The sequence below is a fragment of the Streptomyces sp. NPDC058665 genome, from assembly GCF_042714995.1.
Taxonomy (GTDB): Bacteria; Actinomycetota; Actinomycetes; order Streptomycetales; family Streptomycetaceae; genus Streptomyces.
Genome location: NZ_JBHXRX010000043.1, coordinates 1 through 54,385 on the forward strand (window position 1 = coordinate 1; position 54,385 = coordinate 54,385).

The 54,385-nt window shown below is 71.1% G+C and carries 56 protein-coding genes and 1 pseudogene (1 of these 57 cut by a window edge); 22 read left to right on the forward strand and 35 right to left on the reverse strand.

What is annotated here, in order from left to right:
• Positions 1-168: 168 nt before the first annotated feature.
• A complete protein-coding gene (locus tag ACFWV8_RS25495; RefSeq protein ID WP_384207713.1) occupies positions 169-930 on the reverse strand; it encodes a phosphoglyceromutase in 762 nt (253 codons plus the stop codon).
• A 159-nt stretch (positions 931-1,089) separates the two neighbouring features.
• Here ACFWV8_RS25495 and ACFWV8_RS25500 point away from each other — a divergent pair, with 159 nt between their 5' ends.
• Entirely contained in the window at positions 1,090-2,418 is a 1,329-nt protein-coding gene (locus tag ACFWV8_RS25500; protein WP_384207718.1) for an MDR family MFS transporter, read from the forward strand.
• A gap of 6 nt (positions 2,419-2,424) precedes the next feature.
• Here ACFWV8_RS25500 and ACFWV8_RS25505 read toward each other — a convergent pair whose 3' ends face one another.
• From ACFWV8_RS25505 to mshA, 3 genes are all read right to left on the reverse strand, one after another.
• Positions 2,425-4,092 carry a N,N-dimethylformamidase beta subunit family domain-containing protein gene (locus tag ACFWV8_RS25505; RefSeq protein WP_384207725.1) on the reverse strand — a complete coding sequence of 556 codons (1,668 nt, stop codon included), beginning with the start codon at positions 4,090-4,092 and terminating at the stop codon, positions 2,425-2,427.
• Between the two features lie 142 nt (positions 4,093-4,234).
• Positions 4,235-4,888, reverse strand: a complete 654-nt coding sequence (locus ACFWV8_RS25510) for a YbjN domain-containing protein (protein WP_384207729.1) — start codon at positions 4,886-4,888, stop codon at positions 4,235-4,237.
• Positions 4,881-6,224, reverse strand: coding sequence for a D-inositol-3-phosphate glycosyltransferase (gene mshA, locus ACFWV8_RS25515; protein ID WP_384207737.1), 1,344 nt, complete (start codon positions 6,222-6,224; stop codon positions 4,881-4,883). The genes ACFWV8_RS25510 and mshA overlap by 8 nt, the downstream gene beginning before the upstream one ends.
• A 210-nt stretch (positions 6,225-6,434) precedes the next feature.
• On the opposite strand from mshA, the gene ACFWV8_RS25520 reads away from it, so the two are divergent.
• The 3 genes from ACFWV8_RS25520 to ACFWV8_RS25530 all read left to right on the forward strand — a co-directional run bounded on the left by ACFWV8_RS25520 (position 6,435) and on the right by ACFWV8_RS25530 (position 10,259).
• Positions 6,435-7,310, forward strand: coding sequence for a class I SAM-dependent methyltransferase (locus ACFWV8_RS25520; RefSeq protein WP_384207743.1), 876 nt, complete (start codon positions 6,435-6,437; stop codon positions 7,308-7,310).
• Positions 7,311-7,456: 146 nt separating this feature from the next.
• Positions 7,457-8,632 carry an NlpC/P60 family protein gene (locus ACFWV8_RS25525; RefSeq protein WP_384207746.1) on the forward strand — a complete coding sequence of 392 codons (1,176 nt, stop codon included), beginning with the start codon at positions 7,457-7,459 and terminating at the stop codon, positions 8,630-8,632.
• 334 nt (positions 8,633-8,966) lie between these two features.
• The gene (locus ACFWV8_RS25530; protein WP_384207749.1) at positions 8,967-10,259 is read left to right on the forward strand and encodes a PP2C family protein-serine/threonine phosphatase; all 1,293 of its coding nucleotides are present in this window, start codon (positions 8,967-8,969) and stop codon (positions 10,257-10,259) included.
• A gap of 79 nt (positions 10,260-10,338) precedes the next feature.
• Here ACFWV8_RS25530 and ACFWV8_RS25535 read toward each other — a convergent pair whose 3' ends face one another.
• The 5 genes from ACFWV8_RS25535 to ACFWV8_RS25555 form a co-directional block, all read right to left on the reverse strand.
• On the reverse strand, positions 10,339-10,674 hold the full coding sequence (locus ACFWV8_RS25535) for a DUF2516 family protein (protein ID WP_329392372.1): 336 nt from the start codon (positions 10,672-10,674) through the stop codon (positions 10,339-10,341).
• 123 nt (positions 10,675-10,797) lie between these two features.
• Complete coding sequence (locus ACFWV8_RS25540) at positions 10,798-11,511, reverse strand: hypothetical protein (RefSeq protein ID WP_329385956.1); 714 nt, start codon at positions 11,509-11,511, stop codon at positions 10,798-10,800.
• 17 nt (positions 11,512-11,528) lie between these two features.
• Positions 11,529-12,005 (reverse strand): helix-turn-helix transcriptional regulator, encoded by a 477-nt coding sequence (locus tag ACFWV8_RS25545; RefSeq protein WP_329385954.1) that lies wholly within the window; start codon positions 12,003-12,005, stop codon positions 11,529-11,531.
• A gap of 84 nt (positions 12,006-12,089) precedes the next feature.
• Entirely contained in the window at positions 12,090-13,286 is a 1,197-nt protein-coding gene (locus ACFWV8_RS25550) for an MFS transporter (protein ID WP_384207754.1), read from the reverse strand.
• Positions 13,287-13,329: 43 nt separating this feature from the next.
• Positions 13,330-14,919 (reverse strand): MFS transporter, encoded by a 1,590-nt coding sequence (locus ACFWV8_RS25555; protein WP_384207757.1) that lies wholly within the window; start codon positions 14,917-14,919, stop codon positions 13,330-13,332.
• A 116-nt stretch (positions 14,920-15,035) separates the two neighbouring features.
• Between ACFWV8_RS25555 and ACFWV8_RS25560 the strand changes: the two genes are divergently transcribed.
• The gene (locus ACFWV8_RS25560) at positions 15,036-15,665 is read left to right on the forward strand and encodes a helix-turn-helix domain-containing protein (RefSeq protein WP_384207760.1); all 630 of its coding nucleotides are present in this window, start codon (positions 15,036-15,038) and stop codon (positions 15,663-15,665) included.
• 54 nt (positions 15,666-15,719) lie between these two features.
• Here ACFWV8_RS25560 and ACFWV8_RS25565 read toward each other — a convergent pair whose 3' ends face one another.
• A complete protein-coding gene (locus tag ACFWV8_RS25565; RefSeq protein WP_384207763.1) occupies positions 15,720-16,811 on the reverse strand; it encodes an NAD(P)/FAD-dependent oxidoreductase in 1,092 nt (363 codons plus the stop codon).
• A gap of 93 nt (positions 16,812-16,904) precedes the next feature.
• Here ACFWV8_RS25565 and ACFWV8_RS25570 point away from each other — a divergent pair, with 93 nt between their 5' ends.
• A complete protein-coding gene (locus ACFWV8_RS25570) occupies positions 16,905-17,516 on the forward strand; it encodes a helix-turn-helix domain-containing protein (protein WP_384207765.1) in 612 nt (203 codons plus the stop codon).
• 146 nt (positions 17,517-17,662) lie between these two features.
• A complete protein-coding gene (locus ACFWV8_RS25575; protein WP_384207768.1) occupies positions 17,663-18,523 on the forward strand; it encodes a class I SAM-dependent methyltransferase in 861 nt (286 codons plus the stop codon).
• A 205-nt stretch (positions 18,524-18,728) separates the two neighbouring features.
• Here the strand turns inward: ACFWV8_RS25575 and ACFWV8_RS25580 are convergent, their stop codons facing one another.
• Entirely contained in the window at positions 18,729-19,679 is a 951-nt protein-coding gene (locus tag ACFWV8_RS25580) for a slipin family protein (RefSeq protein ID WP_384207771.1), read from the reverse strand.
• Positions 19,680-19,790: 111 nt separating this feature from the next.
• Positions 19,791-20,547, reverse strand: a pseudogene (locus tag ACFWV8_RS25585) (sigma-70 family RNA polymerase sigma factor).
• 97 nt (positions 20,548-20,644) lie between these two features.
• On the opposite strand from ACFWV8_RS25585, the gene ACFWV8_RS25590 reads away from it, so the two are divergent.
• The 3 genes from ACFWV8_RS25590 (at position 20,645) to ACFWV8_RS25600 (ending at position 23,383) form a co-directional block, all read left to right on the forward strand.
• The gene (locus ACFWV8_RS25590; protein WP_384207774.1) at positions 20,645-21,439 is read left to right on the forward strand and encodes an SDR family oxidoreductase; all 795 of its coding nucleotides are present in this window, start codon (positions 20,645-20,647) and stop codon (positions 21,437-21,439) included.
• 103 nt (positions 21,440-21,542) lie between these two features.
• A complete protein-coding gene (locus tag ACFWV8_RS25595) occupies positions 21,543-22,682 on the forward strand; it encodes a DUF4037 domain-containing protein (protein ID WP_384207777.1) in 1,140 nt (379 codons plus the stop codon).
• Between the two features lie 275 nt (positions 22,683-22,957).
• The gene (locus ACFWV8_RS25600; RefSeq protein ID WP_384207782.1) at positions 22,958-23,383 is read left to right on the forward strand and encodes a hypothetical protein; all 426 of its coding nucleotides are present in this window, start codon (positions 22,958-22,960) and stop codon (positions 23,381-23,383) included.
• A 60-nt stretch (positions 23,384-23,443) separates the two neighbouring features.
• Here the strand turns inward: ACFWV8_RS25600 and ACFWV8_RS25605 are convergent, their stop codons facing one another.
• The gene (locus tag ACFWV8_RS25605; RefSeq protein WP_384207787.1) at positions 23,444-24,646 is read right to left on the reverse strand and encodes an epoxide hydrolase family protein; all 1,203 of its coding nucleotides are present in this window, start codon (positions 24,644-24,646) and stop codon (positions 23,444-23,446) included.
• 75 nt (positions 24,647-24,721) lie between these two features.
• Between ACFWV8_RS25605 and ACFWV8_RS25610 the strand changes: the two genes are divergently transcribed.
• On the forward strand, positions 24,722-25,177 hold the full coding sequence (locus ACFWV8_RS25610; protein WP_384207791.1) for a GNAT family N-acetyltransferase: 456 nt from the start codon (positions 24,722-24,724) through the stop codon (positions 25,175-25,177).
• Here the strand turns inward: ACFWV8_RS25610 and ACFWV8_RS25615 are convergent.
• On the reverse strand, positions 25,156-25,650 hold the full coding sequence (locus ACFWV8_RS25615) for a GNAT family N-acetyltransferase (protein WP_384207797.1): 495 nt from the start codon (positions 25,648-25,650) through the stop codon (positions 25,156-25,158). The genes ACFWV8_RS25610 and ACFWV8_RS25615 overlap by 22 nt on opposite strands.
• 117 nt (positions 25,651-25,767) lie before the next feature.
• Between ACFWV8_RS25615 and ACFWV8_RS25620 the strand changes: the two genes are divergently transcribed.
• Positions 25,768-26,190: a cytidine deaminase family protein gene (locus tag ACFWV8_RS25620; RefSeq protein WP_384207804.1), complete on the forward strand. Its 423-nt coding sequence runs from the start codon at positions 25,768-25,770 to the stop codon at positions 26,188-26,190.
• On the forward strand, positions 26,190-27,134 hold the full coding sequence (locus tag ACFWV8_RS25625; protein WP_384207810.1) for an aminoglycoside phosphotransferase family protein: 945 nt from the start codon (positions 26,190-26,192) through the stop codon (positions 27,132-27,134). The genes ACFWV8_RS25620 and ACFWV8_RS25625 overlap by 1 nt, the downstream gene beginning before the upstream one ends.
• Positions 27,135-27,140: 6 nt before the next feature.
• On the opposite strand, the gene ACFWV8_RS25630 is transcribed toward ACFWV8_RS25625, so the two are convergent.
• Positions 27,141-29,243, reverse strand: a complete 2,103-nt coding sequence (locus ACFWV8_RS25630) for a HelD family protein (protein ID WP_384207814.1) — start codon at positions 29,241-29,243, stop codon at positions 27,141-27,143.
• A gap of 47 nt (positions 29,244-29,290) precedes the next feature.
• The gene (locus ACFWV8_RS25635; RefSeq protein WP_384207821.1) at positions 29,291-29,956 is read right to left on the reverse strand and encodes a TetR/AcrR family transcriptional regulator; all 666 of its coding nucleotides are present in this window, start codon (positions 29,954-29,956) and stop codon (positions 29,291-29,293) included.
• Positions 29,957-30,044: 88 nt separating this feature from the next.
• On the opposite strand from ACFWV8_RS25635, the gene ACFWV8_RS25640 reads away from it, so the two are divergent.
• Together ACFWV8_RS25640 and ACFWV8_RS25645 are read left to right on the forward strand one after the other, a co-directional pair.
• Positions 30,045-30,533, forward strand: a complete 489-nt coding sequence (locus ACFWV8_RS25640; protein ID WP_384207828.1) for a MarR family winged helix-turn-helix transcriptional regulator — start codon at positions 30,045-30,047, stop codon at positions 30,531-30,533.
• A gap of 154 nt (positions 30,534-30,687) precedes the next feature.
• Positions 30,688-32,124: an MFS transporter gene (locus ACFWV8_RS25645; protein ID WP_384208051.1), complete on the forward strand. Its 1,437-nt coding sequence runs from the start codon at positions 30,688-30,690 to the stop codon at positions 32,122-32,124.
• Here the strand turns inward: ACFWV8_RS25645 and ACFWV8_RS25650 are convergent.
• The 3 genes from ACFWV8_RS25650 to ACFWV8_RS25660 are packed head-to-tail and all read right to left on the reverse strand — an operon-like array spanning position 32,105 to position 35,003.
• A complete protein-coding gene (locus tag ACFWV8_RS25650) occupies positions 32,105-32,638 on the reverse strand; it encodes a GNAT family N-acetyltransferase (protein ID WP_384207836.1) in 534 nt (177 codons plus the stop codon). The genes ACFWV8_RS25645 and ACFWV8_RS25650 overlap by 20 nt on opposite strands.
• Positions 32,639-32,663: 25 nt before the next feature.
• On the reverse strand, positions 32,664-34,160 hold the full coding sequence (locus tag ACFWV8_RS25655) for a carboxylesterase/lipase family protein (RefSeq protein ID WP_384207842.1): 1,497 nt from the start codon (positions 34,158-34,160) through the stop codon (positions 32,664-32,666).
• Positions 34,161-34,169: 9 nt separating this feature from the next.
• Positions 34,170-35,003, reverse strand: a complete 834-nt coding sequence (locus ACFWV8_RS25660; RefSeq protein ID WP_384207848.1) for a TetR/AcrR family transcriptional regulator — start codon at positions 35,001-35,003, stop codon at positions 34,170-34,172.
• Positions 35,004-35,109: 106 nt separating this feature from the next.
• Between ACFWV8_RS25660 and ACFWV8_RS25665 the strand changes: the two genes are divergently transcribed.
• Positions 35,110-36,105, forward strand: a complete 996-nt coding sequence (locus ACFWV8_RS25665) for an ATP-binding cassette domain-containing protein (RefSeq protein WP_384207853.1) — start codon at positions 35,110-35,112, stop codon at positions 36,103-36,105.
• A gap of 10 nt (positions 36,106-36,115) precedes the next feature.
• Positions 36,116-36,886 carry an ABC transporter permease gene (locus ACFWV8_RS25670; protein WP_384208056.1) on the forward strand — a complete coding sequence of 257 codons (771 nt, stop codon included), beginning with the start codon at positions 36,116-36,118 and terminating at the stop codon, positions 36,884-36,886.
• A 28-nt stretch (positions 36,887-36,914) separates the two neighbouring features.
• On the opposite strand, the gene ACFWV8_RS25675 is transcribed toward ACFWV8_RS25670, so the two are convergent.
• The 3 genes from ACFWV8_RS25675 to ACFWV8_RS25685 form a co-directional block, all read right to left on the reverse strand.
• Positions 36,915-39,077 (reverse strand): phosphotransferase, encoded by a 2,163-nt coding sequence (locus tag ACFWV8_RS25675; RefSeq protein WP_384207858.1) that lies wholly within the window; start codon positions 39,075-39,077, stop codon positions 36,915-36,917.
• A gap of 215 nt (positions 39,078-39,292) precedes the next feature.
• On the reverse strand, positions 39,293-40,021 hold the full coding sequence (locus ACFWV8_RS25680) for an HAD family hydrolase (protein WP_384207864.1): 729 nt from the start codon (positions 40,019-40,021) through the stop codon (positions 39,293-39,295).
• 316 nt (positions 40,022-40,337) lie between these two features.
• Positions 40,338-41,228 (reverse strand): GntR family transcriptional regulator, encoded by an 891-nt coding sequence (locus ACFWV8_RS25685; protein ID WP_384207870.1) that lies wholly within the window; start codon positions 41,226-41,228, stop codon positions 40,338-40,340.
• Positions 41,229-41,475: 247 nt separating this feature from the next.
• On the opposite strand from ACFWV8_RS25685, the gene ACFWV8_RS25690 reads away from it, so the two are divergent.
• Entirely contained in the window at positions 41,476-41,646 is a 171-nt protein-coding gene (locus tag ACFWV8_RS25690; protein ID WP_329385910.1) for a hypothetical protein, read from the forward strand.
• A gap of 40 nt (positions 41,647-41,686) precedes the next feature.
• On the opposite strand, the gene ACFWV8_RS25695 is transcribed toward ACFWV8_RS25690, so the two are convergent.
• The 3 genes from ACFWV8_RS25695 to ACFWV8_RS25705 all read right to left on the reverse strand — a co-directional run bounded on the left by ACFWV8_RS25695 (position 41,687) and on the right by ACFWV8_RS25705 (position 44,652).
• A complete protein-coding gene (locus ACFWV8_RS25695) occupies positions 41,687-42,934 on the reverse strand; it encodes a GNAT family N-acetyltransferase (protein ID WP_384207883.1) in 1,248 nt (415 codons plus the stop codon).
• Positions 42,935-43,002: 68 nt separating this feature from the next.
• Entirely contained in the window at positions 43,003-44,007 is a 1,005-nt protein-coding gene (locus ACFWV8_RS25700) for an asparaginase (RefSeq protein ID WP_384207890.1), read from the reverse strand.
• A 45-nt stretch (positions 44,008-44,052) separates the two neighbouring features.
• The gene (locus ACFWV8_RS25705) at positions 44,053-44,652 is read right to left on the reverse strand and encodes an ABC transporter substrate-binding protein (protein ID WP_384207896.1); all 600 of its coding nucleotides are present in this window, start codon (positions 44,650-44,652) and stop codon (positions 44,053-44,055) included.
• 125 nt (positions 44,653-44,777) lie between these two features.
• Here ACFWV8_RS25705 and dtd point away from each other — a divergent pair, with 125 nt between their 5' ends.
• Entirely contained in the window at positions 44,778-45,215 is a 438-nt protein-coding gene (gene dtd, locus ACFWV8_RS25710) for a D-aminoacyl-tRNA deacylase (protein WP_384207903.1), read from the forward strand.
• A 64-nt stretch (positions 45,216-45,279) separates the two neighbouring features.
• Here dtd and ACFWV8_RS25715 read toward each other — a convergent pair whose 3' ends face one another.
• The 3 genes from ACFWV8_RS25715 to ACFWV8_RS25725 are packed head-to-tail and all read right to left on the reverse strand — an operon-like array spanning position 45,280 to position 47,365.
• A complete protein-coding gene (locus ACFWV8_RS25715; RefSeq protein ID WP_384207910.1) occupies positions 45,280-46,260 on the reverse strand; it encodes a YgfZ/GcvT domain-containing protein in 981 nt (326 codons plus the stop codon).
• A gap of 51 nt (positions 46,261-46,311) precedes the next feature.
• On the reverse strand, positions 46,312-46,749 hold the full coding sequence (locus tag ACFWV8_RS25720) for a transcriptional repressor (protein ID WP_329385894.1): 438 nt from the start codon (positions 46,747-46,749) through the stop codon (positions 46,312-46,314).
• A gap of 43 nt (positions 46,750-46,792) precedes the next feature.
• Entirely contained in the window at positions 46,793-47,365 is a 573-nt protein-coding gene (locus ACFWV8_RS25725; RefSeq protein WP_384207917.1) for an FABP family protein, read from the reverse strand.
• A gap of 264 nt (positions 47,366-47,629) precedes the next feature.
• On the opposite strand from ACFWV8_RS25725, the gene ACFWV8_RS25730 reads away from it, so the two are divergent.
• Positions 47,630-47,992 carry a DsrE family protein gene (locus tag ACFWV8_RS25730; protein WP_384207924.1) on the forward strand — a complete coding sequence of 121 codons (363 nt, stop codon included), beginning with the start codon at positions 47,630-47,632 and terminating at the stop codon, positions 47,990-47,992.
• A gap of 54 nt (positions 47,993-48,046) precedes the next feature.
• Here ACFWV8_RS25730 and ACFWV8_RS25735 read toward each other — a convergent pair whose 3' ends face one another.
• The 7 genes from ACFWV8_RS25735 to ACFWV8_RS25765 form a co-directional block, all read right to left on the reverse strand.
• On the reverse strand, positions 48,047-48,328 hold the full coding sequence (locus ACFWV8_RS25735) for a DUF3099 domain-containing protein (protein ID WP_329385886.1): 282 nt from the start codon (positions 48,326-48,328) through the stop codon (positions 48,047-48,049).
• 96 nt (positions 48,329-48,424) lie between these two features.
• Positions 48,425-48,712: a DUF1416 domain-containing protein gene (locus ACFWV8_RS25740; RefSeq protein WP_329385883.1), complete on the reverse strand. Its 288-nt coding sequence runs from the start codon at positions 48,710-48,712 to the stop codon at positions 48,425-48,427.
• Between the two features lie 56 nt (positions 48,713-48,768).
• Positions 48,769-49,608 (reverse strand): sulfurtransferase, encoded by an 840-nt coding sequence (locus ACFWV8_RS25745; RefSeq protein WP_384207937.1) that lies wholly within the window; start codon positions 49,606-49,608, stop codon positions 48,769-48,771.
• 144 nt (positions 49,609-49,752) lie between these two features.
• Positions 49,753-49,860 carry a putative leader peptide gene (locus ACFWV8_RS25750; protein ID WP_023540667.1) on the reverse strand — a complete coding sequence of 36 codons (108 nt, stop codon included), beginning with the start codon at positions 49,858-49,860 and terminating at the stop codon, positions 49,753-49,755.
• Between the two features lie 203 nt (positions 49,861-50,063).
• Complete coding sequence (locus ACFWV8_RS25755; RefSeq protein WP_384207946.1) at positions 50,064-50,810, reverse strand: DUF2993 domain-containing protein; 747 nt, start codon at positions 50,808-50,810, stop codon at positions 50,064-50,066.
• A 113-nt stretch (positions 50,811-50,923) separates the two neighbouring features.
• Positions 50,924-52,138, reverse strand: coding sequence for a hypothetical protein (locus ACFWV8_RS25760; protein ID WP_384207952.1), 1,215 nt, complete (start codon positions 52,136-52,138; stop codon positions 50,924-50,926).
• A gap of 9 nt (positions 52,139-52,147) precedes the next feature.
• A complete protein-coding gene (locus ACFWV8_RS25765; protein WP_329385871.1) occupies positions 52,148-52,402 on the reverse strand; it encodes a MoaD/ThiS family protein in 255 nt (84 codons plus the stop codon).
• A gap of 398 nt (positions 52,403-52,800) precedes the next feature.
• On the opposite strand from ACFWV8_RS25765, the gene ACFWV8_RS25770 reads away from it, so the two are divergent.
• Entirely contained in the window at positions 52,801-53,703 is a 903-nt protein-coding gene (locus ACFWV8_RS25770) for a response regulator transcription factor (RefSeq protein ID WP_384207959.1), read from the forward strand.
• 24 nt (positions 53,704-53,727) lie between these two features.
• Positions 53,728-54,385: the 5' portion of a LacI family DNA-binding transcriptional regulator gene (locus ACFWV8_RS25775; protein WP_384207965.1), read on the forward strand. The gene runs 365 nt beyond the window's last position; only the first 658 of its 1,023 coding nucleotides appear in the window; the start codon lies at positions 53,728-53,730; the stop codon falls past the right edge of the window.

The window sequence follows — 54,385 nt, forward strand, 5'->3', positions numbered from 1 at the left end:
CTCGTACTGGACGTACTTGAGCGACTCCGACAACGCCGCGAGCGCGCGTGCCAGGCGTCGCGGGCCAGGCGGGACTTTGAAGACACCCCCTAGGGCCCGGTCCGGTGGTGGAACCTCCACCCGGACCGGGCCCTGCAATACATGACCCCAAGTGCCCTTCCTTGAGGGCTACTTCTTCTTGCCCTGGTTCTTCACGGCCTCGATCGCCGCCGCCGCCGCGTCCGGGTCCAGGTAGGTGCCGCCCGGCTTCAGGGGGTGGAAGTCCGCGTCCAGGTCGTAGGAGAGCGGGATGCCCGTGGGGATGTTGAGGCCGGCGATGTCCGCGTCCGAGATGCCGTCCAGGTGCTTCACCAGCGCGCGCAGGCTGTTGCCGTGGGCGGCGACCAGGACCGTACGGCCCGTCAGCAGGTCCGGGACGATGCCGTCGTACCAGTACGGCAGCATGCGGACCACGACGTCCTTCAGGCACTCGGTGCGCGGGCGCAGCTCCGGCGGGATCGTCGCGTAGCGGGGGTCGTCGCTCTGCGAGAACTCGGTGCCGTCCTCCAGCTCCGGCGGCGGGGTGTCGTACGAGCGGCGCCAGAGCATGAACTGCTCCTCGCCGAACTCCGCGAGCGTCTGCGCCTTGTCCTTGCCCTGGAGCGCGCCGTAGTGCCGCTCGTTCAGGCGCCAGGAGCGGCGGACGGGGATCCAGGAGCGGTCGGCGGACTCCAGCGCCAGCGTGGCGGTGCGGATCGCGCGCCTCTGCAGCGAGGTGTGCAGGACGTCGGGCAGCAGACCGGCGTCCTTCAGCAGCTCACCGCCGCGTACGGCCTCCTTCTCGCCCTTTTCCGTGAGGTTCACGTCCACCCAGCCGGTGAACAGGTTCTTCGCGTTCCATTCGCTCTCGCCGTGGCGGAGGAGGATCAACTTGTACGGTGCGTCGGCCATGGGGCCGAGCCTAATCGAACGGGCCCGATTGACGCCTGCCGTCAATTGACTGGCGGCTCCGCGACGCCCATACGTAAGTTGCGGTTGACCACTCGGCCACTTACTCCGCCAGCGCCGGTCCGCACGGACCGGCCCGCCGTCCCTCGGGGGGAACGACGCATGTCCATAGCCGGACTGAGACGCGCCACGGGCGAGAGCATCAGAAAGAGCGTCTCGGGGCTGCCCCGGGAGTTCTGGTGGCTGTGGACGAGCACGCTGGTCAACCGGCTCGGCGCCTTCGTGGCCACCTTCATGGCGCTGTATCTCACCCTGGAGCGCGGCTACTCGGCGTCGTACGCCGGTCTCGTCGCCTCGCTCCATGGACTCGGCGGAGTCATCTCCTCCGTCGGCGCCGGCGTGCTCACCGACCGGCTCGGGCGACGGCCCACGCTGCTGATCGCGCAGTTGTCGACGGCCGCTTCGGTGGCGCTGCTCGGCTTCATGCACGATCCCGCGGCCATCGCCGCCGTCGCGTTCCTCGTCGGCATGACCTCCAACGCCTCGCGCCCCGCCGTCCAGGCGATGATGGCGGACATCGTGAAGCCCGAGGACCGGGTACGCGCCTTCTCGCTCAACTACTGGGCGATCAACATGGGGTTCGCGATCTCGTCGGTCGCGGCGGGCTTCATCGCCGAGTTCAGCTATCTCGCCGGATTCCTCGGGGAGGCGGCGATGACGCTGGCCTGCGCCGTGGTGATCTTCCTCAAGCTGCCCGAGTCCCGGCCCGAACTCGCCGAGGCGGACGGGAAGAGCGGGCCGGAGACCGGGATGCGGACGGTCCTGCGGGACGGCCGCTTCATGAGCGTGGTGGTGCTGTCGTTCATCGTGGCGCTGATCTTCCAGCAGGGGTTCGTGGGGCTGCCGGTCGCGATGGGCACGGACGGGTTCAGCAGCTCCGACTTCGGGATGATCATCGCGTTCAACGGTGTGCTGATCGTGGCGCTCCAGATCCCGGTCACCCGGTTCATCGAACACCGGGACACCCGTGGGCTGTTGATCCTCTCCTCGGCGCTCGCGGGGTACGGCTTCGGGCTGACGGCCTTCGCGGGGTCGCTGGCGGTCTACGCGCTGGCGGTGTCCGTGTGGACCATGGCGGAGATCATCAACGCCCCGACGCAGACCAGCCTCGTGGTCCGGCTGTCACCGGTCCACGGGCGGGGCCGCTACCAGGGCATGTACACGATGTCGTGGTCGGTGGCCGGGCTGATCGCACCACTGATGTCCGGCTTCCTGATCGACCAGTACGGCGCCGACTGGCTGTGGGCCGCGTGTGCGGTGCTGGGGACGGTGGCGGCGGGCGGGTACTGGCTGCTGATGAGGAGGTTGGGGTCGGGGTCGGGGGACTGCGAGGGACCACTGACGGAGAATCCGGCTGCGAACCCTGTGGCGGAGCACGAGGCACCCGTCGCGGAGCGCGTCGTGCCGAGCGAGGCGCCCGAACCGCTGTGAGACAGCTCAAGTCACCGGCGTCGGGGACCCGTTCTCCGTCGCCTCGTGCCCGTACACGCTCCGTACGTTGTCCTTCGGCGCCGGCTTGCTCCGCCCGGCCGGGCCCGCCGCGAAGGCGCGGAACACGTTCTCCGTCGTGCGCGTGACGAAGGCGCCGGTCCGCGCGTCCATCCCGTGGTCGCTGCCGTTCTCCCGGGTCCCCGCCATGAGGCCTTCGACCCAGCGCATCGTCCCGGAGGCGAAGACGCCCGCGCCGCTGGGAACGGTGTAGTACACGGAGTCCGCGTGGCTGTCGTTGCCTTTGCACACCAGCGGGGAGTGGGCGACGATCTCCAGCGGCGACGGCGTGGGCTGCCCCGGGGTCACCCGGTCGTACTCCACGCCGACCAGGTGGTCGAAGGAGTCGCCGCGCTTCACTCCGGTCCCCTCGAAGATCCAGTGGTCCGCGCCGTGGACGACGTAGGGGGCGTCCGTGGGGAAACCCTCGTACAGGACGCCGGTCAGGGAGGACTCCGGGTCGGCGGCCGGGGGCGCCCGGAAGTCGGTGGTCACCATGGTGCGGTGCTCGACGAGATGCGGATCGTTCTGGAAGTCGGACTTGAAGCAGACGACCGTACGGATGGGCCCCTTGCCGTTCTCCCGTTCCAGCCGGATCCGGCGGTAGCAGGTGTTGGCACCGAGAAAGACCACGTTGGTGCCGGTGTCGCGGGCCCGGGTGACATGCTTCCGCTGCTCGGGGGTCCAGTACTCGTCGTGTCCGAGCGAGACCACCGACGAGGCGCCGCGCAGCGACGACGGGGCGAGATGGACGTCCACGCCGGTCGTGTACGCCAGCGGGATGCCGAGGCGTTCGGCGAGGACCACGACCGCGCGTTCGTAGACCAGGAACTTCTCGGCCCCGTTCTTGTCGTACGGCCGGTCGAAGCTGACGGCCAGCGAACGGGTTCCGTACGCGCCGTCCTTGCCCTCGTAGAGGGAGTAGCCGCCCCACAGGTTGTACGCCTGCCAGGTCGCGGGCGCGTGCATCAGTACCGTCCGGCCGGTGGCGCTCGCCGAGCGGACGATCAGCGGAACATACCGCTGGTGTGCGTTCTCGGCGTCCAGCCGCAGCAGATACGCGCCCTCGGGCCAGCCGTCGGCGCGGACGGCGAGGGTACGGTCCCAGTCCGCCCGCACAGTGTCGGTGAAGGTGTCCAGGCGCGGGTCGCGCTGGACGCGGCCCGCCACCCGGTCGGAGCGCCAGACCAGCCGGGCCTGGGCGCCGCCGTACCAGCCGACCCGGTAGGCCGAGACCCGGAAGCCGCGTGCGGTGGTCGAGACGCACAGCCCGAACTCGTCGTCCGGCTCCACGCTCACCTTGTCGGTGTACCCCTCGATCGCGTCGGGCGGCCCCACGGACCGGATGCGCCAGTCGGGACTGCCGGGCAGCGCCCGCTCGGCGGCGGCAGCGGCGTCCGTCGAGTCGGCACCGGCACCGGTGCGCTCGGGCGCGGCCTCCTGGCCCCCGGGGGCCGAGGAGTCACAGCCGGCCGCCGCCCCCATGGCGATGCCGGCGGCCCCTGCCGCGGCGGCCCCCAGAAAATGCCGACGGTCCAGACGTCCGGGGTGCTCCACACGCCCGGAGTGCTCCGCGGGGCGCTCCCGGTGGTCATGGTGCTCCGCGTCGTGGTCCATCAGCCCGTCCCGTATGTCCGGCCCGTGTGCTGTCGCTGTCGCCGTCGCTGTCGCCGTCAGGACGATCCTGGGCGGGCGCGGGCCGACGGGCGACCCCGGGAGGGCCGAATGCGGGTATGGCCGGATCCGGGGCGGGGGAGACTCAGCCGGTCGGCCGGGGCGGGCTCGGCTCCCGCGTCAGATGCGCGAAGGCGTCGAGATTCCTCGTGGACTCACCACGGGACACCCGCCACGCGTACTCCTTGCGGATCGCGCTCGCGAACCCCAGCTCCAGCAGCGTGTTGAAGGAGCCGTCGGCCTCTTCGAGTACGGACCCGAGCAGCCGGTCCACCTCGTCGTCGGTGACGGCGGAGAGCGGCAGCCTGCCGGAGAGGTAGATGTCGCCGAGCCGGTCGACCGCGTACGCCACCCCGTACAGCTTGAGGTTGCGCTCCAGCAGCCAGCGGTGGACGCCCTGCTCATTCTCGTCCGGGTGACGGATCACGAAGGCGTTGACGGAGAGGGAGTGCCGGCCGACGCGCAGGGAGCAGGTCGTGGAGAGCTTGCGGGTGCCGGGGAGCGTGACGACGAAGGAGCCCGGCTCGGGACTCTCCCACGCCAGGCCGGAGTCGAGGGCCGCGGACTTCAGGCCGCGCTCGACGAGGCGGGTGGCTCGGGCGGTCTCGTCGGTGCTCGCGCTCGCGTTGCTGCCGCTCGCGTTGGTGCTTACGTCGGTGCTTCCGCTCGCATTGCTTCCGATCGCATCAGTGCTCGCGTCGGTGCTTCCGCTCGCGTCCGCTCGCGCTTCGTCAGCCATGATCCGAGCGTACGCGACCGTGGTGATCATGCATCGCGGCCGTGTAGACGTCCGCAGTCGCCGACGCCGCCGTGTCCCAGCCGAAGGACTGGGCGTGCCGCGAGGCCGCCTCCCCCATCCGCTCCACCAGCTCGGGCCGGTCGATGTAGCGGGCGAGCGCCTGGGCGTACGCCTCCGGCTCGTGCCCGGGGATCAGAAAGCCGGTCTTCCCGCCCCGTACCGCGACGGGAAGCCCGCCCACCGCGGCCGCGACCACCGGGGTCCCCGTCGCCTGCGCCTCGATGGCGACCAGGCCGAAGGACTCGCTGTACGACGGCATGACCAGCACGGACGCCGCGCGGAACCAGTCGGCGAGCGTCTCCTGGCCGACCGGCGGACAGAACCGTACGACATCGGCGATACCGAGCCTGGCCGCGAGCTTGTGCAGCCCCTCCGGCCTCGCCAGACCGCTGCCGCTCGGGCCGCCCACGACCGGAACGACCAGCCTCCTACGGAGGGTGGGATCGCGGTCCAGCAGGACGGCCACGGCGCGCAGCAGGACGTCGGGCGCCTTGAGCGGCTGGATACGGCCGGCGAAGAGCGGGACGAACGCGTCCTGCGGCAGCCCGAGCCGGGCGCGCGCCGCCGCCCGGCCGTCGGCGGGGCGGAAGAGATCCAGATTCACGCCGGGGTGGACGACCGCGACCTTGCCGGGAGCGGCCTCGTAGAAGCGGACGAGTTCGTCGGCCTCCTCCGAGGTGTTCGCGATCAGCCGGTCGGCGGCGCGCACGATCTGCGTCTCGCCGATGACACGGGCCGTCGGCTCGGGGGTGTCCCCCTCGGCGAGCGCGGCGTTCTTGACCTTGGCCATGGTGTGCATGGCGTGGACGAGGGGCGTACGCCAGCGCTCGGCGGCGAGCCAGCCGACCTGGCCTGAGAGCCAGTAGTGGGAGTGGACGAGGTCGTAGTAGCCGGCGCGCTGGCCCGCCCATGCCTGCATCACGCCGTGCGTGAACGCGCACAGCTGCGCGGGCAGCTCCTCCTTGGCCAGCCCTTCGTACGGACCGGCGTCCACGTGCCGTACGAGCACGCCCGGCGCCAGCTCGACGCTCGGGGGAAGCCCGCCGAGCGTCGAGCGCGTGAAGATCTCGACCTCGACGTTGATGGCCGCGAGGCGCTTGGCCAGCTCGACGATGTAGACGTTCATGCCGCCCGCGTCGCCCGTCCCCGGCTGGTGCAGCGGGGAGGTGTGGACGCTGAGCATGGCGACGCGCCGCGGTTTGCGGGGCTGGCCGGGAATCCGGAGCCGGGGTGGTGACACCAGGGTGCCGGCAAGCCTGGACACGTACTGGCTCACGTCGACGGCCTCTCGCTCGGAGCATGACTAGGAGAGGGCATGGGGGACCCTCTATGGGCGCGTAACACCGGAGCGGGCCCGGTTCATTTCCGGCTTTGCCCAATCGTTAGCTCGGCGGCTCAACCATCGGCGGGGGTAGCGGACACCCGCGTGCGGGGCCGGGTGCCTCGTGGGGTCCTGGTGCGTCGCCGGGTCGTTAGGCTCACGCGCATGTCCGCGCGCCAGCCCTCCTCGCCCCGCCGTCCCGTGGGCACGGTCACGCGCGGTACGACCAACCCGAACCGGCTGCGCCGTATGGACCGCTGGATCGCCGCCGTACACGGACCCGTACTGCGCCGCTCGGCCGACCCCGTAGCAGTCGACCTCGGATACGGCGCCGCGCCCTGGACCGCGGTCGAGTTGCTGCGGCGGCTGCGCGCGGCCGAGCCGCGTACCGAGGTGGTGGGCGTCGAGATCGATCCCGCGCGGGTCGCGGCGGCGCTTCCTTACGAGGAGGACGGGCTCAGCTTCGTGCACGGCGGCTTCGAGATCCCGCTGCCGGATGCCGAACAGCAAGGGACCGGCGCCGGCCGGGGCCCGCTGCTGATCCGGGCGGCGAACGTCCTGCGGCAGTACGAGGAGAGCGAGGTCGCCGAGGTCTGGACCCGGCTCCGCGCGCGGCTCGCACCGGGCGGGCTGCTGGTGGAGGGGACGTGCGACGAGATCGGGCGGCGCCATGTGTGGGTCGCCCTCGGTAAGGAGGGCCCGCGCACGGTCACCTTCGCGACCCGGCTCGGTTCGCTCGACCGTCCTTCGGATCTGGCGGAGCGGCTGCCGAAGGCGTTGATCCACCGCAATGTGCCGGGGGAACCGGTGCACGCGTTCCTGCGGGACTTCGACCGGGCGTGGGCGGCGGCGGCCCCGTACGCCTCGCTGGGCGCGCGGCAGAGGTGGCTCAGGGCCGTGGAGGATCTGTCGGCGGACTGGCCGCTGGCCGGCCCGGCGGCGGGTGGCGGGCGGAGCAGATGGCGGCAGGGTGAAGTAACGGTGGAATGGGCGGCGCTGAAGCCGAACTCTGGCGAAACGGATGCGTTCAAGGGAACGTGAGGGGCGGGCTGTTCGTCCCTCACGGGTAGGGCACGCCCTGGATTCGACTGTCGGCCGAAAGTGCCCTCTGTCGTTCCGGGGGTCGGCGTGGCACGATCACGTCGGCGGAGAACAGTTACTGACAGTAAATCAGATAGGGGGAGCTCGTGAACCGACGCCGCTGTGTCACAGCCGCGATCACCGTCGTCTGCGCTCTGTCGGTGCTCACGTCACCGGCGTTGCTGAACCAGGCGTACGCGGCTCCGGCGTCGCCGACGGCTCCGGCATCCCCCGCGCTTCCCAACTCCCCCGCGCTCCCCGCGTCGCCGAGCGATCCGCCGGTCGCGCCCCGGCCGTTCGACCGGTCCCTGCCGCCGGGAGCGGAGGACAAGGTGACGGGCGCGGACGACTCGAAGCTCGAAGCGACGCGCAGGAAGATCGACGGGCTCTACAGCAAGGCCGCGTCGGCCACCGACGCGTACAACCTCGCCGAGGCGCGCGCCGACAACCAGTCGGCCGAACTGGTCAGGCTGGCCAGCCGGATCGTCGACGGCCAGGTCAGGATCGACAGGCTCAAGCGCCAGGCGGGCGCCGCGGCCCGCGCCCAGTACCGCGCGGGCGGACTGCCGCCCGAGGCCCAGCTGTTGCTCACCGACGACCCGCAGCTCTTCCTGGACGGAGCCGGCCGGGTCCAGCGCGGCCAGAAGGCGACGAGGGACCTCCTCGGTCAAATGACCAAGGCGCAGGACGACTTGACGGCGTACACAAAAAAGGCCGGCGTCAAGTGGACCAAGCTCGAAGCGAACCGGCTCAAGCAGGCGAAGGCGAAAAAGGAGATCAGCCGGCAGATCAAGGCCGCCAAGAAGATCGAGGCGGGGCTGGAGAAGGAGGAGCGCGACCGTCTGCTGATGCTGGAACAGCAGGAAGCGGCCAAGGCGCAGGCGGCCTGGCTGGGTTCGGGCACGCTCAAGGACATCAACGGCAAGGCGAGCCCCCAGGGCAAGGCGGCGATCGCGTACGCGACGGCGCAGATCGGCAAGCCGTACGTGTGGGGCGCCGAGGGCCCGGGGTCGTTCGACTGCTCGGGGCTGACCTCCGAGGCGTGGAAGGCGGCCGGCAAGGTCATTCCGCGTACCTCGCAGGAGCAGTGGCGGCTGCTCCCCCGCGTCCCGGTCGCGGACATGCGGCCGGGCGACCTGATCATCTACCACGAGGACGCGAGCCATGTGGGGATGTACGTGGGCGACGGCTCGATCGTCCACGCGCCGCGGCCGGGGCGGCATGTGACGCTGACGGGGGCGGGCTCGATGCTGATCCTCGGGGTCGTGAGGCCGGACAAGTAGGAGGGGTTCGCGGGCGCCCTGTTCCGGGTGGGCGCGGGCCCGCGAGGTCCTGTACACCCCTCGCATCCCTTTCGCCCCTGCTCACCCCCCTTGTCCCTCTCACCTCCTCCCGCCTCCCCTCCCACGTGATGTTTGTCATGGCCGTTTCGGGCCCCCCGAATGGGCCGATCGTGCCGGATGCGTGGTGGGAAGCGGCATATGGCGCGGGATCTTCTCCGTACGGCGTTCCGTACGCCATTCCTTTCGGAGGTCGGCTAGCGCTAGGGTCCCGGTCGGTGGGGCGTCGATCGTCGTTCCACCGCGCCCTCGGGGGGAGGGAAGGACTCACAGACCGATGGCCGTACCTGTACCGGTGCCGCGACAGCGCACCGGCTCGACAGTCGAGAGTGCGCCCGCCCCGGAGACCTCCGGCGCGGGAGGCGACCTCACGCTCCTGGTGATCGAGGACGATCCCGCGGGCACCTTCAACGCGCCTGAACTGCCCGACGCGGCCGGCACCCGGGTCCGTATCCGTACCGCGCGCAACCTCACCGAGGCCGAGCGGCTGCTCACCGACGACATCCAGTGCATCCTCGTGGACCTCGCCCTGCCGGGCCGGGGCGACGACGACCTGGACGGCCTCGCGCCGCTCAAGCATGTGCTGCGGCTCGCGCCCCGCCACGCCGTTCTGGCGCTGGCGGCCGAGGGGGACAGCGAGCGCGCCGCGGCGGCCGTGCGCGTGGGCGCGCAGGACTATCTCTTCCGCGACGAGCTCGACAGCCGGCTGCTCAGCCGCGCGATCCGGTACGCCGTCGAACGCAAGCGCGCGGATGTCGCTCAACGCCAGCTCACCGAGTCCCGGCTGCGGGCCCAGGAGAACGCCCGGCTGGAGCGCGGACTGCTGCCCACCCCGCTCCTCCAGGGCTCGAATCTGCGCTTCGCCTCCCGATATCGGCCGGGCCGCTCCCGAGCGCTGCTGGGCGGCGACTTCTACGACACGGTCCGTACGCCTGACGGCACGGTCCATGTGATGATCGGCGACGTCTGCGGCCACGGCCCGGACGAGGCCGCGCTGGGCGTGGAGCTCCGGATCGCCTGGCGGGCGCTGACCTTCGCCGGGCTCAGCGGGGACGTACTGCTCGCCACGCTCCAGAAGGTCCTGGAGCACGAGCGGGAGAGCGAGGAGATCTTCGCGACGCTGTGCACGATCGACATCGCGCCGGACGGACGGCGGGCGGGGCTCTGTCTGGCGGGCCATCCGTCGCCGCTGGTCGTCCGCGACGGCAGGGCGCCTGAGCTGCTGCCGTACGACGAGGGCGGCCCCGCGCTCGGCCTGCTCCCGCGCGCGAGCTGGCAGCGCCGCGAGGTCGAGCTGGGCGAGGCGTGGAGCCTGATGATGTATACGGACGGGTTGATAGAGGGCCGCGTCGGGGCGGATACGAAGCAGCGGCTCGGCCAGGAGGGCATGGTCGAGATGATCACCGCCCAGCTGGCGCGGGGGCTGAGCGGCGAGGAACTGCTGGAGGCCGCGGTGGCTCAGGTGCGCGAGCTGAACGGCGGCGAGCTGACGGACGACGTGGCCGTGCTGCTGCTGGACCGCGTGCGCGCGGCGGAGCAGGTGCCGGAGGCGGCGCCGGTCACGGTCTGAGCGGGACGGCCGCCCCGCTCCGCCCGGTGGGTATCGGCGCTGTCCGACCCGGTCCGGTTGTGGCCCGGTCCTGCCCGGCTCAGCGACCGCCGTTGTACGGCCCGTACGGCCCGTCGCTGCTGGAACCGCCCCGTCGGCTGCCGCCCCCGCCGCCGGCCTGCTTGATCGCGGGGCGCACATCGACGAAGTACACGATGACCGCGATCAGCCCGATGATCGGCAGGAAGCTGAGGATCGGGAAGATCAGGCTCACCACAAGGGCGATCGAGAGAATGATCAGCCAGAACGGCTTTGTCTGCTTGTCGGCCGCGCGGAACGCGTCCTCACGCCGGATGAACGCGTCGACCAGCGCGAAGACGCTGAACACGCTGAGCGGGATACTCAACATCGCCACGAGCCCGTCGAAGCCGGCCATCAACACGTTACCCACCGCCCCTTTCTGTCCCCATCCTGTGCCGCCAAGGTACCCGTACAACGGACCGGACACCCCTGTGGTGCCCGGTCCGTCTCTGTAGCTCTCCGCTTGGCGAGTGTTCGCCTACTTGCTCGCGGGAGGTGTGGGCTTCTTCGCGGGCGCGGCGGGCTTGCGGACGGCGGCGTTGGCGGTGGTACCGCTGCCGGCGCCGGTCTTCCGCGCGGCGGGCTTCGCACCGGCGGCCTTGGCCTCCGGCTTGGCCTTGGTCTCGTTCTTGACCGAGGCCTTGGCGGGCGCGGTCTTCGCCGCGGCGGGCTTGGCGGCAGCGGGCTTGGCGGCGGCCGGCTTGGCCGCGGCGGGCCGGGTCGCCTGCTTCGCGCCGGACCGGGGCTCGACGGCGACGGCGATCTCCGCCACCCCGTCCGCGGCGTCGCCGCGCCAGCTCCGTACCGACTGCTCGCCGCGCTCGGCGACCTTCTCGTACGTCTCACGGGCCTTGACCGCGTACTCCGCGGCCACACCGACGCTCCGCAGCGCCAGGTCCTGAGCGGTCTCGCCGAGCTTCTTCAGGTCGGTGTCGAGCGACCCGAGCACCTCGTTGACCTTGGACTGAACGGTCGTCTGCGCTTCCTTCGCCTGCGAGGCGACCTTGTCCTGGACCCGCTTGGGGTCGGCGTTGCGCACCGCGTCGATACGGCCCGGGGCCTCCGCGCGCAGCTGCTCGATCAGCCCGGGAACCTTCTTGGCCTGCTCGACGGCGAGATCCGCCGTACCGGCCGCGAAGTAGAGGGGGGTCGGGTCGCTGAACGTCTTGCGCAGGTCATCGGCGATTGCCATGACTGTGGTCCTCCGGATCAGTGTGAGGGTGGGGTGTCGGCACCGCCGCCGGCGGTACCGGGCGTATCCCCGTCGGCGTCCCCGTCACCGGTACCGGCGCCCTTACCGGCCGGTCCCGCGGTCGCCTTCGCTTCCGTGTTCCCGCTGCCGAGCCCGTTCTCCTTACGGAAGGACTCGTAGATCTGCAGAAGCACCTGCTTCTGCCGCTCGTCTATGGACGGGTCGGCGAGGATGACGGCACGCGTCTCCAGCTCCTCACGCTCCCGCTCATCGAGCATCCCGGCCTGCACGTACAGCGTCTCGGCGGAGATCCGCAGCGCCTTGGCGAGCTGCTGCAGGATGTCCGCGCTGGGCTTGCGCAGACCGCGTTCGATCTGGCTGAGATACGGATTGGACACCCCGGCGGCCTCGGAGAGCTGCCGCAACGACAGCTGCGCGTTGCGCCGCTGCTCGCGGAGGTACTCACCGAGATTTCCGACGTTGAGTGATGCCATGCCTCCAGGGTGCCCACACTTGCTAACTTTTGCAAGCACCCGCTTGCAAAAGTGTTCCACCCGACACGGCCGCAGGCCTGCGGGCTAGGAGTCCGTGGGCGCGGGTTTCGCCGGGGCGGTCCTTTCCTTGGGTCTGGCGAGGGTCGCGAGGGTCAGGGTCGCCGTGAGTGATCCCGTTGCCATCAGGGTTATCGCCGTTGCCGGGGACGTCAGTTGGGCCAGGGTGCCGGCGAGGAGTGCGGCGGTGCCCTGCATGGCGGCCGTGCCCGTGGCGTGCAGGCCGAGGGCCTGGCCCGTGAGGTGGGTGGGGGTGAGGGACAGCAGGCGTTCCTGGAGGGTCAGGCTTGCCGCGAAGCCGATGGGGGCGGCCGTGACGGCCACCGCCGACAGCGCGACTCCCGGGCGCAGGACGAAGAACAGGTAGGGAACCGCCAGCAGCAGGCGCAGCGGGGTCGTGAGACGGGGGCGCAGTGCGGGTGGTACGAAGCGGCCCACCGTCAGGTCGCCCAGGAACATGCCCAGCGCGCCGCACGCGTAGAGGGTGCCGGCGGCTTCGGGGGCGTAGGAGACGTAGAGCGAATCGCCACCGATCACCAGACCGTTGGGGACCCACAGGCCGAGGTAGGTGAGGCGGCGGGGGCGGGAGGACCACAGGAGGGCGTTGGTGCGCCACGTCGCCGTGACGGACGGGCGGCCGGAGGCGCGTGGTGGCCGGGCCGTGAGACCGAGGCGGGTGACCAGGGCCGACGCCAGGTACAGCGCCGCCGCGAGGAGCAGACAGGTCCGTGGGGACAGGAGCGCAAGCAGTACGCCGCCCGTCGCGAAACCGGCCATCTGTGTCAGGCCCCAGAGCATGTTGTACACCGAACGGCCGAGCACATAGCCGTCCTTGGTGAGGATCTCGTTCAGCAGTCCCCCGCGCACGCCCCCGCCCAGCGACGCCACCAGGCCCTGCCCGAGCAGGACGGCGAAGACCGCCCAGAGGGGCAGGCCGGGCAGCGCCAGGATCGCCGTACCCGCCGCGAAGGCGAGGGCGATGCCGGACAGGATCGCGCGCGGGGGCAGCCGGTCGGCGCCCGAGAGCAGGAACGTGGCCCCCAGCAACTGCGCCAGCTGCGGCCCGAACATGCTCACCGCCGACAGGAACGGGGACCCGGTGGCACGGAAGACCAGAGTGCCAAGAGCCAGACCTGCGATCGTCTGGGCGGCGGCGAGCGCGGCGAAGGAGAGCAGAAAGGGTGTGAACTCCGGCGTGCGGAAGAGGGATTGGTAGCTGCGCATACGCCGAAGTCTGAGGGTCGCCCGGGGGGTGCGGGCGGGATTCTCAGCGCGGCGACCGGCGTTGAGGGCCTCGGGCGAGGATGTAGACGAGCAGGAGAGCCATGACCACGACGCCCGCCCACATCGCCTGTTGCCAGCCGTCGACGAACGAGTCCCGGGCCGCCCGGATCAGCGCCTCCGCGTGCGGGCCGGAACTGTCGGCGGCTTCCAGGGCGTTGGCGATGCCCTCGCGCGCCGTATCGGCCGTTTCCTCGGGTACGGCGGCGAGTTGACTGTCGATGGCGCCCCGGTAGCCGGACGACAGGAGCGCTCCGAGGAGGGCGACGCCGAGTGCCGTGCCGAACTCCCGCGTGACGTCGTTGAGCGCGGACGCGACGCCCTGGCGTTCCCGGGGCAGGGCGCCGGTGATGGCCTCGGTGGCCGGGGTCATCGTCAGGCCCATGCCGATTCCCATGGCGAGCATGCCGGGCAGTACGGAGAGGTATCCGCCGTCCACGGAGACGAGGGTCGCCATGAGGGCAAGGCCCGCGCCGCCCAGCAGGATTCCGAGGGCCATGGTCGAGCGGCTGCCGACGCGTTCGGCCAGGCGCGGTGCGAGGCCGGAGGTCGCCATCATCAGTACGGCCATCGGCATGAGCGCCAGCGTGGACCGCAGGCCGGACCAGCCGAGTACGGCCTGGAGGAAGGGGAAGAGCACCACGAAGATCCCGGCCTGGACGCCGAAGACCGCGAGCAGCGCCACGGACCCACTGGCCAGGCCCCGTTCGCGGAAGAGGCGGACATCGAGGAGCGGTGCGTGCCGGCGAAGTTCCCACGCCACGAAGCCGGCGGCGGCGAGGACGCCGACCAGCAGGCTCAGGAGCGTCACAGGGGCGGTCCAGCCCCGTTCGGGTCCTTCCTGGAGGACGAAGATGAGCCCGACCACGGCGAGCACCGAGGTCAGCGCGCCGACCGTGTCGAAGGTGTGCTTCGATGCCTCGCGCGAGTCGGGTACGAACCGCACCGTCAGGACACCGGCGACGAGCACGAGCGCCACGGGGAGCACGAAGAGCCACCGCCAACTCGCCACGTCCACAAGGGCGGCCGACAGGAACATGCCCAGGATGCCGCCACCGCCGGCGACACCGGTCCACACACCGATCGCCCGCCCGCGTTCTCCCTCCGGGAAGGTGGAGGTGATGACGGCGAGGGTGACGGGCATGATCATCGCCGCGCCCACACCGCTCAGGACGCGTGCGGCGATCATGACCTCGGTCGTCGTGGCGAGTCCGGCCGCCGCACCGGCGACACCGAAGACGGTCAGACCGATGAGCAGTACGGGCCTACGGCCCCAGCGGTCGCCGACCGCGCCGAGCGGCAGCAGTAGGGCGGCCAGGCTGAGGGTGTAGCTGTTGATGATCCACAGGATCGAGCTCTGGGAGGCGTCGAACGCGACAGCCATGTCCGGCTGGGCGACGTTGAGGCCGGACACCGAGGCGATGACGGCCATCAGGGCGATGCAGACCGTGATGAGGATCGCGCGGCGCCGGCGCGGGTCCTGAATCTCCGTGTCGGGAGCGGCGGTTACGGCGTTCACCGCCTGCGCGGGCTGGTCCGTACTCGGCTCGTCCGTACTCGGCCGGTTCGTGCTCATGGGGCGGGGCCTTTCAGATCTACGTGGAAGGAAGGGGCGGGGACGATCGTGGAGAGTCACCCGCCAGATGTGCAAAGTTGTTTGCCGATCGGCAAAACGGCGGCAGACTGGCGCGCATGGATGACGCAGAAACGGATGCCGCGGAAGTTGACCGCACCCTCGATGCCGTCGGTCCCCGCCTGAAGCAGTTGCGCCTCGGCCGGGACATCACGCTGACCCACCTCGGGGAGGCCACCGGCATCTCGGTCAGCACCCTGTCGAGGCTGGAGGCCGGGCTCCGGCGCCCCACGCTCGAACAGCTCCTGCCGCTCGCCCGTGTCTACGGCGTCACGATCGACGAGCTCGTCGACGCGCCCCGTACCGGCAACCCCCGGATCAATCTGCGGCCCATCGCCTGCAAGGACGGATCGACCGTGCTGCCGCTGACCCGCAGGCCGGGCGGCATCCAGGCGTACAAGTTCGTGCTGCCCGCCCCGGCACCGGGAGGCGACGTCGAGCCCGTCCTGCGTACGCACGAGGGCCATGACTGGATCTACGTCCTCAACGGCACGCTCCGCCTGGTCCTCGGCGAGCACGATCTCGTACTCAGGCCCGGCGAGGCGGCGGAGTTCGACACCCGTACCCCGCACTGGTTCGGAGTGACCGGCTCCGGGCCCGTCGAGTTCCTCAGCCTCATCGGAAAGCAGGGGGAACGGGCGCACGTGCGGGCGGCGCCGAAGCGCGCCACCCGCGAAGAACGCACCTGAGAGTTCACAAGGGCGGGCACGCTCGGGCGTTCAGGCGCTGAGGAGTTCACGCGTTCAGGCGTTCACGAGGGCGAGCGCCGCGTCGGTATCGGCGGTGGCCAGGTCGGCGTTGATGTGCGCGCCGGCCAGCGCGCCCGCCGCGGCGGACGCACCGACCTGGGCGGTCGGGTCGGTGGCATTGCCGGCCACCCATACGCCCCGGACCTGCGTGGTGCCGGCCGTACCGGTGACGAAGTGGTGGCCCATGCCGCCGGGCAGGTCCTGCGTCGGGAGGTTGAGACCGGCCAGGCCCTCGGTGCGGACCCGCATGCTCGTCGCCACAGCGAGAACGCGGCGGGCCACGACATGCCCGTCGGTCAGCCGCACGCCCGCGATCCCGCCGTCGTCCCTGGACCCGGTGGACCCGGCGGACCCGGCGGACCGGGCGGACCGGGCGGACTCCGTGGACTCGACCGCCGCCACCGGGGCGTCGACGACCCGGATGCCACGGGCGGCGAAGCGCGCGCGGGTCTCCTCGTCCAGGTCGGTGCCGCGGGTGAAGTAGACCAGGTCATCGGTCAACTGCCGGAAGAGCAGGGCGTGGTGGACGGAGGCCGGGCCGGTGGCCAGGACGCCGATGGGCTCGTCGCGTACCTCCCAGCCGTGGCAGTACGGGCAGTGCACGACGCCGCGCCCCCAGTGCCGGGCCAGTCCGGGGACATCGGGGAGTACGTCGCGCAGACCGGTGGCGACCAGCAGCCGGCGCGCCCGCAGGGTGCCGCCGTCGGCCAGCGTGACGGTGAAGCGCGGATCGCCGTCGGCGGAGGGGGTGGCCGGGACGGCGGAGACCACCTCGCCGGACAGCACGCTGCCGCCGTAGCCGCGTACCTCCTCGCGTCCCCGGCGCAGCAGCTCCGCCGGCGGGACGCCCTCCAGACCGAGCAGGCCGTGCACGCCCTCGGCGGGCGCGTTGCGGGGCGCGCCGCTGTCGATCACGACGACGGAGCGGCGGGAGCGGGCGAGCATCAACGCGCCGTTCAGGCCTGCGGCTCCGCCGCCGATCACCACGGCGTCGACGGTCTCGCGGGAGTCGGGGCCGGAGTCGGAGCCGGAGTCGGAGCGGGGGTCGAGTGCGTTGATCGCGTCGTCAGAAGTCCTGAGCGGCATGTGCGTACCTCTCCTCGCGGTGAGCGGGGCCCGAGCGGGCCCGGTACGGCCGACAGTAAGCAGGTTTTGCGTACGAGGCATAGCATGTTGCCTATGACGCAAGATGATGGCGATCTCGACAGCCTGGTACGCAAACGGATCCGCGCTCTGCGCATGGCGCAGGGCTGGTCCCTGGACGAGCTGGCCGGCCGCGCCCGGCTCAGCCCCTCCACGCTCAGCCGGATCGAGAACGGTCAGCGCCGCCTCGCCCTGGACCAGCTCGTCACCCTCGCCCGCGCCCTGGACACCACGCTCGACCAGCTCGTCGAGACGGCGGCGGACGACGTCATCTCCAGCCCGACGATCGACGCCGCGCACCAGCAGATGCGCTGGGCGGTCCGGGCGGACCCGGGCATGAGTGTCGTACGGCTGCGCCTGACGGCCCCGCCGCCCGACAGCCCTTCCCGGATGCGCGCCCACCCGGGCCGCGAATGGCTCGTCGTGCTCTCCGGCACGGCGGTCCTGCTCCTGGGGAACCGGCGCTTCCGGGTGGAGACCAACCAGGCCGCCGAGTTCCCCACGATGCTGCCGCACGCCCTCGGCGCCGAAGGCGGGCCGTGCGACATCCTCGGCATCTTCGACCGTGACGCGCGCCGGGGGCATCAGCGCGGCGACGACGGCGGCGGCGGGGACAGGACCGGGTACGAGAAAAGCTTGTCGCCCTGACCTCGGGCCCAGGCCCGTAGGCCAGCTCCCTCGCCTCTTCGCTTCCTCGCGTCGCTTCTTGCGCGGCGAGCAGGCCGAGCACCAGCATCTTGCTCTTCCGGAAAGCGACCCGGCCGCACGCTCATGATCCCCATAGCGTGGGCGCCATGACAGACACCTCCCCGCACGCGGCCCACGCCCACGACCACGGAGCGGGCCACAACCCCGACGACCAGTCGGAGATCCTCGACCTGGACGCCGAGGTACTCGCCGAACACATCGCCTCCATCACCGACTGGCTCCCCGTCAAGGCGGGCCCCCGCCACATCGTGGATCTCGGCAGCGGGACCGGCGCCGGCGCCCTCGCCCTGCTCAAGCGCTTCCCGGGCGCCCACGTCATCGCCGTCGACTCATCGACCAGCCATCTGCACCGACTGCGGCACAAGGCCGAGGCGGCCGGTCTCGCCGATCGGGTACGGACCGTCGAGGCCGACCTCGACGGGGCCTGGCCCGTGCTGGGCGCGCCCGAACTGGTCTGGGCGTCGGCCTCCATGCACCACATGGCCGACCCCGACCGCGCCCTCCGCCAGGTCCACGACCTGCTCGCGCCCGGCGGGCTGTTCGCGGTCGTCGAACTGGCCGGCTTCCCGCGCTTCCTGCCCGAGGACGCCCCGGCGGACCGCCCCGGTCTCGAAGAACGCTGCCACGCCGCGATCGACCGCCACCACACCGAGCACCTGCCCCACCGCGGCGCCGACTGGGGTCCCAAGCTGACCGCCGCCGGCTTCACCGTCGAGGGCGAACGCACCATCACCGTCGACCTGGGCCCGCCCCACACCGAGGCCGTCGGCCGTTACGCGCTCAGCAGCCTGACCCGTCTCCGCGGCGGTGTCGCCGAGGAGTTGGCGGCGGAAGACCTCACCGCACTCGACCAGTTGCTCGACACCGCCGGCCCCCACAGCATCCTGCGCCGCGACGACCTGACGGTCCGTACCGAGCGAACGGTGTGGGCCGCACGCCGTCTCTGAACAACGCCCCTCAGCCGCTCAGCCGCTGATGCTGCGCAGCGATCCGAACCCGGCCATCAGGGTCTCTTAGTCACCTCGCGGGTCCCCAAGGATCAGCGGAATCAAGGCCGTTCGGGAGGCGGCGGGAAGCATCCGCCCGGCCTCGGCGGCCGTTACGCGGAGTACGGGCGGATCTCGGCCGGGCGAGCCGCCGAACACGGCTTCCTCATCGTCCGGCTCGGCGGTCTCCGCCCATATCTCCCGGACCGACGGAGGCGTGGGTCCTCTCTTCCTTCCTCTCCAACTCCTTTTGGTCTTCCTTCTCGTCCTTGAATTCCTTCTTGCCTTCCATCGCTTGGGGCATCGGCGTCCTCTTCACCGCGTCCGACACCGCCCGCACCGCCTGTTCCTTCTCGGCCGGTGTCGCGCGTTCCAGGAAGCGGAGCAGTTCGACCGGGAAGGGCAGCACGAGCGTGGAGTTCTTCTCAGCCGCGACCGCCACCACCGTCTGCAGCAACCGCAGTTGAAGCGCGGCAGGCTGTCCGGCCATCTGCTGGGCCGCCTCCGCGAGCTTCTTCGACGCCTGGAGCTCCGCGTCCGCGTTGATCACCCGGGCGCGGCGCTCACGGTCCGCCTCGGCCTGGCGCGCCATGGACCGCTTCATGGTCTCCGGCAACGACACGTCCTTGATCTCGACCCGGTCGATCTGCACGCCCCAGCCCACCGACGGGCTGTCGATCATCAGCTCCAGACCCTGGTTCAGCTTCTCGCGGTTCGAGAGCAGATCGTCCAGATCGCTCTTACCGATGATCGACCGCAGCGATGTCTGCGCCATCTGCGAGACCGCGAACCGGTAGTCCTCGACCCGGATCAGCGCGTCCGCCGCGTCGACCACCTTGAAGTAGATGACCGCGTCCACACGCACGGTCACGTTGTCTCGCGTGATGCCGTCCTGCGCGGGGACGGGCATCGTCACGATCTGCATGTTGATCTTGTGCAGCCTGTCCACGAACGGGACGATCAGCGTGAATCCGGGCTTCCGGATGCCCTCTCGCAGTCGGCCCAGGCGGAAGACCACGCCTCGCTCGTACTGCTTGACGACCCGGGCCGCCGACATCGCGTAGATCCCGCATACGCAGACGATCGCTACGACCGCTATGACCAGTCCCTCGACCATGATGACCTCCCGATGCCGCCGGAGCGAGGCCTGCCCCACTAACAACGATATGCCCGTAATGACCCAGGGGTCACCCCGGTCACCCGTCTCCTGCCGCCCAGCCACCCGGCCTCACGCGTCGAGCACCGCCACCTCCACCCCCGCCAGACGCTCCGCGTCCGCGATGATGTCGATCTCCGTGACCCTGCCGGCCGCGATCGTGAACGCGAGAACCAGGTACAGCCGACCGCCCGGCGCCATCACCAGCCCCGGCGAGCCGTTGACCAGGGCGGGCCCCGTGAACCTGACCCGTTCCCCGGCCATGGACGCGCCCTTGCCCACGTTCTGGGCGCCACGGAGTGTGATCGGCCCGCGCGTCGGACCCGCCGAGTTGACGCGCCGCCGCCGGGGTGCGCTCGATCATCGGGGCGATCTCGTCGAACGGCACCGCGAACAAGTCGTGCAGTACGAAGGCCAGCCGCTCGGCCGGCGCCGGCGTGTCGAGAACGACCAGCAGGGCCAGCCCGACCGAGTCGGCGAGCAGCGCCTCTTCCTCGGGGTCACGCCTGTCGCCGCGCCCGCCGGTGTCCGGTTCGCCGATCGGTACGCCGGTGGGTACGCCGATCGGTGCGCGGTCCGGCGCGTCGAGCGGTTCCTCGCGCCGCGAGGCGCGCGTACGCAGCATGTTCAGACACACCCGCGCCACCACCGTGGTCAGCCACCCGCGCAGATTCTCGACCTCACGGGTGTCGGCGCGGTCGAGGCGCAGCCAGGTCTCCTGGACCGCGTCGTCGGCCTCGCTCGCGGAGCCGAGCATCCGGTAGGCCACCGCGCGCAGCCGGGCCCGGTCCTCCTCGAAACGCCCCAGAAGCCGCGTGCGCTCGTCCATCGGTCACATTCCCCGTTCGCCCGGTGTCACTGAAGTAGACCCTCTCAACCCCGCCGATGTGACCGGGAGACTCCCGGTCCGAGAGCTTGGAGAAGCCATGACGTCATCGATCCTGGTCACGGGCGGTACGGGCACCCTCGGGCGCGTTGTCACGCCGCTGCTCGCCGGCACCGGCAACGACGTACGGGTGCTCAGCCGGCACGGCCGCGATCCGAAGGACGGCGTCGAGTACGTCACCGCCGACCTGCTCAAGGGTGAGGGGATCGAGTCAGCGGTGGACGGCGCCGAGATCGTGCTGCATCTCGCGGGCGCCGCCAAGGGGGACGACCGGGCGACCCGGAATCTGGTGCGGGCCGCGTCGCGCGCGGGCGTACGGCACCTGGTCTGCATCTCGGTCATCGGCGCGGACCTGATGCCGCTCGGTTACTTCAGAGCCAAGCTGGGCGCGGAGGGGGCCGTGGAGGATTCCGGGCTGCCGTGGACGACGCTGCGGGCGGCGCAGTTCCACGACCTGGTCCTCTACGTGACGCGCGCCCTGGCGAAACTGCCGGTGGTCCTCGCGCCCGGCGGGGTGCGGCTACAGCCGGTCGACGCGCGTGATGTGGCCGAGCGTCTTGTGGAGCTGACGCTCGGCGACCCGGCCGGCCGGGTCGCCGACCTGGCCGGGCCCAAGCTGTACGGGCTCGCCGAGCTGAGCCGCGGCTACCTCCAGGCGCGCGTCGGCCGGCCGACGCGGCGGCCGACGTTGCCGTTCCGGGTCCCGGGCAAAGTGGGCCGGGCGTACCGGGCGGAGGACAATCTGGTCCTCGACGGGGCCGACCTCGGGCGGCGGACCTGGGAGGACTTCCTCGCGGAGCGGGTCGCGGGGGCGGAGCGGGTCCGCGGGCGGTGAGACGGCGCACGGGCGAGGCGGTCGTACGCGAACGCCCGGGGGCGGCCCTGGACCGCGGCGAAACTGCGTGGCCGCGCCCTTCCGCCTCCGGCACAGTGAGCCCGTGACCAGCCCAAGCCCCCACCCCCGCCCTCTCCCCGACTTCGTCCCCGGCCTCGAACTGTCCCGGATCCTGTACGAGGAGGCGGTCCGCCCCCTTCTCGACAGCGCGTACCCGGGCCTGCGGTACGCCGCCGCCCGGGTCGGCTCCGGGTCCGAGGTGCTCGGGTTCGACACCGCGCGGTCCGCCGACCACGAGTGGGGTCCTCGGCTGAATCTCTTCCTCGCGCCGGACGAGGCCGCCGAGCACGGCGCGGGGCTGCGCCGGCTGCTCGCGGAACGGCTGCCCAAGCATGTACGCGGCTGGCCCACGCACTTCAGGCACCACAACCCCGAAATCCCCATCGGACAGATGGAGTTGACGGACGGCGCGGTCAACCACCGGGTCTCGGTCGACGACGTCGGCGACTGGCTGCGGACACAACTCGGCGTGGCGACGCGGCCCACGGTCCACGACTGGCTGGCGATGCCGCAGCAGCGGCTGGCTGAGGTCACCGGCGGCGCGGTGTTCCACGACGGGCTCGGCACGCTGGACGCGGCGCGGGCCCGGCTGGCGTGGTACCCCGACCAGGTGTGGCGCTACCTCCTGGCCTGTCAGTGGCAGCGGATCTCCCAGGAAGAGGCCTTCGTCGGCCGCTGCGCGGAGGTGGGGGACCCGCTCGGGTCGGCGGTCGTGGCGGGGCGGCTGGTGCGCGATCTGATGCGGCTGTGCCTGCTGCTGAAGCGGACGTACGCCCCGTACGGCAAGTGGCTCGGCACCGCCTTCGGGCGGCTCGCGATCGCCGATGAGCTGATGCCGTCGCTGGCGGGCGCCCTGGCCGCGACGGGGTATCCGCAGCGGGAGCGGCATCTCTGCGAGGCGTACGAGTTCGTGGCCGCGCTCCAGAACGCGGCGGGGCTCACCGAGCCGGTGGACCCGGCGTGCCGGCCGTACCACGACAGGCCGTTCCAGGTGCTGCACGCCGAACGCTTCGCCAACGCCCTCGCGGCGACCGTCACCGACCCCGGACTGCGGGCCCTGCTGCTGACCGGCGGGGTGGACCAGTGGGCGGACAGCACGGACTTCCTCGGGCTGAACGGCCCGAGACGCGCCGCGGTCGACGCCCTCGCACGCGCCGTCGCCTCCGACGCGCCCACCCGCTAACAGGAATCGGCGAAGGGCGCGATTCCGTATCCGTCGATCAGCCGACACAAATGGTCCGGCAGGTAATTCGACCTGCGTCGATAATCCGGAATACGGAATTCGGAATGGTCCGCAATTCTTCTCCGCCTCGGACGGATCTGCTCCGTAAAAACGGACGGGCCAAATGCCGTGGGGTACGTGTCCATTAATCATCTTTGCCTTCACTTTTCCCTCTGCGAGGCTGACCGAGGATTCAGTACAGCCGAGCAGAACAAAGCGGAAGGAAAAGAAACACCATGCGGAACAACACCACCCGGCTGGGCGCCATCGCGGCCGGTCTGATGCTGGCAGCCGCCGGAACGATCAGTGGCGCGACCACCGCCGCTGCCGCGCCGCAGGGCGAGAACACGGTCCTGGCCTGCTACGACACGGCCAAGTCCTACTCCAAGCCGGCGAACTACCTCTACTACCCGACGGGCTACCCGACCGGCACCTGGCTCACGACCACGAGCAACTGCGCCGACATCAATATCCGGCCCAACACGAACAGATACATCAAGGTCTGCTTCGACCCGAGTTCCGGCGCTCCCTATTGCCAGTCGGCCCACAAATACGCGCTGTCGGGCCAGTGGAACACGATCGCCACCAATGTGGCGAACGGCACCAAGTTCAAGTTCCAGTTCCAGACGAACGGCCTGGCCACCGGCGTGTGGGCGGCCTGATCTCCCGCTCCGCGCAGGGCGCCCGGACACCGGACCCGCCGGCCTCCGGGCGCCCCCGGTTCAGTCCCTCAGCGTGCGGAAGAAAGCCCGGATGTCGGCCACCAGCAGATCCGGGACCTCCAGCGCCGGGAAGTGGCCGCCTCTGTCGTACGACGTCCAGCGCGTGATGTTGTTCGTGCGGTCCGCGATGTGGCGCAGGGGGATGAAGTTGTCGTGCGGGAAGTCGGCCAGCGCGGTCGGGACCGGGGACGGCTCCGGCGCCGAACCCCAGTAGTCCGCGTGGGCCCGCTCGTAGTAGATACGGGCGGACGAGCCTGCCGTGCCGGTCAGCCAGTACAGCATCACGTTCGTGAGCAGCCGGTCGCGGTCGACGGCGCCGTAGGGGCGGCCGTCCGTCGTGTCGGTCCACTCGTGGAACTTCTCGGCGATCCAGGCCAGTTGGCCGACGGGCGAGTCGTTCAGCCCGTACGCCAGCGTCTGTGGGCGCGTCGACTGGATGTCGGCGTACCCCTGACGGTCGCGCGCGAACTCCCGTCCCCGCTCCCAGGATTCGCGCGTGCGCCGGCGCTCCCGCGGGCTCAGCAGGGCCAGTTCGGCTCCCGTCGGCTCGTGCGTCGCGCCGCCGCCGGGCAGCAGATTCAGGTGTACGCCGACGACCCGGCCCGGCCGGATGCGGCCCAGCTCGCGGGAGACGGCCGCTCCCCAGTCACCCCCCTGGGCGCCGTACCGGTCATAGCCCAGCCGCTCCATCAGTACGGCGAACGCGGCGGCCACCCGACGGTACTCCCAGCCCTTCTCCCGCGTGGGGCCCGAGAGTCCGAAGCCGGGGATGCCCGGCAGCACCAGGTGGAAGGCGCCGGCCGGGTCGCCGCCGTGCGCGCGGGGGTCGGTGAGCGGGCCGGCCACGTCGGTGAACTCGACGATCGAGCCCGGCCAGCCGTGCGTCATGATCAGCGGCGTGGCGTCCGGCTCCGGAGAGCGGATGTGCGCGAAGTGGATGCGCGCGCCGTCGACGGTGGTGGTGAACTGCGGCCACCGGTTCAGCTCGGCCTCGGCCGCCCGCCAGTCGTACGCGTGCCGCCAGTGGTGCGCCAGCGCGCCGAGCTGGTCGCCCGGGATGCCGTAGTCCCAGCCCGCGCCCGGCAGTTCGTCGGGCCAGCGGGTGCGGTCGAGCCGGTCGTGGAGATCGTCCAGGTCGCGTTGGGGGATGTCGATGCGGTACGGGTCGATACGGGACGAACTGGCGGACTCTTCGGTGCTCATGGCCGCGCATGCTAGGGCATGTCTTTCAGATCCTGCCGGGCTCGCGAGCCCTGGCGCGCGCGTTCCGGCCTACCGTTGCCGGCATGGACGACGTCACCGCTCGGGCGTGCGGGGTGCCCAGGCGATGCGCGAGGCGGCGGGAAGCTGTCGTGCGCGGAACTGGTCGACCCGGCCCGGCTCAGCGAGGCACTGAGCCGTACGGCCCCGGTGCTCGACGTGCTGGGGCCCGCCGCGCTCTTCTACCTGGAGCGGGACGGGTTCGTGCCCGCATCGCCTGGGCGGGTGGAGAAGGACGACTCCGCGCCGGCCGGTTACCTGGTCTGGCCGCGGGCCGTCGCCCATCTGTGCGTCCTCGTCGCCCCGCACCGGCGCCGCCGGGGCCTGGCCGGGATCGTCGCGTCGGCCGCCGTGTCGCACGCTCTCGGCGCCGGTCTGCTGTCGCAGTGGCGGGCCCGGCCGTACGCCTCGCGGCGCGTGGCGGTGGGCCTCGGATTCCGGGAGCTGGGGGCTCAGCTGAGTGTGCGGATGTAGGTCGTTCCCGGGCGCCCGCTGATGTCGATCTCGCCGGTGGGCACGAATCCCGTACGTGTCAGTACGGTGTGCGAGGCCAGGTTGTCGTGGGTCGTCTTGGCGCGCAGTGCGCCGAGCCCGTACGTCGCGGCGGCCAGCACGCAGATCCGCCGGACCGCGTCCGTCGCCAGCCCCTTGCCCGCCGCCTTCTCCGCGATCCGGTAGCCCAGCTCGGCGGTGCCGTCCCGCACGTCGACAAGGTTGACGCGCCCCACTATCTCGTCCGCCGTACCGCCGTCGCCGCTCACCAGCACATGGAAGAAGAGCAGGCCGGCCGCCTGATCGGTGAGCAGATCGCCGAGCCGCTCGTCGAAGTCGGAGAAGTACGAGTCGCCCCGGTCGGGAATCGACGCCGCGAAGTAGGCCCGGTTCTCCAGCTCGAACGCGAGCAGTGCGGGAGCGTGATCGAGTCGGAGCTGCTGAATGTCGGCCATGTCCGGCACGCTACCTCGCCGGGATCAGGTCGTGGCCAGGAATTTCGCCCGGGTCCGGCGCGGCCCGACGCCGTATTCCGGTGGGCCGGCCGGGCAGCCGCGAGTACCGTTCCGCGCGTGACAGCAGACCTCGATCATGAGCTCGTCGACGCGGCGACCCGGCTGATCGTCGCCCGTGCCAAGGGCGACGACCACACCGTGGCCTGCGCCGCCCGGGACCGGGACGGCCGGATCGTCACCGGTCTGAACGTCTACCACTTCACCGGTGGCCCCTGCGCCGAGCTGGTCACCATCGGCGCCGCCGCGGCCGTAGGCGCGTACGACCTGGTCACCGTCGTGGCCGTCGGGAGCGACGGGCGGAGTGTGCTGCCGCCGTGCGGGCGCTGCCGGCAGGTGCTGCTGGACTACTTCCCGCGCGTCGATGTCATCGTGCCGACGGAGGACGGCCTCCGGACCGTGCCGGTACGGGAGTTGCTGCCGTACGCGTACGAGGTCGCCCGGAACAGCCCGGCAGACCCCGGCCCCGAGGACCCCGCGTGATGCACGCCGACGAGGTGCCGACCGACGTGGATCTCGTGCGGCGGCTGCTCGCCGCGCAGTTCCCGCACTGGGCCGGGCTCCCCGTCGAGCACTTCCCGTCCGGCGGCACCGTCAACGCCGTGTACCGGCTCGGCGACGACATGGCCGTACGGCTCCCCCGGATCGAGGGCGGCGTGGCCGACGTGGCGAAGGAGCACCGGTGGCTGCCGTGGCTCGCCCCGCGTCTGCCGGTGCCCGTCCCCACCGTCCTCGGCCTGGGCACACCCGCCGCTGGCTATCCCTGGCCCTGGTCGGTCAACCGCTGGCTCGACGGGGCGCACCCGGAAGCCGGCCGGCTCGCCCAACCGGGGCCGCTGGCGGCGGACTTGGCCGGCTTCGTCATGGCACTGCGCCCGCTCGACACCACGGACGCGCCGCGCGCCTACCGGAGCGGGCCGCTGGCCGAGGACGACGGCCCGACCCGCGCCGCCCTCTCCGACCTGCGCGAGCTGGGCGACCGAGGTGAACTGGGCGACCTGGGCGACCTGGGCGACCTGGGCGGGACCATCGACATCGACGCGGCGACCGCCGCCTGGGACGCCGATCTGCGCGCGCCCGACTGGGACGGCCCGCCCGTCTGGGTCCACTCCGATCTCATGCCGGACAATCTGATGGTGGACGGCGGACGCCTCAGCGGCGTCATCGACTTCGGCACGGTGGGCGTGGGCGACCCCGCCTCCGACCTGATCCCCGCCTGGAACCTCCTCCCGGCCGGCGTACGGGACGGCTTCCGCACCGCTCTGGCCGCCGACGACGCGACGTGGGCGCGGGGTCGCGGCCGGGCGCTGTCGATGGCGCTGATCCAGCTCCCGTACTACCTGCACACGAACCCTCGGATCGCGGCCAACGCCCGACATGTGATCCGTGAGGTCCTGGCCGACCACCACGCCCGCCACGCCAAGTAGGCAGCCTCAGAAGGGCAGTTCCGCGCTGTGCAGCACATGCAGCCGGGACACCGCCCGCGTCAGCACCACGTACAGCCGTTGCGCGCCCCGTCGTTCGGACGCCACGATCGTGGCCGGTTCGACGGCCACCACGTGGTCGTATTCCAGACCTTTGGCGAGCGAGGCGGGCAACAGCGTGACGCGGGCGCCCAGTTCGCCGGGTGACGCGGGTGCGAGACCCGCCCCGCTCAGCGCCTCGCGCAGCCGCGTCAGGTCGGTGTCGGCGGCGATGACGGCGACCGACCCCTCGTACGGCAGCGCCGCACGGACCGCGTCCACCACGGCCGCAACCATCCCCGCCGCCTCCCGCACCCTCTCGATCCGCAGGTCGCCGTCCGCGCGCAGGGACGTGGCGGGCGGTACGTCCACGCCCAGGGTGGAGAGCAGCCGGTTCGTCAGCGCCACGATCGCCCCGGGCACCCGGAATCCGACGGTCAGTTGGGCCACCGCGGCGTCGGGCGCCCCCAGATGCGCCAGGTGCTCCCGCCAACCGCGGGCGGCCCACGGGGTGGTGCCCTGCGCCAGATCGCCGAGCACGGTCAGCGAGCCGAATCCGGCACGCCGGGCGATGGCGCGGCACTGCATCGGGGAGAGGTCCTGCGCCTCGTCCACCACGATGTGCCCGTAGCTCTCCTGGCGTTCCAGAAGCCCCGCCACCTCGTCGAGGAGCAGCAGATCGGCCGCCGACCACGGGGCCGTACGCGCGGAACGGCGCCGCGCCCACCTCAGCGCGCGCCGCTCGTCCGCGTCAAGGATGCCGTCGGCCGGACCTCCTGACCCTCCCGGCTCTCCCGCCCCGTCCGGATCGGACAGCAGCTCCGCCACGACTTCCTCCGGGCTCACCTTCGGCCAGACCTCGTCCACGAACGCGGACACCGGCCGGGCGCGGGAAATCCGCTGGAGCCAGGCGTTGTTCAGGACCCCCGCGCGCCGCTCGGCCTGCCGCTGGATCAGCCGTACGGCGCGGGTGCGGACGCGCTCGCGGCCGATCGCGTACGGCGGCGCCTCCTCCCGTACGTCGGCGACGATCCGTGCCAGCTCCGCCGCCGGCACCCGCCAGCGGTACGAACCGTCGGGCACCTCAAGGGAGTTGGCGGGGGCACGCACCCGCCCGTACAGCGCGCGGCGCAGCACGGCCGCCATCCGCACGTCGTGTTTGACGAGGGCCGTGGCCGCGTCGTCCTCGGCGCGGACCGGGTGGCGGGCGACCTCGTCCTCGATCGTGGACTGGCGGACACCCGTCTCGCCGAGGGAGGGCAGGACCTCGGAGATGTAGGAGAGGAAGGTGCGGTTGGGCCCGAGGATGAGCAGTCCGCCGCGCTTGATCCGGTCGGGGTGGGTGTAGAGGAGGTACGCGGCGCGGTGGAGGCCGACCGCGGTCTTGCCGGTGCCGGGGGCGCCCTGGACGCAGACGGACACGGCGACCTCGTCGCGTACGAGATCGTCCTGCTCGGGCTGGATGGTCGCCACGATGTCGCGCATCGGGCCGACGCGGGGGCGCTCGATCTCACCGGCGAGGATCGCGCCGGGGGCGGTGTTCGCGCGTACGGTGCCGGGCCCGGCCCGCCGGAGGACTTCGTCCTCCAGGCCCGTCAGGTCCTCCGAAAGTCCCTTGCTCCAGGGCGCCCAGCCGAACCGGCGGCGGACGGCGACGCCCTGCGGGTCGGCGGCGCGGGCCTGGTAGAACGCCCGCGAGACCGGGGCGCGCCAGTCGATCACGAGGGGCGGGGACGCGGGGTGTTCGCTGACGCGGATACGGCCGATGTGGTAGCTCTGCCCGGCGTGATCGCCGGCATGCCCCTGCGGGTCGGCCTCCGGGTCGGCCTCCGTCCCGAAGTCCAGCCGCCCGAAGAACAGCGGGCCTTCCGGGAGTTCCGCCAACTCCTTGGCGTGACTGCGGAATTGGTAGCCGAGAACTTCCGCGTCGGCTCCGGAGGCGGAGACGTCCGCGCCGGTGGCGACCCGTTCGTCCGCACCGTCGATCATGCCCTTCAGGGCCGTACGGCAGATGTCGTGGTAGGTCCGCTCTTCGGCGAGCGCATGGCTCAGCTCATGGTCGAGTGACGTCATTCCATCAAGAATAAAGCAACCAAGTAAAGTTTGATACCGAGCCTCAGTTAGCTTCGGCCGCCGGGCGCGAGCCCGTCCCGCAGCTGCCCGAACCCCAGCTCCGCCGCCACCACCGCGTCCGGACGCACTCGGTCGGCGCTCTCGCCGGCCGCGATCCGCCGCCAGTTCTCCTCGGCGAGCACCCGCTGCACGGCGACGATCTGCCCGGCAGCGAGCCGCGCCCCCACCGACCCCCCGGGCACCCCGCCCAGCGCACCCAGCGCGCCCGCCAGCGCGGCCTCCGACCGTCGCTGATACGCGTACGCCCGCGCGACCAGCGACGGAGTCCCGTACAGCAGGCCATGGAAGGCCAGCACCCGCGGATCGTCATTGAGCCCGGTCACCGGGTCCCGGCGGGCCAGCCCGTCGGCGAAGTGCGTGTGCAGCGCGTGCAGCGCGTCCAGCGCCGAGCCCGCCCCGCGCGCACCGGTCACCACCCGCGCCGCCTCGTCCTCGTGGTCCGCGAAGCGGTGCAGGACCAGGTCCTCCTTGGTGGGGAAGTAGCGGAACAGCGTCGGCTTCGAGACCTCGGCGGCTGCCGCGATCTCGGCCACCGACACCTTCTCGAAGCCCCTCTCCAGGAAGAGCGCGATCGCCGTCTCGGACAGGCGCTCGTACGTCTGCCGCTTCTTGCGCTCGCGCAGACCATCCGCCATGTCCGTCGTCTCATCCATGAGCCGAAGGCTACGCAGGGGACCGGGCCCCCCTAGCAAATACCCTTCCGGATAATCCGCAACGGGCCGAATTGTTACGCTGATGAACATGACCGCCATGACACCCACCCGCACCGAGCCGGACCTCTCCTACCTCCTCGACCACACCAGCCATGTCCTGCGCACCCGTATGTCGGCCGCGCTCGCCGAGATCGGACTCACCGCACGGATGCACTGCGTTCTGGTGCACGCCCTGGAGGAGGAGCGCACCCAGATCCAGCTCGCCGAGATCGGCGACATGGACAAGACGACGATGGTCGTCACCGTGGACGCCCTGGAGAAGGCCGGACTCGCCGAGCGCAAGCCGTCCAGCACGGACCGGCGCGCGCGGATCATCGCGGTCACCGAGGAGGGCGCCCGGCTCGCCGTACGGAGCCAGGAGATCGTCGACAACGTGCACCGGCAGGCGCTGGCGGGACTCCCGGACGGTGACCGCGTGACCTTTCTGCGGTTCATGAACGCCCTGGCCGAGGGGGAGTTGGCCACCGCGTCCGAGACTCCGGGGACGGCACGGCGGGCGCGCCAGCGCGAGAAGTAGACAGCCGAGCACCAAGGAACTTCCGAGAAAGATAGTCTGCAACAGAACTATCCATTAAGGTCTTACCTGTCGGCCCATCGAGGCGATCCATCGACAGGAGAGACCCATGCCCGAGTCAGCCACGGTCGCAGGCAGAAGCAGCAGCGGCACCGGCATGCCAGCAGACACCGCACGCGCGCTCGCCCTCGGCGTCCTCGCCTCCGGCATGCTGATGATCGTCCTCGACGGCTCCATCGTCACCGTCGCGATGCCCGCCATCCAGGACGACCTCGGCTTCACCCCGGCGGGCCTGAGCTGGGTCGTGAACGCGTACCTGATCGCGTTCGGCAGCCTGCTGCTCCTCGCCGGGCGGCTCGGCGATCTGCTGGGACGCAAGCGCGTGTTCCTGGCGGGTACGGGTGTGTTCACCGCCGCCTCACTCCTGGCGGGTGTCGCCGCCTCCCCCGCCGTACTGATCGCGGCGCGTTTCCTGCAGGGCGTCGGCAGCGCGATGGCGGCGGCGGTCAGCCTCGGCATCCTCATCACGCTCTTCACCGAGCCGGCTGAACGGGCCAGGGCCATCGCCGTCTTCAGTTTCACCGGCGCGGCCGGGGCCTCCATCGGTCAGGTGGCGGGCGGGCTTCTCACCGACGCACTGAGCTGGCACTGGATCTTCTTCATCAACCTGCCCATCGGGCTCGCCGCCCTCGCGCTCGCCGTCCGCGTCCTGCCCGGCGACAGAGGCACCAGCACGGGCAAGAGCACCGGCACGGGCAGGCGCACGCGCGGCCTCGCCGCCGGCGCCGACGTCAGCGGCGCGCTGCTCATCACGGCGGGCCTGATGCTGGGCATCTACACCGTCGTCAAGGTCGAACGGTACGGCTGGGTCTCGGCGCACACCCTGGGTCTCGGCGCCCTCGCCGCCGCCCTCGTCGGCGCGTTCGTCGCCCGCCAGGCGACCGCCGCGACCCCGCTCATGCCCCTGCGGATCTTCCGTTCGCGCGCTGTCGTCGGAGCCAACGCGGTTCAGATGCTGATGGTCGCCGCGCTGTTCTCGTTCCAGATCATCCTGGCGCTGCACCTCCAGCGGGTGCTCGGATACGGCGCCGGCGAGACCGGCCTCGCGATGCTGCCCGCCGCGATCGTCATCGGCGCCGTGTCACTGGGCGTCTCCGCCCGGCTCAACGCCCGCTTCGGCGAGCGAAACGTCCTGCTGACCGGCCTCCTGCTGCTGATCACCCTCCTCGTACTGCTCACCCGGATACCCGCCGACGCGACCTACACGACCGACGTGCTCCCCCTGATGCCGCTCGCCGCCGGCTTCGGGCTGGCCCTTCCCGCGCTGACGTCGCTCGGGATGTCCGACGCGGGAGAGGACGACGCGGGGCTCGCCTCCGGGCTGTTCAACACGACCCAGCAGATCGGGATGGCGGTGGGCGTCGCCGTCCTGTCGACGCTGGCGGCCTCGCGGAGCGAGAACCTGCTCGCGGGCGGCGCGCGCGAGGCCGAGGCGCTGACCTCCGGCTACCACCTGGCCTTCGGCGTCGGGGCCGGGCTGCTCGTGACCGCGTTCGTGGTGGCGTACGCGGTGCTCAGGCCTCGTACTCGCTGAGGTCGATGGTGTGGATGTTCAGCGCGAAGCCGTACTCCGGGTGCTTCGTCTCCCGGTCGAGGACCATGTCCAGCTTGCGGAGCACGTTCTCTGACCGGTCGTCGCCCAGCCGGTTCACGGCGACGAGACGCTCAAGCCCCCGGTCCTGGAGGGCGAACTCCAGTACTGCGTGGGCGGCTTCGGAGGCGTAACCCTGGCCCCAGAACTGGGCGCCGAGCCGCCAGCTGATCTCCACGTCGGGCAGCACCTCGGGCAGATACTCCGGTACGGAGAGGCCGGCGAAGCCGATCAGTTCGCCCGATGCGAGCAGTTCGACGGCGAAGAGCCCGAAGCCCTCCTCGTCCCACTCCTCCTCCCAGCGCTCGACGGCCTCGGCGGTCTCGTCCAGGTCGCGGACCGAGCCGTCGCCGACCCAGCGCATGACCTGCGGGTCCGAGTTGATCTCGGCCATGGGGGCGAGGTCGTCGTCGGTCCAGCGGCGGAGGAGGAGGCGGGGCGTGCGGATCTCGGTCATGCGCCCATCCTGTCAGGGGTGGTGGTCAGGGATGTACGGCCGTGTAGTCGACGCCCCGCCACGCGGCACGGAAGGCGTCATACGCACCGCCGTCGTACGCGTCCTCCGTCCCCCAGATCCGTACGGTGTCCGCCTCGCCGTCCGCGCCCAGTGGCTGCCAGCCCGGATCCCCCGTCGCGGCGAAGTCCGCCCACGCCCGGACCATACGGCGAGACAGTTCGTGGTCATCGGCCGACGGCGGGCCGCCGATCAGGAAGGCGAGTTCGGGCACATCGAGGGTGCCGAAGACGAACGGGACATCGGCGCAGTGCCAGGGGCGTACGACTCCGCTTTCCATGACGCGCCGCCTGGCGAAGCGGGAGAGATACGTCCTGCGGCCCGCGCCCGCATGCCGCTCGGCGAGGCGACCGCTGTACTCGGCGAAGGACATGTCGCCGTAGATCGCGAGGTACAGGTCGAGCACCGGCGCGTCGGGCAGCAGCGCCCGGTAGGCCGGTACGAGATCGTCGGGCAGTCCGAAGTCCCGGGCGAACGCGCCGAGTTGACCGTCCGTCGTGATCTTCTTGCTGCTGCCGACCGCGTCCATCAGCCAGTACTCCTCCGTCGTGTGGCAGACGAGGAGGTCGACGTCGGCGCGGTCCGCCGCGTCGGCGGCGAGCGGGTCGGCGGGCAGCGACTCGCCGTCGGCGACCGGGCCGTAGAGCACCGGGTCGTAGTGGCGCGCCCCGGCCGCCGGGTCCTCGCGCAGACGGGCGACGACCTGGTCGGAGGCGTGGACCAGGTCGTACGGGGACGCCGCCGTCAACCCATCGGCCGTGGCCGGGACTCCGGCTGCGTCCGCCACCAACCGGGTGGTGTCGGCGGCGAGTTGGGGCGGGTAGACCGGGCCGACCGCGCTGTGCGCGACGGCACGGTGGAACAGCCCGCGCGCCCGCTCCATCACCGTCAGACACGCGACGGACGCCGCCCCCGCCGACTGCCCGGCGACGGTGACGTTGGCGGGGTCGCCGCCGAAGGACGCGATGTTGTCGCGCACCCACTCCAGGGCGGCGATCTGGTCGAGCAGACCGCGGTTGTCGGGACGGTCGGAGCCGGGGATGTGGCCGAACCCCTCGAAGCCGAGCCTGTAGTTGAGGGTGACGACGACCAGCCCGGCGCGGACCAGGGCCGTACCGTCGAAGTCCGGCTGGGCCGACGAGCCGAAGGTGTACGCGCCGCCGTGGATCCAGACGAGCACCGGCCGCTTCCCCACCGCGTTCCCTGCTGTCCAGACGTTCAGGTTGAGCACGTCCTCGTCGCCGGGTGACCACATGGGCGCGCCCGGGAGCTCCGCCGACTGCGGCACGACCGGCCCGTAGCCGACGCACTCCCGTACGCCCTGCCACGGGGTCGCGGGCCGGGGGGCGTTGAAGCGGTCGGCTCCGAACGGCGGTGCGGCGTACGGGATGCCGAGCACCGCGACGACATCGGGGGCGGTCCGACGCCCCCGTACCCGCCCGTTCACCGTGCGAAAGATATCCACGCCCGCACCTTACGGAATGCGCGCCCCGCGGACGCCGCTGTCCCCGCCCACGCCGCTGTCCCCGCCGCGCTCCCGTACGAGCACCTCGATGCCGTCCAGGATGCGTTCGAGTCCGAAGGTGAACTCGTGGTCCGGGCTCTCCGGTTCGTCCGGGATCTCCATCAGCCCGGACGCCAGCATCTCCGCGACGGACGGGTAGCGCACGGGGTCGGCCAGCTTCTGGATCGTGCGCCCGTACCGGGCGAGCACGACATCCGCCGGCTTGCCGCTGGCCGTCACGGCTGCCGCCAGGTCGGCCATCAGCGTCGTCTCGTGCCGTACGTAGCCGTTGACCAGCAGAATCGCCGACAGCTTCTCGCCCCAGTCGAGCCGCGTCCCCTCCAGCGCCACCAGCCCCGACTCCCACCAGGCCACCATCCGGGGAGTGGCGGGCGGGCCGGCGACGGGGATACGGAGCGCCCACAGGTTCTCGTAGAAGATCCGGCGCATCGCCCAGGCCCATTCCGCCATCGCCGTACGCCAGTCGGTGCCCGGCGGTGGGGGCGCCGGCGGGTCACCGATGATCGCCTCCTGCATCAGCACGTACAGCTCGTCCTTGGCCGCCACGTACCGGTAGAGCGACATCGGTGAGACGCCGAGCCTCTTGGCGATCCGGCCCATCGAGACGGCGGGCAGCCCTTCGGTCGCGGCGACGGTGACGGCCGTGTCGACGATCCGCTGGAGGGTGAGGCCGGGCTTACGGCCCTTGGTCGGGCGTTCGCGCAGGCCCCAGGCGGCTTCGATGCTGGCCGGCAGCCCGGTGTCTCCCGTGCTGTCGCCGTTCCCGTCGTTCTCGCCCGTCACGTCTCGTTCCTCCCCGTCCCGCCTGCCCGCGCTTGACGCCATCCTAGTTATGCGTAACCCTTACACATCAAGCGTAAGGCATACGCATAACGGAGGAGCGGCGGCCATGAGCCCCCAGAAGCAACGCGGCACACACGATCAACGCGGCACACACGGCACGCGAGCCATCAGCGCCATCGGTCTGGAGAAGTCCTACGGGCGTGGGGACGGGCGGGTGAAGGTGCTCGACGGCATCGATCTCACCGTCGAGCGCGGCACGGTCTTCGCCCTGCTCGGCCCCAACGGCGCGGGCAAGACGACCGCCGTCCGGATCCTCGCCACGCTCGCCGACGCCGACAACGGCACGGCCAGGGTGGCGGGTTACGACGTACGGACCCAGCGCCGCCAGGTGCGCCGGGCGGTCAGCCTGACCGGGCAGTTCGCCTCGGTCGACGAGAAGCAGACCGGCGAGGAGAACCTGCGCATGATGGCGCGCCTCGGCGGTCTCTCACGCGCGGCGGCGCGTGGCCGCGCCGCGGAACTGCTGGAGCGGTTCGGCCTGACGGCCGCGGGGCGGCGGCTCACGGGCACGTATTCGGGCGGTATGCGGCGGCGGCTCGATCTGGCCGCCGGGCTGGTCGGCGAGCCGGAGGTGATCTTCCTGGACGAGCCGACGACCGGGCTCGACCCGCGCAGCCGCCAGGAGCTGTGGCAGGTGGTGCGCGATCTCTCGGCGGGCGGCTCAACGGTCTTCCTCACCACCCAATACCTGGAGGAGGCCGACCAGTTGTCGGACCGTATCGCCGTGCTCGACGCCGGCCGGGTGGCCGCCGAGGGCACCGCGGCGGAGCTGAAGGCCCGGGTCACCGGCCATCGTCTCGATGTGGTGGTCGCCGACGCGGCGGCGTACGAGCGCCTCGCGCCCCTCGCCGTACAGCGGTCGGCCGACACGCTCACGCTCGGCCTGCCGACGGACGGCACGGCGACGCGGGTACGGGCGCTGCTGGACGAGATCGACCCGGCACGCCGGGACGTCGTGAGCTTCAGGGTGCACAGCGCCTCGCTCGACGACGTGTTCATGGCCCTGACCGGCCGCACCACCACGGAGCCGGCCCATGTCTGACCCGGCGACGATGTCCCCGGCCGGCCGGGTGCTGAACAACTCCCTGGTGATGACGGCTCGTTCGACCCGGCTCAGCAGCCGTAACGTCGACGCCCTCTTCACCTCGCTCATGCTGCCCGTCATGCTGATGCTGATCTTCGTCTATCTCTTCGGCGGCGCGATCAGCACCGGCACGGGCGATCCCTACGTCGCCTACGTCGTCCCCGGCGTCCTGCTGCTCTGCGCCGGTTTCGGCTCGTCCGGCACGGCCGTGGGTGTCAGCGAGGACATGAAGGGCGGCATCATCGACCGCCTGCGCTCGCTCGACGTCGGAGGCAGGTCGATCCTCGCCGGCCATGTCGCTTCGAGCGCGGTCCGCAACATCGTCTCGACGGTCCTGGTCCTCGGCGTGGCGCTCCTGATCGGCTTCCGCCCGTCCCCCACCCTCCCGGCCGCCCTGGCGGCGGCGGGTCTGCTGCTCGCCTTCATCCTGGCGATCTCCTGGCTGGCGGCGGCGGTGGGCCTGCTGACCCGGTCCCCGGAGGCGGCGGGGGCGTTCTCGTTCTTCATGATGTTCCTGACGTACCCGAGCAGCACGTTCGCCCCGATCGCCACGATGCCACCCTGGATCCACGGCTTCGCCTACAACCAGCCGGTGACCCCACTGATCGAATCCCTCCGCGGCCTCCTCCTGAACCAGCCGGTGGGCACGGATCCGTGGGTGGCACTGGCCTGGTGCGGGGGGATTCTGCTGGTGGCGGTGGGGGTCTCGGGACGGCTGTTCAGGAGCCGGACGGCGTGACGGCGAGACTCACTCGACGGCCCGACGCTCAGCCGTCAGCCCCGATCAGGTCACCGCCCGGCAGGTCCAGCGCGAGATACCGATGGTCGAGATGCCTGGTCCGCAGCCCCAGCGAGGCGGTGGCGCCGGAGAGGGTCAGGGAGTACGAGTCGACCGCCCTGCGGACGTTGGGCGTGTCGAGGCTCTCGCCGGTGAGCAGCCTGTCGAGGTCGATGTAGGCGGAGCGGACGATCTCCATCCAGCGGTAGAACCGCCAGTCCTCCTCCCAGCCCTTGGTGTACTGCGAGTCCAGCTTCCCGTACCACCGGCGGAACATCCGCTCCCTGGTCTGCGGGCCGTGCGGGGTGAGATGGAGATGCCGTACGAGGTCGTAGAGGGGATCGCCGACCACGGCCATCTCCCAGTCGATGATCGTCAGGCTGTCGCGCTTCTCGTTCCTGATGAGATTCCACGGGTTGAGGTCCCCGTGCAGCAGCACCCGCTTCCGGGGCGCGACAAAGGTGTGGGTGAGGAGTTCCCTGAGCCGGTTCGCGTTGGGCAGACCGAGCACCGCCGCACGGCGCAGCGACTCCCTGGGCAGCCCGGCGACCATGTCGATGAGCCGGCCGCTCAGCCACTGGTAGAAGTCGCCGTGCGCCACGTCGGGGCCGAGCCCGTGGGTCGGAACGTCCGTCAGCGCGCACAGCTGGTCGACCAGGTCGTCCGCCTCGCGGAGGCTGAGCCCGTCGGCGGGATGCTCGGGCGGATGGACGCCGCCGACGGGCCCGACGTACGAGTGGATGACGAACCCGTCGTCGCCGCCGCTGGTGCCACGGGCCAGGACCTCGGGCGCGCGCACCCGGGGCCGGACGGATTCGAGCGCCTGGAGTACGCGGTGCTCGTCGAGGAAGCCGCGTTCCCGGCGGTTGCCGCCGTCGAGCCTGCGCCGTACGACCACGGTCTCACCGTCGCGGCCGTCCCGGACGACGGTGTTGAGGTGCCCGGTGCCTTTGAAGACCTGCCCGGCACCTGCCGCCCCCTCCGCCGACAGCGCCCGTGAGACGGCTTCCAGGGGATATCCGCTCCACCTGTGGACTTCGTCGTCGGGCTCCCAGGGGACGGTACCGACGGGGTGAAGTGCCCGGTCCTCCCGGCCCGGCTGCGACGCTTCCCAGCGGCGGAGTGCCTTGCTGATCTCCGCGGCCCCCGCGACGCGGCTGAGCCTCAGCGGGCGGCGAGCCAGTTCGAGCGCGGTCTGTACAGCTTCAGTGGCCTTCTTGAGACTGCCGGGCTCTGCGTCGGGACCCAGCGACTGGGCCGCCCGGATCACATCCGGATAGACGGACTGCGCGCGCTCGAAATCCAGGTAGTGGAGGAGGTCCGTCTCCAAACCGTTCGCGGCCTGCGGGCGGGTGTCCGCCACGGCCTGCGCCCACGCTTCCTTGACGTCGTCCCACTGCTCTGCCGGATAGCGCATCCGTACGAGATGGGTGGCGAGGTCGTGCAGCGGATCCCCGTAGGAGGCCAGCTCCCAGTCGACGCAGATCACCGGGGTCCCGGACGGGGATTCGCGGAGAATCAGGTTGTCGCGGTGCAGGTCCGTGTGCAGGAGCCCGAACGGCCTCGCGGACATCGCGGGGACTCGCTCGACGAAACCGCTCAGGGCTCCCTCCGGCACTCCGAGGGTGGCGAACAGCCCGCCGAAAGCGTGCCAGTTGGGGCGGCGCACCTGCTGGTCCGTGAGCGCCGCGAGGGTCCGCAGGAAGGAGCGGCTCGCGCCGTCCCGCGGCCAGGAGGCGGGCAGCTCGGGCAGATGCCGGCGGCGAACGGTGGTCATCTCCGCCAGCAGGCCGGCGACCGCCCGGACCAGTCCGGCGTCGAGGATCTGGCCGTCGGATGAGACCGCGGAGAGCGGGACGCCTTCCACATAGGTGTGTACGGCGAAGTCGCCCATCGTGGCGAGGCATTCGGGGACGTACGCCAGACGGCCCCTGAGCGAACGGAGGATCTCCGGCTCGTCCGGCCAGGTGCGTGGTACCACGGGCAGCGCGGCCGGATTTCTGCGCCGCAGCATGACCTTCGTACCAGGTTCCAGACCGAGGGTGGCCGCCACTTCCTCGGTCGGCGCCACCAGATAGTTGTCGTTGTGATGGCCTCGCTGTCGTACGCCCTTGTTTTGGGCGTACTCCGCGAAGGTCCTGTGCGGTTCCAACGACTGATTTTCGGACACCTGAACTCTGCACCTCACGGGGGAATGCCCACAGAGGTGCTTCTGATCGTTCGACCGACGCACGGTGGGGTGCACATCGTAACCGCCAACCCAGGACGCTCAACGGCCACTTGAATCAGAAACTCCGCCAAGTGAGTGGACCGTTACTCCGGACGGGTCATCGGGTGACCTGACCGGCGAATTCCCGCCAAGCCTCGTCAGATACGGGGAGAACCACCGTTTCTGGCGCCCCCCGGCTCAGGGGCGACGACGTCCAGCATCGGCTTCAGCGAGGAGACGACGGTCGTCGCGCCCGCGCCCACGAGCAGGTTCCACTTGCGCTGGTTACGCGCGTAGCCGACGAAGGTGACGCCCGCCTTCCGGGCGGCCACGCAGTCCGCGGGAGTGTCCCCGATCATCAGCGCCCGCTCGGCGGCGACCCCCGTGGAGTCCAGGGCCCGCAGCAGACAGTCCGGGTCCGGCTTGAGCAGGTGGAGGTCGCGCGTACGGCCGTGGATATGGCGCCCGAAGCAGTCGTCCAGTCCGCGAGCCTCCAGATAACGTTCGACGACGCGGGCCGAGTTGTTGGTCGTGATGGCCAGCCCCAGCCCGCGCGACCGGAGGGCCCGGATCAGCTCGTCCGCGTACTCGGTGGGCTCCGCCGTATCCGTGGCCCGCAGTTCGTGCTCCGTGAGTTCGGCCTCCAGCTCCGCGAGGAATCCGCCGTCCGGAGCGGTGGGCGCGACAGCCCGCAGCACCGCGTGCGGGTCGTCGGAGCCGGCCTCGTCCCTGGTCAGCAGGGATTCCCGGCCCTGTCTGCGGAGCCAGCTCACCAGTTCGGCGGCCACGCGTTGCGCCGGGTATCCGGCGAACAACCCGCAGACGGGGCCATCGAAGTCGAAGAGCACACACGCCGTCGAGTCGAAGAGCTCGCGCAGGTCAGCCACATCGTTCCGTCCGTCGGCAACAGTCGGTGGTGGGAATGGGGAGTGCGGATACGTTTCGGCAGTTCCCCCCTCCCGTACGGGATGTCTTCTCGGGGCGGCTCGGGCATCGGCGGAACCACGCAAGAACGCTACCCCGTGACCCCGGATACGGCCCCCAACAGCCCCCCATGCCCCGTGCCTTACCGACGGCCACCGGCCAACTCCCGGCCGTTCGGCGGAGGTTGGCCGCCGGGCGCGCAGGCGCATATGGGCGCTGCCGCCGGGCCGGTGAGCGGCCAAAGAAGCGGGCGGCGCCGGATCCCGAACCGGCGGGCCTTCAGACCAGGTTGAGGTCGGTGGCGATGGTTGTCCACAGGGCGTCGAACCAGACCTGCGACTGGCGGACGAACGCGTGGTCCCGGTGGGCCTGCCCGGCCCCCGCTCCGAACGAGAAGAGCGGAGACTCGCCGCCCAGCGTGTCCCACACCGCCACCGGCTTCCGGTTGATCTGCTCCTCGCGCTCCGTGACCCGGTAGTACGCGAACAACGCCTCCGTGCCGTTGAGGAGATACAGCTTCACCGGCGGGGTGAAGGGCAGCGCCTTGAACTGCACGTCCACGTCGATGTCGTGTGCGGCGCCCAGGCCCCGCAGATGGTCGCTGAGGACCGTGCCGTGCGCGTTGCGCATCTTCAGCCAGCGGAGGTGGACCGGGTCGTCCTCCTCCGGATCGCCGATCATCCGGGGGAAGGCCAGGTCGATGTCCCGGTTGGGCATCAGCACGCGGACGCGGACCGTGGCCGGCGTGGAGTCCCGGGTCGCGATGAGCCTGCGCTGTTCGCCGAAGGCCGCGCTCAGCGACTCCGCGGTGAGACAGAGGGCGTCTATCCGGACGTCCTGCGCGCCGAAGGCCGCGTCGATCCGGGGGCCCAGCGCGACCATCGTCTCCCGGGGCGTGCCGTCCGCCGCCTCCGTACGGGCGGAGCGGTCGGCGACGCGGGCCGGGGCTCCCCGGGTGGGCTCGGTGAGCAGCCCCTCCTCCTGGAGCAGCTTCAGGGCCCCCCGTACGACACTGCGCCGCACCTCGAACTCCTTCACCAGGGCAGCCTGCGTCGGCATGGCGTCACCGACGGCGAGTTCGCCGGACTCCATCCGGTCACGGAGAACCTCCGCCACGTCCTCCGGCGTCGGCTTGTCCGTGCCGTTCAGTGCACTGCGTTCAGAGTTCACACAAGAACGTTACAACTTATGGCCATCTCGCGTCAGGTACATGGAGTTGGTTACACCACCCGATAACCGGGAACAACTTCAGTAGTTGGCAACCAAGTCGAAGAACTTGGCGGAACTACTCGCTCCACTCGTCGCCCGTCCACCGTCGTACGGGCTCGCCCCACGCGCTTCCAGTCGCGTCCCTCACGCCACGTGTGCCACGCATCCGCACAGCTCTGAGTTCTCCACTCTGCCTGGAGGGGCCGTCATGCCAGTTCTCACCCTTGTACTCGAGCAAGCCGTCCAGCTGAAATACGGCGTCTTAGGCGCGGGAGCGTTCCTCATGCTCACCGGCGGTATCAAGTTCAGGAGCTCCACCTGCGCCGGAATCGGCGCCGTCGTCCTGGCCCTGCTCTTCATGCAGCCGGGAATGGGCTGACCGCGGGGCGGCCCACCGGGCCGTCCCGTCGGAAGCCGTCTCAGAACAGGTCCGGGCACCACGGTCGGCGGGAGGTGCGGAACAGCGCGTCCGTGCGGGACGCCGCGGCCGGCTTCTCCTCCGTCACCGTGCCCAGCGCCGACAGCCGGACCGCCGACTCGTCCCCCAGATACAGCGCGCCCAACTCCCTTACGTCCAGCGTCAGATCGGGCGACTCGGTCGTCGGGGCGCAGGTGGTGCCCGCGGCCGTGGTGTCCAGGCGGTAGCGGCCCGAGGCCAGGGACGCGCTGTCGTGGATGTCCAGGACCAGGGTGCCGGGGGCCGCGTACGTACGGGACTCCAGCGCGCGGACCGTGTCCAGGATCCGCACCCACAGGTAGTCCGCCTGCGTGACGATCCTGGCCGCGCGCGGGTCCGGGAAGAAGAAGGGCAGCAGGTCGTCGGGGGCGCGGCGGCCCGTGCGGACCGTCTTGATCCAGTCGATCGAGCAGACGTACTGCCACAGCGCCCGCTCCGCCGCCGGTGTCACGGCGATCGCGTCGAGCACCGTCGCCGTGTTCAGCGGCTGCTTGGCGTCGCCCCACACCTCGTCCGCCCGGTACGTCAGCAAACCCTGGACCTCGCCCGACGCCTCCCGGTACACCGCGTGGAACGGCTCGGCCCACGGCGCGCCGTGCGAGGTCGCGGTGCCCGTGAGGACCTGCCACCAGCGCTCGTTGCGGCTGATCACGCCGTGTCTGGCCGAGCGCAGCCGGTCGTGCAGTCCGGGGCCCAGCTTCCGTACGTCCGTGCCGTCGACCAGGTCGATCCGCCCGCCGTCGGCCGGCTGTCCGCTGCGGCGCGGCTCCAGGCCCGTGCGCGGTACGTCGATCGACCACTCGGTGGTCCAGGCGGCCGGGCCGAAGCCGTACCGCCCGTAGATCGGGTACTCCGCCGCGATCAGCGTGGACACGACGTCCCCGCGCTCCTTCGCCTCCGCCAGATCATCGTTGATCATCCGGCTGAGCAGCCCGCGGCGGCGGTGTGTGGCCGAGACGGTGACGTTGGAGACGGCATTGGCCGGCAGCCCGGCGCCGCCGACGGCGGTCAGCTCCTGCGGGAACGTGCGGTACGTCGCCACGCAGCGGCCGTCGTCGAACGCGCCCCGCGTACGGCTCAGGTCCATGTACGCCCTGCGGTCCTCGACCTCCTTCTCGTCGGCTCCCGGCGGCCTGAGGAAGCCGGTGTTCAGGGCGCGGAGCCAGTCGGGGAAGTCGGATTCGCTGATCACTCGGACGTCTGTGGCCATGCTCCGTACGCTAAGCACGGGGGAACTCAAAAGTCCTGCGGATTTCCACCGGCCAGGCGGAGGAGACCTCAGAACACCGCCCGGACCTCGCCCACCTCCGCGTCGCCCCCCAGCAGCGGCGCCCGCCCGATGCGCGCCACCACCGGTCCCTCGACCCCCAGCAGCCCCAGTGCCCGCGCCAGCACCGGCCCCAGCGCCCGCAGGCCGCCGTCGTCCACCTTGAACGCCAGCGCGCGGCCGTCGGCCAGCGCCACCGCCTGCACGGCCTCCGCGCCCATCTTCGACAGCGCCCCGGGCACCTCGCGCATCAGCCAGGTGTCGGCCCTGCGCGTACCGGCCACGTACTCGGGATGCGCGCGCATCGCGTCCGCGACCCGGCGCTCGGCCGTACCGGGCTCCGCGAGTACGAAGTGCCGGAAGGCGCGGGCGAGTCCGGTGAGGCCGATGGCCATCAGCGGGGCACCACAGCCGTCCGTACCGACCGCGGCGACCCGCTCCCCCGACGCCTCCTCGACGACCTCGGCGACAAGACGCTGCAACGGATGGGACGGCTCCAGATACGTACCGAGCTGCCAGCCGTTCCGCACACAGGCCGCCAGCATCGCCGCGTGCTTGCCGGAGCAGTTCATGGTGACCCGGTCCCTGACCCGCCCCGCCGCCAGATACGTCTCGGCCTCCACCCGGTCCAGCGGCAGATCGGCCGGGTTCAGCAGATCGTCCGCCGTCAGTCCCGACTCGGCGAGCATCTTCTGTACGAGATCGAGGTGGAAGGCCTCGCCGGAATGGCTCGCCGCCGCCAACGCCAGCCGCTCACCGGAGAGTTCGACCCCGGCGCGCAGCACGGCCGCGGCCTGGAGGGGCTTGTTGCTGGAGCGCGGGAAGACCGGCACGTCCACGTCGCCGAGCGCGAACTCCACACTGCCGTCCGCCGCGAGCAGCACCAGCGAGCCGCGGTGCCTGCCCTCCACGAAGCCGGACCGCACCACCTCGGCGAGGACCGGAGCAAGGGAATCAGGGGCGGCGGACGGGGATACGGCACCGGCGGAGCCGGTCGTGGTCCTGCGAGTCGTCATCATCGGCCTTCCGGGCGGGGACCGCTACGGAAGGCAGTCATGGCATTACGTGAGCAGGTCGTCTACTTGTGCTTCGCCTTCACGGTACCTGCGCGCGATCTCCGCGCTGCACTCGTCCACCGTCCGTTGGAGAAGATGCCGGCGCTGCGAAACCTGCTGCTCATGCCGGATCAGCCGGCCCATCGCGGCGTCCAGCTCCTCGTCCGTACGGGCGGCGAGGTCGGAGAGCTCCACCTCGGCGAGCGCCTCGGCGGCCAGCAGCCGGAACTCCTCGTTCCGTGGTGTGGAAAGAGTCACATGCCGGGCCGACGACCTGTGGAGCGAAGGAGTGTCCGCCAGGATCTCGGAGAGCCGGTCGACGACCGGCGTCTCGGGCGCGGCCCGCCGTGCCAGTTCGGCCCGCAGGATGTCGATACGGCCCTGGAGCAGCCGGCGCAGATAGCTGAGATCGGCCTCGTCGCGCGTCGCGTCCCGGCGCAGCGCCCGCAACTCCGGCAGCCCCAGGGCGTTCTCGGCGCCCCAGACCTGCTGCGCCGGGGGGCCGACCGTCCCCGCACCGGCACCGGCGCCGACGCCCCTGCCGGCGGTCGTACCGCCGGTGATCGGTACAGGACCGGGCGACTGCCCGGCACCAGATGTGCTCATGCCCGCTTACTTCCCCTCGCTCCGCCTGCCTGCATCGTGCCACCCCTGCACGTGCACCTGCAGACGATCTGCACCCGTTCGGCCCTGGATACGGCGCACGACGGACCCTGGATAGGTTGGTCCGTATGCGAGCAGTGGTGCAGAGAGTCGACGGCGCGAGCGTCGACATCGTAACGGAGTCGGGGACCGAGACGGTCGGCAAGATCGTCGGGGAGGGGCTGTGTGTGCTGGTGGGGGTCACCCACGAGGACACGAAGGAGAAGGCGGCCCAACTGGCCCGCAAACTCTGGACGCTGCGGATTCTCGCGGCCGAGAAGTCCTGCTCGGAAGTGAACGCGCCCCTCCTGGTGATTTCTCAGTTCACTCTCTACGGGGACGCCCGCAAGGGCCGCCGCCCCACCTGGAACGCGGCGGCGCCGGGAGCGCTGGCCGAACCGCTGGTCGACGAGGTCGTGGCGCGGCTGCGCGAACTGGGCGCGACCGTGGAGACGGGCAGGTTCGGGGCGGACATGCGGGTCTCGCTCACCAACCACGGCCCGTTCACGGTGCAGTTGGAGATGTGAGCGGGTGGGGCGTGCCACGGCACGTGCCCCGCCCGCTCGTGTACGCGTACCGGGAAAGGCCCGCTCAGGCCTCCACGACCGCTTCCTGCGCCGCCGGTGTGTTCCCGGCCAACAGCGGGGCGTCCAGCGGCACATTGCGCTTGATCAGGGCCAGCGCGATCGGCCCCAGCTCATGGTGGCGGGCCGATGTCGTGATGAAGCCGAGCTGCCGGCCCTCCTCGCCGTCGGCGGCGAGCCGTACGGGCGTACCGTGCCCCGGCAGCACCACCTCGCTCCCGTCCAGATGCAGGAAGACCAGCCGGCGCGGCGGCTTCCCCAGGTTCTGGACGCGCGCGACCGTCTCCTGGCCCCGGTAGCAGCCCTTCTCCAGATGGACGGCGCCGCCGATCAGGCCCACCTCGTGCGGGATGGTGCGGTGGTCGGTCTCGAAGTTCAGCCGCGGCCGATGGCCCTCGACGCGCAGCGCCTCGTACGCGAGGATCCCGGCCGGCGGGCCGTACCGCCGCGCGTACGACTCCAGGTCCGCGCGCGGCAGGAAGATGTCACGGCCGTACGGCGTCTCCCGTACGACGGCGCCGTCCGGCGCCTCCGCGATGGACCCGGCCGGGACATGGACCACGGCGAAGTCGTCCGTACGGTCGGCGACGTCCACGCGGTAGAAGAACTTCATCGACTCCAGATAGGCGATCAGCTCATCGCGCGTACCGGGCTCCACATGCGTCCACACCGTCTCGCCGTCGTCCACGAGATACAGGGCGTGCTCGATGTGGCCGTTCGCGGAGAGGATCAGCGCCTCGGTGGCCCGGCCGGCGGGCAGCTCGCTGACATGCTGGGTGAGCAGCAGATGGAGCCAGCTCAGCCGGTCATCGCCGGTGACGGTGACGACACCGTGGTGCGAGAGGTCCACCAGGCCCTTGCCGTCGGCGAGCGCGCGTTGTTCACGGAACAGATCGCCGTAGTGCGCGGCGACACCTTCGTCCTGTCCTTCGGCGGCCACGGCACCGGGCAGGGTGAGGAGCGGGCTGGTCGTTGACTGTCGCTGCATAACGACAAGCGTACGACCCGGCCGCGGGGTACGGCCCGGCGTACGGTCCGGCTACGAATCGCCGCTCGCCGCGCGGGCGGTGCAGTTGCGGCAGCTGCCGAAGATCGCGAAGTGCTTCATGTCCGTCGTGAAGCCGAACGTGTCGCGCAGCTTGTCCGTGAAGTCCGCGGCGACCGAGACGTCCGCCTCGATGACGTTCGTGCAGTCGCGGCAGACCAGATGGATGTGGTGGTGCCGGTCCGCGAGGTGGTACGTCGGCGCGCCGTGCCCCAGATGCGCGTGGGAGACCAGGCCCAGCTCCTCCAGCAGCTCCAGCGTCCGGTAGACGGTGGAGATGTTCACGCCGGACGCCGTCCTGCGTACTTCGCCGAGGATGTCGTCAGGCGTCGCGTGCTCCAGGGTGTCGACGGCTTCGAGGACAAGCTGGCGCTGCGGGGTCAGGCGGTAGCCGCGCTGCCTCAGGTCGCTCTTCCAGTCGGTGCTCACCACGCACCCAGTGTAGGCAGCGCGGGCCGCGATGGGGCCGGTCCGCCTATTTGAAGAACGCGATGCCGTCGTCCGGGAGGTCGCCGAGGTCCTTCGCCCAGGCCGCGACCTGCTCCGGCGAGACGACCTTCTTGAGATGCGCCGACATGTACGCGCGCAGCGGGACCTCGGGGGTGGACTTCTCGCCGACCCACATCAGGTCGCTGTTGACGTAGCCGTAGAGCCGCTTGCCGCCGTTGTACGGGCCGGCGGACGCCGTACGCGCGATGGCGTCGGTGACGAGGTCGATCTGCGGCTTCTGGTCGGCCAGCTCCCCGTACCAGATCTCCACGACGCCCTGGTCACGCACCATGACGACCTCGACCTTGCGGTCCTTGTCGATGCGCCAGTAGCCGGACTCGGACTCGATGGGGCGGAGCTTCTTGCCGTCGGAGTCCAGCGCCCAGGTGTGCGAGGCGTACTCGATGAAGTCCCTGCCGTCATGGCTGAAGGAGACTTCCTGGCCGAAGTTGGCCTTCTCCTCACCGGGGAAGTCGAAGACGCCCACACCCTCCCAGTCACCGAGGAGGAAGGCGAGCGGGACAAGGTCCGGGCTGAGGTCGGACGGGATCTCGATCATGAGCGGCTCAGGCGATCTGTAGGGATTCGAGTGGGCGAGGAGCGGGCGCGGTCAGTTCTGGCCCTGGTACAGCTTCTTCACGGCGTACGCGGCAAAGGCCATGACACCCACGACGATCAAGGCCAGCAGGGCGGAGAAGAAGTCCTCAAGCACGGGGTGCTCCTCGAAGAGCGTCGGAACGGGCGGTACAAAGGCCGGCCCCCAGCCTAATGGGTGGGGACCGGCCGCTCTCCGCGCCCTCGGCCGCGCATTACAGTTCGGGACATGGCGAAGAAGCTCGTGATCAAGGTAACCGCAGGTGCCGACGGACCCGAGCGCTGCTCGCAGGCCTTCACCGTGGCGGCGGTCGCCGTGGCCAGCGGGGTGGAGGTGTCCCTCTGGCTGACCGGTGAGTCGGCGTGGTTCGCCCTGCCGGGCCGGGCCGCGACGTTCGAGCTGCCGCATGCCGCGCCGCTGCCGGATCTGATCGAGTCGATCCTGTCGGGGGGCCGGATCACCCTGTGCACGCAGTGCGCGGCGCGGCGTGACATCGCGGAGAAGGACGTGCTGGAAGGCGTACGGATCGCGGGCGCCCAGGTCTTCGTCAGCGAGGCGATGGCCGACGGCGTACAGGCGCTGGTGTACTGACGCACAGGTGCTGCGGGCCGCTCCACGACGCGCTCCGCAGGCCGCTCCACGGCGTCATTTCGACGGGGGCTTCTTCCGGCCGTCGAGTTCGTCCCACCACTCGTCCGACTTGGGGTCGCCGGACTTCGGATCACCCGGCGGGTCGTCCCACCAGCGGTCGTCCGGACCGCGTCTGTTCGCAACGATCGCCGCCACCGGCGGGATGACCATGGCGACCACGCACATGCCGATCGCCACCGGCACCGACCACAGGCGCACGAACGCCCACGCCGAGACGAACAGGGCGATGCACCCGCCCATCAGCATGAAGTAGCGGCGACGGCGTCGCGTATACATACATCGAGCTTACGACGGCACGAAGGACCGCGCCCCGTGTCTGGAAGCGTCCAACTCCCGTGGGGCGCGGCCCTCCGGCCGAACGTGCCGCGTGGCTCAGATCGCGATGGCCACCTCGGCCAGACCGCCTGTCCGCGCGACGACCGTACGGTCCGCCGTACCGCCGGGCACGAGCGCGCGCACGGTCCACGTGCCCTCGGCCGCGTAGAAGCGGAACTGTCCGGTCGCCGAGGTCGGGACCTCCGCGGTGAATTCTCCGGTCGAGTCCAGCAGGCGTACGTAGCCGGTGACGGGCTCGCCGTCACGGGTCACTGAACCCTGGATGGTGGTCTCACCGGGCTTGATCGTCGAGGCGTCCGGGCCGCCGGCCTTCGCTCCGCACATAGGGATCTGTCCTCCGAGTCAGGCGGGTGGTCTGGGTTTGCTTTCGCCGCGGCCGGTTACTTCGCCGCGCCGAGCTCGATCGGCACGCCGACGAGGGAGCCGTACTCGGTCCACGAACCGTCGTAGTTCTTGACGTTCTCCTGGCCGAGCAGCTCGTGCAGCACGAACCAGGTGAGCGCGGAGCGCTCACCGATGCGGCAGTAGGCGATGGTGTCCTTCGCCAGGTCGACCTGCTCCTCCTCGTAGAGGGCCTTGAGCTCGTCGTCCGACTTGAAGGTGCCGTCGTCGTTGGCGTTCTTCGACCACGGGATGTTGCGGGCGCTCGGCACATGGCCGGGGCGCTGCGACTGCTCCTGCGGGAGGTGCGCCGGGGCGAGCAGCTTGCCGCTGAACTCGTCGGGCGAGCGCACGTCGACCAGGTTCAGGCCCCCGATCGCGGCGACGACGTCGTCACGGAAGGCGCGGATGGACGTGTCCTGGGGCTTGGCCCGGTACTGCGTGGCCGCGCGCTCGGGTACCGCTTCGACCAGGTCGCGCGAGTCCAGCTCCCACTTCTTGCGGCCGCCGTCGAGGAGCTTGACGCCCTCGTGGCCGTACAGCTTGAAGTACCAGTACGCGTAGGACGCGAACCAGTTGTTGTTGCCGCCGTAGAGGATCACGAGGTCGTCGTTGCCGATGCCCTTCGCGGACAGGAGCTTCTCGAAGCCCTCCTGGTCGACGAAGTCCCGGCGCACCGGGTCCTGGAGGTCCTGCTTCCAGTCGATGCGTACGGCGTTACGGATGTGGTTCTTCTCGTACGCCGAGGTGTCCTCGTCGACCTCGACGATGACAACCTTCGGGTCGTCGATGTGGGCCTCGACCCAGTCGGCGTCTACCAGGACGTCGCTGCGGCTCATGTGTTCTCCTCCGGGGCAGTGTGCGGCGGGTGGTGCGGGCGGCGGCGCCTTCCGGGCACGGGGGCGCGGCGGGCTGCGTACGGCACGGGTGGCCCTGACGTGGTCGAAGGGCCGGGGAGAGGTGGCGGGGCGGACGTGTCCCGCTCAGGCGGTGCGACAGAGCATGGCGGCGACGCGGCACAGGTCGACTGCCCGCCGCTTCGTGAGGTTCGCCTGTCCCCGCTGCTGGAGACCGCTGATGAAGCACTGCATGCGTCCGATCGTAGGGACGGATACGGTGCGGTGTCACCGATGTGTCGGATGATGAGACGCGATCGTCCGAGATGTGGGACGGCTGGGCGTTCCGGGTGGCCGGGGCGCGGCCCCGGCGCCTCTCGTACCCCTGTCGCATCTACGGGATGGACATCCGCGTCTCACGATACGGCGGCCGCTGGGCAGGCCGCCGGGTCAGCGCGTCAGCTCGTGAGGTCGACGTCCTTGCCCGTGCCGGAGAAGCCGAGGCCGTCCTCCGCCGCCGTGACCTTGTCGAGCTTGATGGTCGACGGCAGCCCGTCGATCGTCAGGTCGTAGTCCACGACCTCTTTCAGCTTGTCGTTCGCGCCCGGCACCGGCAGCTTCGGAAGATCGTCGGCGCGCAGCCGGACCTTGTCGCCGCCCTCCAGCGAGACGGTGCTGTAGGTCGTGAAGTTCTCCTTCAGCAGCCCCTTGAAGGCCTCCGGCACATCGATCCCCGCGCCCTCGGCGAGCTCGTCCAGCGGCCCCGAGACCTTGACCTGGCCCTTCGCGGCCCGCTCGGCCCCGGCGTAGCCGACCGTCGCGCCCTTCGGCGCGGACTTGGTGAGGTCCTCGTACGAGATCAGTGCCGAGCCCTCCGCGCTGCCCGCGATCGCGGAGGAGAAGCTGCTGTTCACGCGCACGTCGCGGAGCTCGGCCTTCACCTCGGTCACCTCGACCTCGCGGCCCTCGGTGGTGGCGGTTATCCCGCCGATGCTGACCTCTATCTCGTCCAGCTCCGAGCCCAGGACCTGGGTGAGGAAGGGGAAGCCCTTGATGGAGACGTCGGGCTCGCTGCTGAGGCCCTGACTGCTCCTGATCTTGCTCGCCGCCTCGGTCTCGGCGAAGTACACCGCGGCCCGGTCGGCGGCGACGAACAGCCCGCCGAGGATCACGACGACGATCAGAAGAATTCGCAGTGCGCGCATTGCTCGGTGTCCCCCACCCTGGTCGTACCAGCCCCCATGACGTCGGTGAGCCTAATCGACGCCCGGGGCGCGGGTTCGGTTCCCGGCGGGGATCCGCGCCCGCCGGACGGGCGTCAGGCCAGCGCCCGTCCGAGCAGATAGATCGCGGGCACGGCGACCGTGAGCGGCAGCGCCACCCCGGCCGTCATGTGCACGAAGCGCGAGGGGTAGTCGTAGCTCGCGACCCGGAGCCCGATCAGCGCGCACACGCCGGCGCCGAGGCCGAGGACCACGCCCTGGCCGCCGAGGTCCGTCAGCCCGCCCGCCGCGAGTCCGGCTCCCGCGGCGGCGGCGAGCGCGACCACGATCGAGACGAAGCCCGGCAGCGGGAGCGCGCGGGCGACGGTCGCTGCGGCGACGGCGAGCGCGCCGACCGTCACGGCGTCCGCCGCCACGGCGAGATTCCCGGTGGCGATGATGGCGAGTGAGGCCGAGGCGACGGTGGCCATCAGGCCCTGCATGCGTTCGTCGGCCCCCGCGTGACTGCGCAGTTGCAGCACGACCGTGAGCAGCACCCAGGCGCCGAGCGTGCCGAGGATCGCCGCGAGTGCGTGCTCCTCGTCGACGGCGAGCACCGCGACATCGGCGACGAGCGCGCCCGCGAAGGCGAGCGCGATGCCCTGGCGGGCGGGCCACATGCCGTTCAGCCGGAACCAGCCGGCGGCGGTGACGGCCTGGAGGATCACCAGCGGGACTGCCAGCGCGTACGGGCCGACGGCCGCGCCGCCCGCGAGCAGCAGGCCGAGCACGGCGGTGAGCCCGGCGGGCTGGACGCCGGGCGGGATGATCGGCGACCGGCCCTCGGCGCGGGCGCGCTGGGCGTCGGTGATGCGGGCGTTGCCCATGGTGGTGGGCGCGCTGTAGCTGTCCGGGGCGGGCGCGGCCTGCGCGGCGGCCACTGCGGCGCCGGGCGCCACGGCGGCCGGTGCGGGCTGCCCGTACGGCGGGTGGCCGTTCGCCGGGACCTCCGGCGGCAGCGGGTACGCGGCGGACTGCTGCGGCAGATAGGCCGTCTCTGCGCCCGCCTGCTGCGGGTGGGGCTGCTGGGGCTGCTGGTACTGGACCTGCGGCTGGTACTGCGTGTCCCAGGTCTGGCCCTCCCAGGTCTGCGCGCCCTGCCCGTTGCCGGGCTCCTGGTGGGACGGCTCGGGGAACGAGGGCTGCTGGTACGGGTCGTAGTACGACTGGGCCGGTCCCGGTACGCCGTACTGCTGCTGTCCGTACTGCCCGGAGTCGTAATTCTGGTCGTGCCGGCCTTGGCCTTGCTGCCCGTGCTGGTCGTCGCTCATGCCTGCGGTTCACCCTCCTGCGAACGGCGGGAGCACTTCGACCGTGCCGCCCTCGGCAAGCCGTACGGTCTCATGCCCGCGGGTCCCCACAGGGTCACCGTCGACGAGGAACGAACACCTCTGGAGTACGCGGACCAGCTCACCCGGGTGTTTCTCGCGTGCGACGTCGAGCGCCTGAGCCAGATTGTCCGCCGCGTACGGCTCCTCGGCGACGCCCGCCGCCGCCTTGGCCGCGGCCCAGTAGCGGATGGTTCCCGTTGCCATGGCGACTCCTCCCGCTAATTTCTCGGCAATATTCACGTCGGATTCCATTGGATTCCGCCGACGCTCCATGATGGCCGATCCCCAGCCCCGCCACGGCATCCGCGGCCCCTCCGGCCGTCCGGAGCCGGCCGGTGGAACCGATGACTCGCTGTCCGCACCCTCTGACAGCGAGCGCCCTTGGGTTATTCTCCTCCGAAGAGGATCCGGGCAATGTAGCCCCCGGGTCCTTTTGCGCTTTCCGACCCCAGGGCGCGGCCGGTCAGTGGTGCCACATACGCCCCCACCCCCTCACCGGTGTGGGAGGTGCCCCCTTGCAGGGACCGAGGAGGAACCGACGTAATGGGCGAACCAACGATGCAGACATGTGAATACTGTCCGACCCGGGGAGGTGGACGGCGATGAGCTCTCTGCTGCTGCTCACGAACGCCCTCCAGCCGTCGACGGAGGTGCTGCCCGCCCTCGGACTCCTTCTGCACCACGTGCGGGTGGCCCCGGCCGAAGGCCCGGCTCTCGTCGACACCCCGGGTGCCGACGTCATACTGATCGACGGCCGGCGCGACCTGCCCCAGGTCCGCTCGCTCTGCCAGCTCCTGCGCTCCACAGGACCCGGCTGCCCGCTGGTCCTCGTGGTGACCGAGGGCGGTCTCACCGCCGTCACCGCCGACTGGGGCTTCGACGACGTCCTGCTCGACACCGCGGGCCCGGCCGAGGTCGAGGCGCGGCTGCGGCTGGCCACCGGGCGCCAGCAGATCTCGCCGGACGACTCCCCGATGGAGATCCGCAACGGTGATCTCTCGGTGGACGAGGCGACCTACAGCGCGAAGCTGAAGGGGCGGGTCCTGGACCTGACCTTCAAGGAGTTCGAGCTGATCAAGTATCTGGCGCAGCACCCCGGCCGGGTGTTCACGCGTGCGCAGCTGCTCCAGGAGGTGTGGGGCTACGACTACTTCGGCGGTACGCGAACGGTCGACGTGCACGTACGGCGGCTGCGCGCGAAGCTCGGCCCCGAGCACGAGTCGCTGATCGGGACGGTCCGTAACGTCGGCTACCGCTTCGTCACACCGGAGAAGGTCGAGCGCGCGGCGGAGGAGGCGAAGGCGAAGGCCATCGCCGAGGCGGCGGCGAAGGTGAAGGCGACACGACCGCCGTCCGACGCCCCACCGGAGGGTGCACCCGAAGGCTCCCGCGAGGGGGCGCGCGAGGCGGTCCAGAGCGTGCCGCGGGGCGCGAACGACGACACCACGCATTCGGCCGACACGGCCGACGTACGCGAAGGGGCCGTCCGGCCTGCCGGGAGGTAGGTCACCACGCGTAGACTGCCGCGCGTGGCGAAGGTGACGCGGGACGACGTGGCACGGCTGGCGGGAACTTCGACCGCGGTCGTCAGTTACGTCATCAACAACGGACCGAGGCCGGTCGCCCCGGCCACGCGCGAGCGTGTACTCGCCGCGATCAAGGAGCTGGGCTACCGGCCCGACCGGGTCGCGCAGGCGATGGCGTCGCGGCGCACCGACCTCATAGGGGTCGTGGTGCCCGACGCGCGCCAGCCCTTCTTCGCGGAGATGGCGCACGCGGTCGAACAGGCCGCCGCCGAGCGCGGAAAGATGGTGCTCGTCGGCAACTCCGACTACCGCAACGAGCGCGAGGTCCACTATCTGCGGGCCTTCCTCGGTATGCGGGTCTCGGGGCTAATCCTGGTCAGCCAGGGCCCGAGCGAGCGCGCGGCGGCGGAGATAGAGGCGTGGGACGCCCGCGTCGTACTGCTCCACGAGCGCCCCGAGGGCATCGATGACGTCGCCGTCGTCACCGATGACATCGGGGGCGCCCAGCTCGCCACCCGTCATCTGCTGGAGCACGGCTATCCGTACGTGGCGTGCCTCGGCGGCGTCGAGTCGACCCCGGTCGTCGGCGACCCGGTGACCGACCATGTCGAGGGCTGGCGCCGCGCGATGCGGGAGGCCGGTCTCTCGACGGAGGGCCGGC

Coding starts and splice junctions, on each gene's coding strand:
- ACFWV8_RS25495 (WP_384207713.1), bottom strand. CDS start 930: ATGGCCGACGCACCGTACAAGTTGATCCTCCTCCGCCACGGCGAGAGC.
- ACFWV8_RS25500 (WP_384207718.1), top strand. CDS start 1,090: ATGTCCATAGCCGGACTGAGACGCGCCACGGGCGAGAGCATCAGAAAG.
- ACFWV8_RS25505 (WP_384207725.1), bottom strand. CDS start 4,092: ATGGACCACGACGCGGAGCACCATGACCACCGGGAGCGCCCCGCGGAG.
- ACFWV8_RS25510 (WP_384207729.1), bottom strand. CDS start 4,888: ATGGCTGACGAAGCGCGAGCGGACGCGAGCGGAAGCACCGACGCGAGC.
- ACFWV8_RS25520 (WP_384207743.1), top strand. CDS start 6,435: ATGTCCGCGCGCCAGCCCTCCTCGCCCCGCCGTCCCGTGGGCACGGTC.
- ACFWV8_RS25530 (WP_384207749.1), top strand. CDS start 8,967: ATGGCCGTACCTGTACCGGTGCCGCGACAGCGCACCGGCTCGACAGTC.
- ACFWV8_RS25535 (WP_329392372.1), bottom strand. CDS start 10,674: ATGGCCGGCTTCGACGGGCTCGTGGCGATGTTGAGTATCCCGCTCAGC.
- ACFWV8_RS25540 (WP_329385956.1), bottom strand. CDS start 11,511: ATGGCAATCGCCGATGACCTGCGCAAGACGTTCAGCGACCCGACCCCC.
- ACFWV8_RS25545 (WP_329385954.1), bottom strand. CDS start 12,005: ATGGCATCACTCAACGTCGGAAATCTCGGTGAGTACCTCCGCGAGCAG.
- ACFWV8_RS25550 (WP_384207754.1), bottom strand. CDS start 13,286: ATGCGCAGCTACCAATCCCTCTTCCGCACGCCGGAGTTCACACCCTTT.
- ACFWV8_RS25555 (WP_384207757.1), bottom strand. CDS start 14,919: ATGAGCACGAACCGGCCGAGTACGGACGAGCCGAGTACGGACCAGCCC.
- ACFWV8_RS25560 (WP_384207760.1), top strand. CDS start 15,036: ATGGATGACGCAGAAACGGATGCCGCGGAAGTTGACCGCACCCTCGAT.
- ACFWV8_RS25565 (WP_384207763.1), bottom strand. CDS start 16,811: ATGCCGCTCAGGACTTCTGACGACGCGATCAACGCACTCGACCCCCGC.
- ACFWV8_RS25570 (WP_384207765.1), top strand. CDS start 16,905: ATGACGCAAGATGATGGCGATCTCGACAGCCTGGTACGCAAACGGATC.
- ACFWV8_RS25575 (WP_384207768.1), top strand. CDS start 17,663: ATGACAGACACCTCCCCGCACGCGGCCCACGCCCACGACCACGGAGCG.
- ACFWV8_RS25580 (WP_384207771.1), bottom strand. CDS start 19,679: ATGGTCGAGGGACTGGTCATAGCGGTCGTAGCGATCGTCTGCGTATGC.
- ACFWV8_RS25590 (WP_384207774.1), top strand. CDS start 20,645: ATGACGTCATCGATCCTGGTCACGGGCGGTACGGGCACCCTCGGGCGC.
- ACFWV8_RS25600 (WP_384207782.1), top strand. CDS start 22,958: ATGCGGAACAACACCACCCGGCTGGGCGCCATCGCGGCCGGTCTGATG.
- ACFWV8_RS25605 (WP_384207787.1), bottom strand. CDS start 24,646: ATGAGCACCGAAGAGTCCGCCAGTTCGTCCCGTATCGACCCGTACCGC.
- ACFWV8_RS25615 (WP_384207797.1), bottom strand. CDS start 25,650: ATGGCCGACATTCAGCAGCTCCGACTCGATCACGCTCCCGCACTGCTC.
- ACFWV8_RS25625 (WP_384207810.1), top strand. CDS start 26,190: ATGCACGCCGACGAGGTGCCGACCGACGTGGATCTCGTGCGGCGGCTG.
- ACFWV8_RS25630 (WP_384207814.1), bottom strand. CDS start 29,243: ATGACGTCACTCGACCATGAGCTGAGCCATGCGCTCGCCGAAGAGCGG.
- ACFWV8_RS25635 (WP_384207821.1), bottom strand. CDS start 29,956: ATGGATGAGACGACGGACATGGCGGATGGTCTGCGCGAGCGCAAGAAG.
- ACFWV8_RS25640 (WP_384207828.1), top strand. CDS start 30,045: ATGACCGCCATGACACCCACCCGCACCGAGCCGGACCTCTCCTACCTC.
- ACFWV8_RS25645 (WP_384208051.1), top strand. CDS start 30,688: ATGCCAGCAGACACCGCACGCGCGCTCGCCCTCGGCGTCCTCGCCTCC.
- ACFWV8_RS25650 (WP_384207836.1), bottom strand. CDS start 32,638: ATGACCGAGATCCGCACGCCCCGCCTCCTCCTCCGCCGCTGGACCGAC.
- ACFWV8_RS25665 (WP_384207853.1), top strand. CDS start 35,110: ATGAGCCCCCAGAAGCAACGCGGCACACACGATCAACGCGGCACACAC.
- ACFWV8_RS25670 (WP_384208056.1), top strand. CDS start 36,116: ATGTCCCCGGCCGGCCGGGTGCTGAACAACTCCCTGGTGATGACGGCT.
- ACFWV8_RS25690 (WP_329385910.1), top strand. CDS start 41,476: ATGCCAGTTCTCACCCTTGTACTCGAGCAAGCCGTCCAGCTGAAATAC.
- ACFWV8_RS25695 (WP_384207883.1), bottom strand. CDS start 42,934: ATGGCCACAGACGTCCGAGTGATCAGCGAATCCGACTTCCCCGACTGG.
- ACFWV8_RS25700 (WP_384207890.1), bottom strand. CDS start 44,007: ATGACGACTCGCAGGACCACGACCGGCTCCGCCGGTGCCGTATCCCCG.
- ACFWV8_RS25705 (WP_384207896.1), bottom strand. CDS start 44,652: ATGAGCACATCTGGTGCCGGGCAGTCGCCCGGTCCTGTACCGATCACC.
- dtd (WP_384207903.1), top strand. CDS start 44,778: ATGCGAGCAGTGGTGCAGAGAGTCGACGGCGCGAGCGTCGACATCGTA.
- ACFWV8_RS25715 (WP_384207910.1), bottom strand. CDS start 46,260: ATGCAGCGACAGTCAACGACCAGCCCGCTCCTCACCCTGCCCGGTGCC.
- ACFWV8_RS25725 (WP_384207917.1), bottom strand. CDS start 47,365: ATGATCGAGATCCCGTCCGACCTCAGCCCGGACCTTGTCCCGCTCGCC.
- ACFWV8_RS25730 (WP_384207924.1), top strand. CDS start 47,630: ATGGCGAAGAAGCTCGTGATCAAGGTAACCGCAGGTGCCGACGGACCC.
- ACFWV8_RS25735 (WP_329385886.1), bottom strand. CDS start 48,328: ATGTATACGCGACGCCGTCGCCGCTACTTCATGCTGATGGGCGGGTGC.
- ACFWV8_RS25740 (WP_329385883.1), bottom strand. CDS start 48,712: ATGTGCGGAGCGAAGGCCGGCGGCCCGGACGCCTCGACGATCAAGCCC.
- ACFWV8_RS25745 (WP_384207937.1), bottom strand. CDS start 49,608: ATGAGCCGCAGCGACGTCCTGGTAGACGCCGACTGGGTCGAGGCCCAC.
- ACFWV8_RS25750 (WP_023540667.1), bottom strand. CDS start 49,860: ATGCAGTGCTTCATCAGCGGTCTCCAGCAGCGGGGACAGGCGAACCTC.
- ACFWV8_RS25755 (WP_384207946.1), bottom strand. CDS start 50,810: ATGCGCGCACTGCGAATTCTTCTGATCGTCGTCGTGATCCTCGGCGGG.
- ACFWV8_RS25760 (WP_384207952.1), bottom strand. CDS start 52,138: ATGAGCGACGACCAGCACGGGCAGCAAGGCCAAGGCCGGCACGACCAG.
- ACFWV8_RS25765 (WP_329385871.1), bottom strand. CDS start 52,402: ATGGCAACGGGAACCATCCGCTACTGGGCCGCGGCCAAGGCGGCGGCG.
- ACFWV8_RS25770 (WP_384207959.1), top strand. CDS start 52,801: ATGAGCTCTCTGCTGCTGCTCACGAACGCCCTCCAGCCGTCGACGGAG.